This is a genomic window from Microbacterium californiense, from assembly GCF_047246625.1.
Classification (GTDB): Bacteria; Actinomycetota; Actinomycetes; order Actinomycetales; family Microbacteriaceae; genus Microbacterium.
The window spans coordinates 614,872-671,140 of record NZ_JBFOKQ010000001.1 but is presented as its reverse complement, the minus strand read 5'-3'; the positions used below and the strand labels follow the sequence as shown (position 1 = coordinate 671,140).

Here is a 56,269-nt window from a genome sequence, read left to right as displayed (position 1 = left end):
ACACCCTTGGCAACACCTACTGGCAGGTTCCGTGACGACGACGCGACGCGGTATTTCTTCCCAGGTGACTTCCAGGTCCCGGCGACACCGATAAACTCTTCCCATACCACCGAGGAAAGGAAGCCGCGATGGCAGCGATGAAGCCGAGGACCGGCGACGGTCCCATGGAGGCCGTGAAAGAAGGACGACTCATCATCGTGCGTGTTCCGCTCGAAGGAGGAGGCCGTCTGGTCGTCTCCGTGAACGACGCCGAGGCCAAGGAGCTTCACGACGTGCTGGCCGCCGTCGTGGCACCGGCCTGAGACAGCTCGGTCCGTCTGCGCGGACCGCACGAGGGCGGCGGATCATCGGATCCGCCGCCCTTTCGCGTGTGCGGAGTCCGGTCGGTCGCGTTCGCGCTCAGTCGCGCTCTGGAACGGTGATGAGCTGGAGCAGACCCTCCCCGGCGGGCGACACGGTGGCGAGCACGGCGGAGGACTCCTGCGTGGCCTGGATCAGCGAGCGGTACGCCGAGGTCACCTCGTCGCGCTGCACGGGGTCGGCCACGCGTCCGCCCGCGAGGACGCGGGGGACGAGGACCATGCCCCCGGTGCGCACCAGACGCAGTCCGTGCTCGACGTAGTCGATGACGTTGTCGGCGTCGGCGTCGACGAGGACGATGTCGTAGGACGCCTCATTCATGCGCGGCAGCACATCCGCGGCACGGCCCGTGATGAACCGGGCCTTCGTGGCCGGGATCCGGGCGTCGGCGAACGATTGGCGGGCGGCCGCCAGGTGCTCCGGCTCGTTGTCGATCGACGTGAGGACCGCCTGGGGGGCGCCTCTCAGGAGCCAGAGTCCGGAGACGCCGGCTCCCGTGCCGATCTCGACGATCGATCGGGCGGCGGTGGCGGCGGCCAGGACGGCGATCTGCGACCCCACCGCGGGGCTGATCGGCGCGGCGCCCAGCTCGAGGCCGTGCGCCCGGGCACGGGCGATCGCATCGGGCTCGACGATGGACTCGCGGATGAAACGCGCGTTCGCGTCGTGCTCGCTCATGGTCTGATCCTCCCGTCTGCGCTGTGACCTTCCCAGAGTATTGGCTCCCCGCGCCGGGAGAGCGCAGGCGCGGCGGTAGCCTGGAGACATGCAGTTCGGCCTGACCTTCGAGAAGCTGTTGCTGATCGGTCTCATCGCGGTGCTCATCGTGGGCCCCGAGCGGCTGCCGCGCATGGCCGAGGGTTTCGCCCGCGTCGTCCGACGGGCGGGGGAGTACCTCCGCGACACCCGCTCCCGGGTGCGGGAGGAGATGGGTCCCGAGATCGACGACGTCGACTGGCGCAAGCTCGATCCCCGTCAGTACGACCCGCGCCGGATCATCCGGGACGCCCTGCTCGAAGACCCGAAGCCGGTGTCCCCGGCCGCGGCATCCGCGATCGCCGAGCCCGCGCCGCGCCGTGCCCCGGCGGAGTTCAGCGCCGCGAACCTGCCGCCGTTCGACGCCGAGGCGACCTGACCCGATCCCGCGTCAGCGCGCGATGCGCTCGCGGAGCACGACGAGGTCGGCGTCGGTGAAGAGCGCCCGCGGCAGGGCGGTGAGCACCGCCTCGTCGCGGATCTTCAGCACCACGGCGTCCCTGCCCGCCCGCAGCGACTGGAACGTCCGGTAGTCGATGCTCGAACGGCGCTCACCGCTGCGGATCCGGAGACCGTCGTCCTGCAGGGCGATCGCGACCGTCGTCCCGGGGGGCATGCTGGCCCGGACCGCGCGCCGAGTGGTGGCGTTCGTCATGATCACGGCGAAGAGCAGCACTCCGACGATCGCCGGGGGCAGCCAGGCGGCCGATCCCACGGCCTCCGGTCCGGCGGCGGTGCGCGTCGAGAGGTTCAGGATGCTGAGCACCAGGGCTCCGAGCAGGGCGCCCCACATCACGATGGCCGTCGGGCGGGTGAGCGAGACGAAGGCCGCATCCCGTGCCATCCCGCGCAGCAGCGGGTCGTCGACGGTCACGGTGCGCGGCGCGGACGGCATCCGCCCATTCTCCCACGTCGCCCGGAACGGGAGGACCGACCGGCGAGCGGTCAGCTCAGCGACACGGGCAGGGAGCGGCCCGCGAGGTTCCTCCCCCGGCGGGCGAGCGTCCGAGCGAGCCCGCGGACCGCGGCCGCCGCGGCATCCGTCTGCGCCGAGAGCACGACCGGCGCCCCGGCGTCCCCTCCCGCGCGCAGAGCGGGACTGAGCGGGATCGAGGCGAGGAGCGGCACGCTCGACTCGGCGGTGGAGAGCGCCTCGGCGACCGCCGCTCCTCCGCCGGAGCCGAAGAGCTCGAGGACGGTGCCGTCCGGCAGTGTGAGGGCGGCCATGTTCTCGACGACCCCGATCACGCGCTGGCCGGTCTGGCGAGCGACGAGGCCGCTGCGGATCGCGACTTCGGAGGCGGCGGCCTGGGGCGTGGTGACGACGAGGACCTCGGCGTGGGGCAGCAGCTGCCCGATGGAGATGGCGATGTCTCCCGTGCCCGGCGGCATGTCGATCAGGAGCACGTCGAGGTCGCCGAAGTGCACGTCCGTGAGGAACTGCGAGACCGTGCGGTGCAGCATCGGCCCTCGCCAGGCGACCGCGCCCTCGCCCTCCCGCAGGAACATGCCGATCGAGATGGTCTTCACGCCGTGCGCGACGGGAGGCAACATGAGGTCGTCGATGCGCGTGGGCTGGGTCCCGACCGGGATGCCGAGGAGGCCCGGGATCGAGAACCCGTGCACATCCGCGTCGACGAGGCCCACCGCAAGGTCCAGGTCCGCCAGCGCCACCGCGAGGTTCGCCGTGACGGTCGACTTGCCCACCCCGCCCTTGCCGCTGGAGACGAGGATCACGCGGGTCAGGGACTCCGGCCCGAACGGCATCTGCCGAGGCGCGCGTCCGTCGCGCAGCCGGTCGGTGAGCGCGCGGCGCTCCTCGGGGGTCATGACGCCGACCTCGACCGCGACGTCGGCGATGCCGGGCACGGATGCCGCGGCACCGCGCACCTCGGACTCGATGCGGCTCGCGGCGGGACATCCGACGATCGTCAGGACGATGCCGACCTGGGCGCGATCGCCGTCGACCGATACCTCGCGGACCATGTCGAGCTCGCCGATCGGTCGCCGCAGCTCCGGATCCATGACGGCGGCCACGGCGCGGCGGACGTCCTCCGCGGAGCTCATGGTCGAGGCCGCGGGGCGCGGGTGGCGATCGGACCCGTACGGGGAGCGGCGGGGGCCGACGGGGCCTCGGCGTCCGCCGCGGGGGTGTCGGCGTCGCCGAGCTCGGCGAGCAGCGCCTTGAGCTCCTGACGCAGCACGTCGCGGGTGACGGTGTGCGAGTTGCGCTCCTCGAGGGCCATCCGCAGGGCGACGATCTCCCGTGCCAGGTACTCCGTGTCGGCGAGGTTGCGCTCGGCGCGCTGGCGGTCCTGCTCGATCTGAACCCGGTCGCGGTCGTCCTGTCGGTTCTGGGCGAGCAGGATCAGCGGCGCCGCGTACGACGCCTGCAGCGAGAGCATCAGCGTCAGCGCCGTGAACCCGAGGGCGGCGTCGTCGAAGCGCAGGTGGTCCGGCATGAGCGTGTTCCACCCGATCCACAAGATGCAGAACAGGCTGAGGAGCAGCAGGAACGCCGGGGTTCCCATGGCACGCGCGACCCATTCGGTGAAGCGGCCGAACCGGTCGCGGGAGGTGGGCTTCGTGCGCGTGGTGCCACGGCCCAGCGGGGCGTCGAGGCGAGGGGAGCGAGCCATCAGCGCACCTCCGGGGTGGTGTCGGACACCTCTTCGATGTCATGGGTGCGCCAGTCGTCCGGCAGCAGGTAGTCGAGAACGTCGTCGACGCTGATCGCGCCGACCAGGCGGTGCGCCGCGTCGACGACGGGGAGCGAGACCAGGTCGTAGCTCGCCAGGAGGCGGGCGACCTCGGCGGCGGAGGCCGTGACGGGCACCGGCTCGAGGCTGTCGTCGACGATCGCGCCGAGCCGCTCGTGCGGCGGATAGCGCAGCATCCGCTGGAAGTGCACGACCCCGAGCAGTCGACCCGTCGGGGTCTCGAAGGGCGGCAGCGTGACGAACACGGCCGCGGCGAGGGCCGGGTGCAGCTCGTGGCGACGGATCAGGGCGAGCGCCTCGGCGACGGTCGCGTCGGCCGAGAGGATGATCGGCTCGGGAGTCATGAGGCCACCGGCCGTGTCGGGGCCGTAGCGCAGAAGCATGCGGACGTCCTCCGCCTCCTCCGGCTCCATCAGCTCGAGGAGCTGCTCCAGGCGGTTCGGGGGGAGCTGCGCCAGCAGGTCCGCGGCGTCGTCCGGCTCCATCTGGTCGAGGATGTCGGCGGCGCGCTCGTCGCCGAGCCGGTCGAGGATGTGCACCTGCTCGTCTTCGGGCATCTCCTCGAGCGCGTCGGCGAGGCGGTCGTCGGAGAGCTCCTCGGCGACCTCGATCATGCGCTGCTGAGGGAGATCGAGCAGCGTGTTCGCGAGGTCGGCGGCATGCAGCTCCGAGTACGACGCGACGAGCTGCTCGGCGGACTGCGACTCTCCCGGCGCACGCTCCTCGTCGACCTCGTTCCAGGCGGCGAAGGTCGTGGAGCCCTTCGCGAACGGCGAGGCGCTCGTCTTGGGACGACGCAGGAAGAGCTGGCTGACCGCCCACTCGCCGAGCCGGTTGGGCTCGATCGCGACGTCCTCGAGCACGGCCGTGCCGCTGCCGTCCTTGAAGCTCATGCGGCGTCCGAGCAGCTCCGCGAGCACGCGCACCTCGCCGGGGCGCGGTGAGAAGCGGCGCACGTTGATGAGGCCGGTGCTGATGACCTGGCCGGAGCGGATCGACGTGACGCGTCCGATGGACAGGAACACCTGACGGCGGCCGGGGATCTCGACCACGAGGCCGATCACGCGGGGTGCCGCGGTACTTCGGTACACGATGACGACGTCCCGGACCTTGCCGAGCCGGTCGCCCACGGGGTCGAAGACGGCGCACCCGGCCAGGCGCGCGGCGAATACCCGTTGTGTGCTCACCCACCCAGCGTAGTCCGCGGCAGGTCGGCGGTACCGCGACGACGCTCCCGCCACGTCCAGTGATCGACATGGGAGAATGGCCGGATGAGCATGCTCAATCGTCCCGTGAACGGTACCGACACCGGCGAGGTCGTGGCTTCGCTGCGCGACTACGAGGCGGCGCAGAAGGCGGTGTCGAAACTGATCGCGGGGGAGGTCCCCGCCCGCGACATCGCGATCGTCGGCCAGAGCATCCGCACGGTCGAGCGCGTCACGGGCAGGCTCGGCTACGCGACCGCCGCCCGTTCGGGCGCCATCAACGGCGTGCTGATCGGACTCTTCCTCTCGGCGATCCTCGTGATCGGCAACCCCGAGGTGCCGATCCAGCTGTTCGTGGGCTTCGTCCTGATCGGCGTCGCGATCGGCATGATCCTCAGCCTCCTCACCTTCGCCATCGTCCGCCGCCGTCGCGACTTCGCGAGCGTCACGCAGTTCACGGCCGATCACTACGAGGTCACGGTGCTGCCCTCGTCGCTGGCCAAGGCCCGTCAGGTGCTGGGGAGCGACCGCCCCGCGCCCGTGCGCCCGCCGGTGAACCTCGACGAGCCGCCCCGCTACGGCGAACGGATCACACCGGGCGGCACGGCGCCGGGGCAGCCCCCGGTCCCGCCGACGGAACCGGTCATCCCGCCGCGCCCGGCCGACCCGGTCGCTCCGGAGGACGATGCGCCGGCCGCAGCCCCGGACGGTGCACCCGCGCCCCCGGCCGACGCGGACGGGTCCGCTCCTCCCGCGCCGGGCAGGGCCGAGCCCGCCTGATGGAGGAGCGCGAGCGCTTCACCTTCGACGTCGAGCTCCCGAACGCGACGACGACGGTGTCGGCCGAGCGGACGGGAGGGCGCGGCGCTGCGACCGTCCTGGTCGCGCACGGCGCCGGCGCAGGCATGGACCACCCGTTCCTGACGGGCTTCGCCGAGGCGCTGACCGCGGCAGGCCTGTCGACCCTCCGATTCAACTTCCCCTACGTCGAGCAGGGACGGCGGATGCCCGGCCCCACCGCTCACGCGGTCGCCACCTGGCGTGCGGCCGTCGCCCTCTTGCGCCGGGAGGATCCGGCGGCACCGGTCTGGGCCGTCGGGAAGTCCTACGGCGGGAGGATGGCGTCCCTGGCGGTCGCCGAGGGGCTCGAGGTGGCGGGCCTCGCCTACCTGGGGTATCCGCTGCACCCGCCGGGCCAGCCCGAGAAACTGCGGGCAGAGCACCTGCCGGCGATCGCCGTGCCCCAGCTGTTCGTGGAAGGCACGAACGACCCGTTCGTCCAGCCGCTCGGCCAGTTCCACGACGTCGTCGCGACCTGTCAGGACGCGACGGTGGCCTGGATCGACGGGGGCGGCCACAGCTTCGAGGTCGCGGGGCACAAGCGCCCGGCATCCGAGGTGGGCGCGTCGGTGGCTCCCCTCGTGATCGATTTCGTCTCCGCACGCTGAGACGCCCCCGCCCGCCGTGCGGGAGAGGGCGTCTCGTCGTTTCTCGCAGCCGGAGCGCTCAGCCCTGCACGCGGGCCATCCAGGCCTCGACCTCGTCCGCGGTGCGAGGGATGCCGGCCGACAGGTTCACCGGGCCGTCCTCGGTCATCAGGATGTCGTCCTCGATGCGCACGCCGATGCCGCGGAGCTCGGCGGGGACCGTCAGGTCGTCGATCTGGAAGTACAGGCCGGGCTCGATCGTGAACACCATGCCCGGGGCGAGGATGCCGTCGTAGTACATCTCGCGGCGCGCCTGCGCGCAGTCGTGCACGTCGATGCCCAGGTGGTGGGAGGTGCCGTGCACCATGTAGCGGCGGTGCTGGCCCCCGGCATCCGCGTCGAGCGCCTTCTCGGCCGTCACGGGGAGAAGGCCCCACTCGGCTGTGCGGGCGGCGATGACGGTCATGGCTGCGGCGTGGATGTCGCGGAAGCGCACCCCCACGCGGGCCGCGGCGAACGCGGCGTCCGCCGCCTCGCGCACCGTCTCGTAGACGCGGCGCTGCACCTCGGTGAAGGTTCCCGAGACGGGGAGGGTGCGCGTGATGTCCGCCGTGTACAGGCTGTCGGCCTCGACGCCGGCGTCGACGAGGATGAGGTCGCCCGGCACCACCGTGCCGTCGTTGCGGGTCCAGTGCAGATAGCAGGCGTGCGGGCCGGAGGCGGCGATGGTGTCGTAGCCCTCCCCGTTGCCGTCCTCGCGGGCGCGACGGTGGAAGACTCCCTCGACCACGCGCTCGCCTCGGGCGTGCGCCACAGCGGCGGGCAGCTCGCGGATGATGTCGTCGAAGCCGTTCGCCGTGATCTCCACCGCCCGCCGCATCTCGGCGATCTCGAACTCGTCCTTGATGAGGCGCAGCTCCGACACGACGCGCGTCAGGGTCTCGTCCTCGTCGAGCACGAGCTCGCCGTCGACCGGGGAGAAGCCGGCCAGGTGCGCGGTCGCGATATCGAGATCGGCGGCGACCCCCGCGAGCGAGGGCCGGGGCCCGATCCAGAACTCGCCCACCGTCGCGTCGGCGTAGAACTCGGTGGTGGTGCGGTCGGCGCGCTCGCGGAAGTACAGCGTCACGTCGTGGCCGTCGTCCGTCGGATCGAAGACGAGGACCGAGTCCGGCTCGGAGTCGGACGCCCAGCCGGTGAGGTGCGCGAACGCCGAGTGGGCGCGGAAGACGTAGTCGGTGTCGTTGCTGCGCTGCTTCAGCGAACCGGCGGGGATCACCAGGCGCTTGCCCGGGAAGGCGGCCGAGAGGGCCGCACGCCGCACGGCCGCGAACGGCGCCTGGGCGCGTGCCGCCGGAAGGGTCTCGGGACGCTCGGCCCAGCCGGTCGAGATCGTGTCGAGGAAGCCCTGGGGGAACGGCTGCCTGCGGTTCGTGTTGCTGTTCTCGGCCTGCGCCTCGGGCTCGGCGACGGTGTCGCGTTCTGCGGTGCTCATCTTCCCAGTCTCTCACCTGGGCGCACGAGCGCCCCGTCAGCCGGCGGGCTCGAGCTGCACGACGATCGCGCGGTGGTCGCTGCCGCCGGCATCCTCCAGCACGACCGAGCCGGAGGGCGTCCAGTTCGGCGATGCCATCACGTGGTCGATCGGCGCACCGGCGAGGATCGGGTACTCGCTCGGCCAGGTGCCGCTCAGCCCGTTCCCGGTGCGGGAGGCGACGTCGCGGCAGTGACCCATGTCGCCCCCGCCCACCCCGAGCGGCGCCATGTGGTCGATCGTCGCGTTGAAGTCGCCGGCGAGGATGAAGTCACCCTCGGGGCACTGGTCGGCGATCCACTGCAGGTCGCTCTTCCACTGCTCCATCTCCTCCATGCGCGGCGCGACCGCGTGAACGGCGACGACAGTGGGTCCCGAGCCGTCGATGGGCATCAGCACGACACTCGGCACCGAACCGGTGTTGCTCGAGCCGTCCTCGGAGGACTCGATCACGGAGTACTCGCCGAGCTCGGGGGAGACGAGCACGGTGGTCTGCCAGGACTGCGGGCCGTCCGGGATGTCGGGACGGAACTGCACGTGGTGCACCCACATCGGGTGCCCCTGCTCGCGCAGCATGATCGCGATGCGCTCGCCCACCGCCTCGGTGGTCTCGGGAAGCGCGACGATGTCGGCGCCCTGGTCGAGGATCTGCTGGGCGATCTGCTCGGCGGGCACCGCCTCGCCGGCGGTGTTCCAGGTGAGCACGCGGAGGCTGGAGTCGGTCTTCTCCGGCAGGGCGTCGGCGCCGAAGCCCCGGGTCGCACCGATGACGCCGGTCGCCCCGGCGCCCAGCAGCGCGACCACCAGCACCGAGGCGGCGAACCCGCGCAGGGGCCGGGCGAGCAGGAGCAGCAGGGCGACGACGGCCAGCGCCAGGAAGGCGGTCAGGACGAGGCCGCGCACGGCGACGATCTGAGCGAACGGGTACGTCTGCTCCAGCCGGAAGAACTGCGGCCACACCACGACGGCCGTGGCCGCCGCGAGCAGCACGGTGAACAGGATCCCGAGGAGTCGAAACATCGGCAACAGCCTAGGAGCGCCGCCTGTGAAGTGCCTGCCGCAGCCCGCCCCGCGCGTCTCCCGGGCGCGTCGCTCGGTACGCTCGGAGGATGGCCGCCTCCGCACCCCGCCGCTTCGTCGGTCCCGCCGACCTGCACCTGCACTCGAACCAGTCCGACGGCACGGAGTCGCCGGCCGAGGTCGTACGGCAGGCGGCGGCGCACGGGCTGCGCACCGTCGCGCTCACCGACCACGACCGGACCACCGGGTGGGACGAGGCGGCCGAGGCGGCGGCGTCCCTCGGCCTGACCTTCCTCCCCGGCATGGAGCTCTCGGCGAAGCACGAGTGGCGGAGCGTCCACGTGCTCGGCTACCTGTTCGATCCGTCCGACTCCGCCCTCCGCGCCGAGACGGAACGCATCCGCGGCGACCGCATCGGACGGGCGGAGCGCATCGTCCGCAACATCGGCCGGGACTACGACCTGGTGTGGGAGGACGTGGTCGCTCAGACCGCTCCGGATGCCACCGTCGGACGCCCGCACATCGCCGACGCGCTCGTCGCCCGCGGGATCGTGCGGGATCGGACCGAGGCCTTCGACGGCATCCTGCACCCCCGCGAGGGATACTACGAGCCGCACTACGCGCCCGACCCGCTCACCGCGGTGCGCCTGATCACGGATGCCGGGGGAGTGGCGATCATCGCGCACCCCGTCACCGCCGGTCGTGACCGCATGATGCCCGTACCCTTCCTCGAGAGGCTGGTCGATGCCGGTCTGGGCGGCTTCGAGATCGACCATCGCGAGAACACCGCCGCGGGCAAGCGGATGCTGAGGGACTTCGCCGCCCGGCACGACCTCATCGTCACCGGCTCGAGCGACTACCACGGCGCCGGAAAGCCCAACCGTCCGGGTGAGAACACCACCTCCGACGAGATGGTCGAGCGGCTGATCGCCCGCGCGACCGGCACGGCGCCGCGCTACCCCTGAACTCCCGGCTCCCGTCCGACGGACGTTGATACGGTCGGCGGATGCAACGCGCCACAGCCCTCGAGCGCCGCATCGACGCGGTCGCCCACCGTCTGCTCCATGGCGCCCCCGCGCGCGGGTTCCGCGCGGCGCTGATCGAGTTCGCCGTGTTCGTGCTCAAGCAGGCGTGGGCGTGCGTGTTCGGCGCGGCCCTGCTGCTCGCCATCGTCGCGGCCCGCCTCTGGTACCCCGACGACGCGGTGATCGCCCGCAACGACGCCCTCACCCTCGCGGCCGTCGCCATCCAGATCGCGATGCTCGCGTTCCGCCTCGAGAGCGGTCGGGAGCTCTGGGTCATCGTCCTGTTCCACTTGACCGGCACCGTGATGGAGCTGTTCAAGACGGACGTCGGCTCGTGGACCTACGCGGGCGACGGCATCCTGCGCATCGGCGGCGTGCCCCTGTTCAGCGGATTCATGTACGCCGCGGTGGGCTCGTACATGGTCCGCGTGTACCGCGTCTTCGACCTCGGGTTCACGCGCTATCCGCGGCGCTGGGTCACGGCGATCGTGGCCGCCGCCATCTACGTCAACTTCTTCCTGCACCACTTCTGGTGGGACGCCCGGTGGGTGCTGCTGCTCGCGGTGGTGCTGCTCTGGATGCCGACGGTGATGCACGCCCGGGTCTGGCGCCGCACGCTCAAGCTGCCCCTGCTGCTGGCGTTCGCGGGCGTCGCCGTCTTCATCTACTTCGCCGAGAACATCGGCACACTCGCCGGCGCCTGGGCGTATCCCGACCAGGCCGACGGCTGGCAGCTCGTCTCGCCCGGCAAGCTCGTGTCGTGGTTCCTGCTGATGATCATCTCGGTCGTGCTGGTCACCTGGGTGTACCCGCCGCGCGAGCCGACGCGCCTCCTCGCCGAGCCGGCTGCCGGAGCCGGGGAGCGGGTCGCCGGCGGAGGACGCGGACCGGTATGACGGAAGGGGGCGGATGCCGCAGCATCCGCCCCCTTCCGAACGAGGTGTCAGGCTCCGGCGACCGGTGCGGCGCCCGTGCCCGATCCGCCGCGACGGCGACGGCGGCGACGTGCCGGAGCGGACTTGCCGTCGTGGTGCTCCTTGCCTGCGCCGTCGTGCGTGCCGGCGCCTTCCGCCGCGCGGTCCGCCGCGGGTGCGCTGTCGGCCTCGCCGGACGACGCGGGGACCGCGCCCTCGGCGAACGTGGAACCGACCTCCGACGAGCCGCCGCGACGACGGCGGCGACGGCGCGTGCCGCCCTCCGCGGTGCCCTCGGCCGCCGCATCCGCCGCGCGCTCGGGCCGCGGGGTGCGCGGAGCCTTCTTCGCCTCGGCCTTCGGGGCGGTGGTGAGACGGCCCTTCGTGCCCTCGGGGATGTCGAGGTCGGTGTAGAGGTGGGGGCTCGACGAGTAGGTCTCGACCGGCTCGGGCTGACCGAACTCGAGGGCGCGGTTGATGAGGGCCCACTTGTGCAGGTCCTCCCAGTCGACGAACGTGACCGCGATGCCGGTCTTGCCCGCGCGGCCCGTGCGGCCCGCGCGGTGGAGGTACGTCTTGTCCTCGTCCGGGATCGTGTGGTTGATGACGTGCGTGACGTCGTCGACGTCGATGCCGCGGGCCGCGACGTCGGTCGCGACCAGCACGTCCTTCTTGCCGGCCTTGAAGGCGGCCATCGAGCGCTCGCGCTGGTCCTGTCCCATGTCGCCGTGCACGCCGCCGACGTTGAAGCCGCGGTCGTTCAGCTCGTCGACCAGGCGCTGCGCCGCGCGCTTCGTGCGCGTGAAGATGACGGTCTTGCCGCGCCCCTCGGCCTGCAGGATGCGCGCGATGACCTCGTCCTTGTCGAGCGAGTGCGCACGGTAGACGAGGTGCTTGATGTTCGCCTGCGTGAGGCCCTCGTCGGGGTCGTTGGCGCGGATGTGGATCGGATTCGACATGAAGCGACGGGCCAGCGCCACGATCGGGCCGGGCATCGTCGCCGAGAAGAGCTGGGTGTGGCGCACGGCCGGCACCTTCTGGAAGATCTTCTCGATGTCGGCGAGGAAGCCGAGGTCGAGCATCTTGTCGGCCTCGTCCAGCACGACCTCGGTCGCGTTCGAGAGGTCGAGCAGGCGCTGACCGGCGAGGTCGATCAGACGACCCGGCGTGCCGACGACGATCTGCGCGCCGGCCTTCAGCTGATCGATCTGGCCCTCGTAGGCCTTGCCGCCGTAGATCGCCACGACACTCGTCGCGCGGTTGCTGGTGAGCAGGTCGATGTCCTCGTACACCTGCACCGCGAGCTCGCGGGTCGGGACCACGATGAGGGCCTTCACGCCCGGCTCCGGGTTCAGGCCGAGACGCTGGACGACGGGGATGCCGAAGCCGAACGTCTTGCCGGTTCCGGTCTTCGCCTGACCGATGATGTCCTGACCAGGGAGGCCGAGGGGAATGGTCTGCTCCTGGATGGGGAACGCGTCCACGATGCCCTTGGCGGCGAGTGCATCGACGATGTCCTGATCGATTCCGAGATCAGAGAAAGTAGTCACTTTGTTCAGATTGCCTGTCCGGCGGTCGCGCTGAGACCGCCACGTAAACGATCCACGCCGTCTTCGTGCCACAGGCGCGGGGTCCCGCTCCGACGGCGGGACACCCTCCAGCCTACCCGAGCGGCGCCGTCCGGCCGGGACCGCCCTCGGCCCGCCCGGCTTCCGGGTGCGCCGTCCGTCGCCGGCGGGCCCGGGGTAAGGTGATCGTCGTGGCGAACTCGGGAGGAACACCTCGTGGTTAAGTGGTTCTGGCAGCGCGATTCGGCGCCGCGACGCACGCTCGCTCTGCGCAGCCGCGGCGATCAGGGAGACGCGACGCGTGTGGACTTCGCGGAACTGGCGCCCGAGCTCCCGCGCTTCCTCGGCCAGGCGGCCTACCTGCAGCTCGGGTACTTCGAGACGCTGACCCGGCTCATCCGGGCCACGCCCGAACTCGCCGAGAAGGAGTCGCTGTCCCGCGCCGCCGGGGCCGCCCTGACCAAGCACCGCGGCATCGTCGAGCTCATCCAGGCGGGGGGCGACGACCCGACGCAGCTCATGCTGCCGTTCCGCGAGAACCTCGACGCCTTCCGTCGCAAGACCATCGGCGCTCGCCCCCGCGAGACGCTGCTGGCGGTGTACATCACCGCGGGGATGCTGGACGACTTCTACCTCGCCCTGTCGTCGAGCTACGGCGAGATCGGCCACCGGGTCGCCGCGATCCTGCGCGAGGACGACGCCCGGCACGAGATCGTGGCCATCATCCAGGAGACGATCGAGAGCGACGAGGAGTGGCGGTCGCTTCTGTCGATGTGGGCGCGCCGCCTCGTCGGCGACACGATCCTCGTGTGCCGCTCGGCGTTGCGCCCCGAGCGCCTGGCCGTGAACGACGAGCGGATCGAGCCGGTCTACACCGAGCTCATGGGCGCCCACGCGCGTCGCATGGACGCGATGGGGCTCGCCTCCTGAGCCATCGCCGGGTCAGCCCTCGGCGGAGCAGGTCACGCGAGACGAGCACGGCGGTCAGATGCCGAGCGCGGCGACCTTCGCGGCATCCGACCGGCGGCGTGCCGCGACGAGCGTCACGGTCGCGACCACGGCGATCGCCGGCGAGCCCAGGATGCTGGCGACCCACAGCCACGGGTTGTCCTGCGCCAGCCCGGCCCACTGCAGCCCGGTGTACACCACGGCCGAGAGGGCGGTGGCGGTGGCCGGGGTGACGGCCACGCCCCGCAGGTCGCGGCCGTCGATCAGATAGTGCGCGGCGATGCCGAGGAGGCAGGCGCCGATCATCGCGAGCAGGATGTACATCGCGTCAGGCGACGAAGCCGACGCGGCGCGACTCCTCGGTGCCCAGCTCGATGTAGGCGAGGTTCGCGGTCGGGACGATGTACGAGTTGCCCTTCACATCGGCGAAGCTCAGGTGCGGCGTGCCCTGCTCCAGGGCGGCGGCGACCTGGGCGCGGACGTCGTCGGCGCTGGTGCCCGTGTCGAAGCTCAGCTCGCGGCCGGTGTTGATGATGCCGATGCGGATTTCCACGCGTGCTCCTCGGAGTGTCAGGACCGGGTTGAAAGGCGGAGGGGGCGTCCCGTCCGCGGTCTGGCTCAACTGTACCCCGGCCTCCCCGCGCGGGATCGGCGGCTGCGGCCGGTTTCGCCCTGAGCGCACGGGGCGTGCGACGGCGATGTCCGAGCGTCCCGCTAGCGTGGAGGACATGACAGAGGATGCCGCGCAGCGAGCCGTCGAAGAGGCCGCCGTGACCGCATCCGGGGTCATCATCGGCGGTCCGGGGACGGGCAAGACGCGCACGCTCACCGACCGGGTGGTCCATCTGCTCGACTCGGCCGGGCTGCGCCCGGAGGAGGTCCTCGTGCTTGCGCCGAGCCGCCAGGCCGCGACGGCGCTCCGCGACCGCATCGGCGTGCGGATCGGCCAGGCGACGCCGGGCCCGCTCGCCCGATCGCTCGGGTCCTTCGCCTTCCAGCTCGTGCGCGGCGCCATGGTGCAGGCGGGCGACGAGCCGCCGGCGCTCCTGACGGGCGCCGACCAGGACCGCATCATCGCCGAGCTGCTCGCGGGCGACGCGGAGGACGACCTGATCGAGTGGCCCGAGCGGCTCAGCCCCTCCGTGCGGGCCTCGAAGGGGTTCCGTTCCGAGTTGCGCGCCCTGATCGCGCAGTGCACCGAGCTCGGCGCGTCGCCGGACGAGCTGCGGGCCTCGGGAGACGAGGTCTGGCGTGCCGCCGCCGACTTCCTCGTGGAGTACCGCTCGGTGCTCGATGCGCTGCGAGCGGCGCATCGGGACGCCGCCGATCTGCTGAGCGAGGCCAGCGAGATCCTCCGGTCCGCGGAGCCGGCGACGCTCGGGCCGCTCGCCGCGCTGCGAGTGGTCCTCATCGACGACGCGCAGGAGCTCACGCGCGGGGGAGTGGCGGTGGTGCGCGCCCTGCGGGAGCGCGGGATCGCGGTGCTCGCGTTCGGCGACCCCGACATCTCGTCCGGCGCCTTCCGCGGGGCCAGCCCCGAGCTGTTCGCGCAGCTCGCCGGCGCGCTGGGCGAGGTGCACGTGCTCGACGGCGCGCACCGGCAGCACCGGGAGCTCACCCGACTCACGCGAACCGTGACGCAGGCGATCGGAGCAGCGGGACGCGTGGAACATCGGCGGGCGCCGGTGGGCGATGCGGACGACGACGGCGGCGGAGTGGTCACGACGTTCCTGGCGCCCTCCCCGCACGAGGAGTACGACCGCATCGCGGGGGTCATGCGGGACTGGCACCTGGCCGGCGGCATCGCCTGGGATCGGATGGCCGTGATCGCGCACGACACGCGGCAGGTCACGATGCTCGAGACGGAGCTCGCGGCGCGCGAGATCCCCACCCGGGCCGCGGGCGTCCAGCGCCCGCTCGGCAGCGAGGGCGTCGTCCGCGACATCGTGGGCATCGTCCGCCTCGCGCTCACCCCGGTCGACGACCGGACCCCGGCCGATCTGGAGGAGGCGCTGCGGACGCCGTTCGGCGGCATGGACGCGATCGGCCTGCGCCGTCTGCGGTCCCGGCTGAGGCACCTCGAGCTGGAGCAGGGCGGCGCGACGCCGGCCCGAGAGCTGCTGCGGCGTGCGATGGCGACTCCGGCTCAGCTGACGCTCATCGATGCGCCCGAGTCCCGGACGGCCGCGCGCTTCGCCGACACCCTGGCAGAGGTTTCCGCGGCTGCCGCGGCGGGAGAGACCGCCCACGACCTGCTGTGGCGGATCTGGGACCGGGCGCGCGCGGTCGACGGGCGCCGGCTGCAGGTCGCCTGGCGGGAGATCTCGCTCCAGCCCGCGGGGGCCGAGACGGCGCGATCCCTCGACGCGCTGGTCTCGCTCTTCGACGCGGCGAAGCGCTTCGTGGAGCGCACCCCGAACGAGAGGCCCGAGGCCTTCGTGCGCGACATCCTCGACAGCGAGGTGCCCGAGGACTCGCTCTCGACCCCCGATCGGCCCGGCCGGGTCACGCTGCTCACCCCGGCGACCGCGCTGGGCACCGAGTTCGACGCCGTCGTCGTCGCCGGGCTCCAGGACGGGATCTGGCCCAACCTCCGGCTCCGTGGAGGCCTGCTGCAGACGTGGCGACTCGCCGACACCGTGACCGCGCGGCGCACCGGCGCGCGCATCGAGGCGCCGGGCATCGTCGATCGTCGCCGTGCGGCGCTCCACGACGAGCTCCGGCTCTTCGTCCGCGCCATCTCCCGTGCCCGGACGCGCCTGCTCGTGACGGCCGTCGACGACGACGACCTCAGCCCGAGCCCGTTCTTCGCGTTCCTGCCGCAGCCCGACGCTCCCGAGAACCATGCCTCGGCCGAGCATCCGCTGACGCTGCGCGGTCTGGTCGCGCGGCACCGGCGAGTCCTGACCACCTCGGGGTCGGCGGCCGCTCGACGGGAGGCAGCGGGGCAGCTGGCGGTTCTCGCCCGCGAGCACGTGCCGGGCGCCGATCCGACCGAGTGGTACGGCATCCTGCCGCCCAGCACCGATGCACCGCTGCGCGACCTCGTGTCGGAGGGGGCGAGAGTTTCGCCCTCCACGATGGAGTCGTACGAGGAGTGCGGTCTCAACTGGGCGGTGGCGGCGCTCGGCGGCGACGCGGTGATGCCGCCGACCGCCGGGATCGGCACCATCATTCACGAGGCGATGGAGAAGGCGCCCGACGGCGACCTCGAGCGCATGCGCGCGGTGGTGGAGGAGCACTGGCCGGAGCTCGACTTCGAGACCGAGTGGATCGGACGCAAGGAGCGGCGACGGGCGGACCTGTTCGTGGACAGGCTGCACTCGTACCTCGGCGAGGTCCGCCGAGACGGGGGCCGCGTGCTCGGGAGCGAGACGCGTTTCGACTTCGCGGTCGCGCTCCCCGACGACGAGCGGCCGCCGACCGTGCATCCGATCGGCAGCAAGGGCATCGGCGCACGGGCCGTCGTCAGCGGGTACATCGATCGCGTCGAGGCGTACCCGGTGCCCGGGGGCGAGCATGCGCACGCCCGGGGCCGGGGGTGGGTGGAGATGGCGACGGGCGCGGAGGGCGGCGAACGGGCGATCGTCGTCGACCTGAAGACCGGCAAGAACGATCCGGAGTCGGACTCGGGCGTGGTCGAGCACGCGCAGCTGGCGGCCTATCAGGTGGCCGTGCAGGAGGGGCTCATCGAGGGCGCGGCGGCGCACGCGCTCGCCGGCGCCCGTCTGGTGATCGTCTCGAAGACCCTCGCCAAGAGCGACTACCGGGTCGCCCACCAGCACCCGCTGGACGACGCGGCGCGCACGGCGTTCCTCCGACGGGTCGCGGATGCCGCTCGCGGGATGGCGGCCTCGAGCTTCACGGCGCAGGTCGAGTCGCACTGCGCCGACACCCAGCGTCGGGTCTACCCGTGCCGCATCCACACGGTGCCGGCGGTGAGTGCGTGACCGGTTGGCAGGGCACGTTCGGGATCCGTGCCACCGATGTCGCCGCCGCGCTCGGGCAGCCCTCGCCGACACCCGCTCAGCAGCAGGTGATCGAGGCCCCGCCCGAGCCGGCGCTGGTCGTCGCCGGCGCCGGCAGCGGCAAGACCGAGACGATGTCGGGACGGGTGGTCTGGCTCGTCGCGAACGGGCACGTCCGCCCCGACGAGATCCTCGGGCTGACTTTCACGCGCAAGGCGGCGGGAGAGCTCGCCGAGCGGATCGGGCATCGCCTGGCCGTGATCGACGAGTACGGTCGCCGCGGCCTGCTCCCGCATCTCGCCGAGATCGTGCGCTCCGGCGCGCTGCGTCGGGTGGACGAAGCGGTCGAGGGACGTCAACGGGAACTCGTGCGCTCGCACGTGCTGGACGAGCTCGCCGACGCGTACGCGACGGGATGGGACCGGGCGACCCCGCGCGCGGCCGAGGACCTCATGATCCGGCCGCGCGTCTCGACCTACAACGCGTTCGCCGACGGCATCGTCCGCGAGCATGCCGCCCGTATCGGACGCGACGGCGACGTGGCCATGCTGAGCCAGGCGGCGTCGTGGATGCTCGCGCGAGAGGTCGTGCTCCGGGCGGACCTGCCCGAGCTCGAGGGCATCGACTACGCCCTCGGCACGGTCATCGACGCCGTGCAGCGGCTTGCCGGCGACGTGCTGGACCACCGGGTGGACCTCGCGCGGGCCGAGGCGATCGCCCGCGACACGGCGGCGTCGTTCGAGCCGTTCCGCGGCAACGCCGACGTCGACAAGGCCGCCGTGAACCTCACGAGCCTTCCCACGCTCGCCCGGCTCGTCGAGGATTACGCCTCCGAGAAGCAGCGCCGCGGCGTGCTGGACTTCGCCGATCAGGTCGGCGGCGCCTACGACATCGTCGAGTCGTCGCCCGACGTCCGCGCCGAGCTCCGCGAGCAGCATCGGGTGGTCCTGCTCGACGAGTACCAGGACACCTCGGTCATCCAGACGCGATTCCTCGCGGAATTGTTCCGCGACTCGGCGGTCATGGCCGTCGGCGACCCCCATCAGTCCATCTACGGCTGGCGCGGCGCGAGCGCCGACAACCTGTACGCGTTCGCGGGGGCCTTCGCCCGGTCGACGCCCGGGCGCACGTACAGCCTGATGACGAGCTGGCGCAACGATCGGGGCATCCTCGACATCGCGAACCGCGTACTCGAGCCGTTGCAGCGCCCCGGCCTGGACGTCCCGCCGCTCGACCCGCGCCCCGGCGCCGGCGAGGGCACCGTCGACGTGCGGTTCCCGTTCACCGTGGACGACGAGGCGGCAGAGGTCGCGCGCTGGTTCGTCGAGCGCCGCGCCGCCCACGACGCGGATGCGGCGGGTCGTCCGCACACCGGGGCGATCCTGTTCCGCTCGAAGCGGCACATGCAGACGTTCGCCGCTGCTCTCGCGGCCGAGGGGGTCCCGCACCGCATCCTGGGTCTGGGCGGTCTGCTCGCGACGCCCGAGGTCGTCGACGTGGTCTCCACCCTGCGCGTCGTGCACGATCCGAACGCCGGCTCTGCGCTCATCCGCCTGCTCACCGGCCCGCGGTTCGGTGTGGGCGTCGCCGACATGGCGGCGCTGCACGACCTCGGGCGAAAGCTCGCCGAGCGCGACACGGGCATGATGCCGCTCCCTGAGGAGGTGCGGGTGCGCTTGCGGTCCTCGCGCGGCGCCGACGAGGCGGTGTCGATCATCGACGCGGTCGACGTGGTGCGCGCGGTCCGCGACGACTACCGGATGCTCGAGCACATCTCTCCCGAGGGACGCTCCCGCATCCGCGCGGCCGGCGAGATGCTCGAGCGCCTGCGCCGAGCGTCCTCGCAGCCGATCCCCGAGCTGCTCCGGCTGATCGAGCTCGAGCTGCGCCTCGACATCGAGCTCGCCGCGAACGAGACCCGCGGTCCGGCGCGCGTGGCGTCGACGCAGCTCCGGGCGTTCTCGGACGAGGTCCGCGCGTTCCTCGCGGCGGACGAGCGCGGATCGATCGGGAGCCTCCTGGCGTGGCTCGACAAGGCCGAAAGCACCGACGAGCTGATGCCGCGCCCGGAGCCCCCGGAACCGGGCGTCGTGCAGCTGCTGACCATCCACGGCTCGAAGGGTCTTGAGTGGGACGCGGTGGCGGTCGTCCGCCTCGTGGTCGACGAGCTGCCCAGCCGCGTGTCGGACACTTCGGGCTGGTTCGGCTTCGGCGTCGTGCCGTTCGCCCTGCGCGGCGATCGCGACGCCCTGCCGCGCTTCGAGTGGGACCCCGTGGCGGCCGCCGGCGACGAGGCCGATCCCCGCAAGAGGTCGGCGCTGGCGCAGTCCTCTCTCTCGGGCGGCATCACGAAGGCCCACCCTCGCGGCGGCGCGCTCCGCCGATTCAAAGACGCCTACCGCGCCTACCAGCAGCAGGAGGAACGTCGGCTCGCCTACGTGGCGATCACCCGCGCGCGGACCCACCTCCTCCTCAGCGGCGCCCACTGGGCGGGCCAGAAGGCGCCCCGGACCCCGAGTCCGTTCCTGCTCGACGCCCTCGTCGTGCTCGGGCTCGACCCGATCGAGCCGGTCGACCCGGACGAGAACCCCTACGACGGCCCCGGGGCCACCCTTTGGTGGCCGCTCGATCCGCTAGGCGCCCGCCGCGGTCCCGTCGAGGCAGCGGCCGCAGCGGTGCGCCAGGCCGCCGAGCGGGCCGAGGAGCCCGTACCCACCGAGGAGCTCGCACGTCTGCTGGCCGAGCGAGCCGCGCGACTGCGGGGCGTCGACGCGCAGGCTCCGACCCGCGTCCCCGCGTCACGCTTCAAGGACTACGTCACAGATTTCCAGGGAACCCTCTCCTCGGTGATCCGACCGATGCCCGAGCGTCCCTACCGGCAGACGCGGCTCGGCACCCTGTTCCATGCCTGGGTCGAGCAGCGGTCGTCGCTCGTGGGCACGGGAACCCGGGTCGACGAGGCCCTCTGGGAGACGGACGCCGACGACGAGTCGACGGACGACGCCGGATCCCTCGCGGGGGAGAGCGCGGACCGGCTCGAGCTCGAGGCGCTGCAGGCCACGTTCGAACGCAGCGAGTGGGGCGCGTTGCGTCCGCTGGCGGTCGAGATGGAGATCGACTTCGCCCTGGGCGCCGGACTCGAGGGCGTCGGAGATGCCGCGCACATCGTCATCTGCAAGCTCGACGCCGTGTACCGGCGGGACGACCGCGGGGGGCGGATCGAGATCGTCGACTGGAAGACGGGCAAGCCTCCGCGCACCGAGGCGGAGAAGGAGGAGCGGATGCTGCAGCTCGCGCTGTACCGCCTCGCCTACCACCGCCGCTTCGGCGTTCCGCTCGACGAGATCGACGTGGCCCTGTACTACGTGGCGGACGACCGCATCATCCGCGGCGACCGGGTCTACTCGGAGGCGGAGCTCTTCCAGCGCTGGAGCGCGGCTCGCGCAGCGCGCTGAGCCTCCTCGTCGTCGCCGTCCGCGTCCTCCCGTGACGCGCCAGCTGCTGCAGCCGGCGACGCTGCGTCCCGCGAGGAGGACCGGTCGGCGGCATCGGGGGAGAACAGGTCGGCCACGCCCGAGAGGTCCTCGGTCTCGACGTTCACCATCTCGGCGCGACGTGCAGCCGCGGCATCCGCGTCGTCTCCGCGGTCGGCGGTGTCCTGCTGCTCGGCCGCCCACAGCTCGTCCGGGCTGTACGCGTCGGTCTGCATCGAGGTGTCTCCGCCGGCCGACTGCCCCGCAGGCACGCGGTCGAGGGCGTCCAGCGCGGAATCCACTCCCGCACTCCGATCGGCGACCACGGCGAGATCCTCGTGGCGCAGCCCTTCGGCCAGTGCCTCCAGGAGCGCGGCGGCGTCGTCGACGATGTCGGGGCGGCGCAGCGCGTCGCCGTGCACCAGCCACCGGGCGAACTCCAGCTCGGCGAGGAGCCGGGCCCGCACCTCCAGGGCCTGATCGGGGGCGCGGTCGAGGGCGCGGGTGTAGGAGGCCTGGACATCGGCGGCGGCATCCGGTGCGGCAGACAGCCAGGAGAGGTCGATGGCGGGATCGCCGATGGCGAGGCCGTGCCATCCGATGAGGCCGACCACGTGCGGACCCCGCTCGTCGTCGTCGTCGAAGAGGAACGACGTCGCCTGCACGCCGTTCAGCGTGATGGTCGACTCGAACCGCCACAGGTCGTCGTCGGCGACGGCCTCCCGCCACCGCACGGTCAGGCGGGCGGGCACCCGGCCGGTCGCGGCGGCGTCGTCGACGAGGCGACCGATGTCGGCGCGCGCCTCCTCGGCCGAGCGCGAGGGCAGCCCCGCCCCGCGGACGACGGAGGTGGGGAGCCCGTGGACGGCGGCGATGGCCGCGCCCATCGATTCCGCGGCGCCGCGCCCGGCGGGCACGTGCGCCGCTTCGATCTGGAAGCCGGGAAGGAGCTCGGTCACGAGAGCGGGGGCGTCGCCGACGCGCGTCTCGCCGACGTACTCGGGCGCGCGGAACGGGAGCATCGCCCGGGCACCGGCCGTCAGCGCGCGCAGGGCGAGCGCCTCGGCGGCCAGTTCGCGGGCGGCATCGTCATCGTCCGCGACCCGGATCGCGAGCTCGCGGCCGTCGGCGAGAGACGCGACGGCGGAGTCGAAGCGGGCATCACCGTCCGCGCTGAGCGCACGGGCCCCCGTGACCTCCGCACCGGGCAGTGCCGCTGTCACCGCCGCGGCTAGAGTGAAAGGTGAGCGTGCCATGCCCCCAGGTTAGGTCGGCGCGAGGGCGGTCCCGCCTCCGCCACGCCCGTGAGAGAGGGAGTCGATGACCAGGAACCGTCCATCCCTCGACCGCGCGGCCGAGCTCCGTGACGAACCGGACGTCATCGATCGTCTGCGCCAGGAGCCCGGAACGCGCGTCGTGGTGGTGCGTGAGGGACGCGTGCGGGTCTCCGACCTGCGACTCGTGCGCACGGACCCGGCCGAGCCGATCGACGCCGCCTGGGCGCTGCTGGGCCGGGAGCAGGACGGCACGCCCCTCCTGGTCGCCGCCGTTCCGCGCGAGGAGGAGCCGGTGGATGCCGCGCCCGAGGAGACCTGGCTCGGGCTGCGCGACCTCGGCGCGAGCCTCGACGCCGCGGAGGCCGACCTGCTGGTGACGGCGCTCGCCGTGGCGGGATGGCTGCGCGACGCGGCCTTCTGCCCGACCTGCGGCGGGGGGACGGAGCTGCGGCAGGCGGGGTGGTCCCGGCGCTGCCTCGCGTGCGGACGCGACCACTTCCCCCGCACCGACCCCGCCGTCATCGTCGCGGTCGAGAGCCGCGACGGCGAGCGTCTGCTGCTCGGGGCGAACGCCAACTGGGGTGGACGCATGTACTCCTGCTTCGCCGGCTTCGTCGAGGCGGGGGAGCCGCTGGAGTCGACCGTGCAGCGGGAGATCCTGGAGGAGGCCGGGGTCGCCCTGTCCGCCGTCCACTACGTCTCCTCCCAGGCCTGGCCGTTCCCGCGATCCCTCATGATCGGTTTCCGGGCGGTGGTCGACGAGGAGTCGGCCGCGCGTCCGGACGGCGAGGAGATCATCGACGTGCGGTGGTTCACCCGCGCCCAGATCGCGTCCGCGTTGGCCGGCGACGGCCCCGTCGGACTCCCCGGTCCGGCGTCGATCGCACGCGCGCTGATCTCCCGCTGGTGCGAGGGCGACGCGTGAGCGCACTCGACGCCCTCGACGAAAGACAGCGTCAGGCGGCCTCCGTGCTGCGCGGACCCGTCGCCGTGCTGGCCGGAGCGGGGACGGGCAAGACGCGGGTCATCACGCACCGCATCGCGCACGGGGTCGACACCGGGGCCTACTCGCCCTCGCGCGTCATGGCGGTGACGTTCACCGCCAAGGCCGCGGGTGAACTGCGCGGACGCCTGCGCGCCCTCGGCGTGGAGGGCGTCGCCGCTCGGACCTTCCACGCCGCGGCGCTGGCGCAGCTGAACTTCTTCTGGCCCACGCTCGCGGGCGCACCCGCCCCGTCGATCATCGACAACAAGGTCCGGATGCTCGGGCAGGCAGCCGATGCGCTGCGCCTTCGCCCCAGCACGGCCACGCTGCGCGACATCGCCTCGGAGATCGAGTGGCGGAAGGTGTCGATGCTGTCGATCGAGCAGCACGCGGCGCTCGGGCGGTCGGTCACGGGCATCGACGCGACCCAGCTGGTCGAGTTGCAGCGCGGATACGAGGCGCTGAAGGACGAGCGGCACCAGCTGGACTTCGAGGACGTGCTGCTCGCCTGCGCCGGGATGCTGGAGGCGGAGCCGCGCGTCGTCGCCTCGGTGCACGAGCAGTACCGCCACTTCACCGTCGACGAGTTCCAGGACGTCTCGCCGCTGCAGAACCGCCTGCTCGAGCTGTGGCTCGGCGACCGGCGGGACATCTGCGTGGTGGGCGACGCCAGCCAGACGATCTACTCGTTCGCAGGGGCGGAGCAGCGGTTCCTGCTCGAGTTCGAGCGTCGGCATCCGGACGCCACCGTGGTGCGCCTCGAGACCAACTACCGCTCGCAGGCGCCGATCCTCGCTGCCGCGAACGCCCTGATGAAGGGGCGTCCCGGCGCGCTCGAGCTCACGCCGGCGCGCGAGCAGTTCGCGACGGAGGTTCCCACGGTCACCGCCTACGACAGCGAGCGGGACGAGGCGGAGGGCATCGCCTCGGCGATCGCAGCGCAGATCGGCGACGGCGTCTCTCCGGCCGACATCGCGGTGCTCTACCGCGCCCACGCGCAGTCCGCCGCGATCCAGCAGGCGCTGGCCGCGGCCGGGATCGCGACGACGGTGCTGGGCGGTACGCGCTTCTTCTCGATGCCGGAGGTGCGACAGGCCATCCTCGCGCTCCGCGCGGCGGCCGTCGCCCCCACCGAGCACGGCTTCCTTCCCGCGGTCCAGCGGGTGCTCCGGGAACTGGGTCTGACGGACGAGCCCCCGGCAGCCGGCGGCGCGCAGCGGGACGGCTGGGAGGCGCGGCGCGCGATCCTGCGCCTGGCGGAGGAGGCGGGGCCGGCGGCGACCCTGCGCTCGTTCAGCGACGCGCTGATGGCGCGGGCGAAGGACCAGCACGAGCCCGCCATGCGAACGGTCACGTTGTCCACGCTGCACGCGGCCAAGGGCCTGGAGTGGCTGCACGTGCACCTGGCCGGATGGGCCGAGGGGGCGCTGCCCATCTCGTACGCGACCGGCTTCGACGCGATCGACGAGGAGCGGCGCCTCGCCTACGTCGGAGTCACGCGAGCCGCGCGAACGCTGTCCCTGTCGTGGTCCCGATCGGCGGGGCGAGGGGAGCGGGCGCCCTCGCGGTTCCTGGCGGAGATCGGAACGACGTCTCGCGGCACCGGCATCCTGCGTGAAACCCCACCGCGCGCCGCTCGCGCGAGCCGTCCGCGCGAAGCGTGATCTCGGCGGGGTGCCCGGTCTCCTTCTCCGAGAGCATCCGAGCGACGACGGCGCCCGCCGAGGCGATGAGCGCCGCCGGCACCGGTCCCGGGTCGCGGCCGATGAGCTGCGCGTGCAGGCGCGGCCAGGCGGGGTCGGCCTCCCGCGCCAGGCCGTCGCGGCACGAGAGGCACGGCGACTCGCCCGGCAGCACGAGGGGACCGATCGTCGCCCGTCCCGGACCGAGCGCCACCGGCAGATGAGGGATGTCGTCGCGAAGGAACGCGGCGAACCGCAGCGCCGCCGCCGCTCCCGGGACGACGACGACCGCGACGTCCCCGCGGTGCGAGGGGAGTCCGTCCGGCACGCCTTCGTCGGTGAGCGACTCGCGGAGACGGTGGTGGCATCGGGCGTCCGACACGTCGTGGCTCTCGACCCACGCGGCGTGCGGGAGGGGGGTCTCGTCGCGCAGGAACGGCTCCACGCGTTCGAGCAGCAGCCGCGCGGCGACGCGGGGAGCGCCCATCGCATGGGCGAGGACGTCGAACGAGGCGCGCCGGAACGGGCGGCGCAGGCGGGAGAGGAGCAGTTCGACCCACGGCTCCTGCGCGTCGACCAGGGCACCGTCGTCGACGCCGATCTGGATCGTGTGCTCATCCCTCCACAGCAGGGGGAAGGCAGGGTCCAGGCGCGTCAGGGCGCTCGACGTTCGCTGGGGCATCCGTCGATTGTCGGCACGCGGGCGGCTCGGCGGGCGGGTCACCGCGCATCGGTGGAGAAACTGCCGTAGTCCCCCCGGTTGGGGAGGAGAAGTGGTCGATCGCGTCGGTCGGGGAGCACCGGGCCGGGTCAGACCGGGCGGTCGCCGTCGGGTCGTTCGTCGCCGCTCTCGTCGTCCGGCGTGTCGCCCGAGCCGCCGTCCCGAGAAGCGTCCTCGTCGCCCCGGTCACCGGGGTCCTCCGAGAAGTCGTCGCCGTCGAGCAGACGCGCGAGCGCCTCGTCGAACTCGTCGGCGGCGGGCTGCTCGCCCCGTGCCGTCGCCTGCATGCGGGCCACCAGCGCCGTCGGGTCGTCGATGTCCTCCGCCGTCGGCATGAGATCGGGGTAGTCCCACAGCGCGTCCCGCGCACCCACCCCCACCGCGTCCGTCACGGCCTGCCACATCGCGGTGGCCTCGCGCATGCGGCGCGGGCGGAGCTTGAGACCGACGAGCGCCCCGAGGGCGTCCTCGGCGGGACCGCCCACGGCGCGACGGCGGCGTGCCGCCTCGGCCAGACGGGCGCCGTCGGGGAGACGGGAGGTCGCCTGGGCGGTGACCACGTCGACCCAGCCGTCGATCGTGGCGATCAGGTTCTCGAGCCGTGTCAGCGCCTCGCGCTGCGCCTCGGTCTGCGAGGGCAGCAGCGCGCCGCCCTCGATCGCTGCCCGCAGCTCCTCCGGATCCGACGGGTCCAGACGGCTGGCGACATCCTCCAGCGCATCGACGTCGACCGTGACGCCGCGTGCGAAGTCGGTGATCTGCGCCATGACGTGCAGGTGCAGCCACTTGGCGTGCCGGTAGAGGCGCGCGTAGGCGAGCTCGCGGGTGGCGAGGTAGAGCGCGATCTGATCCTCCGGGATCTCGAGCCCCTCGCCGAACGCGGCGATGTTCTGCGGGATGACGGCGGCGGTGCCCGCCGGGAGCACCGGGATGCCGACGTCGCCGCCCGAGACCACCTCACGCGAGAGGTTGCCGAGCACCTGCCCGAACTGGGCCGCGAACACGCTTCCGCCCAGCCCCCGCATCAGCTGTCCCGCGCCCTGCACGACGCCGCGCATGTCGTCGGGCACCTGGGCGTCGAGAGCGCTGGTGAGCGCATCCGCGATGCTGGTGGAGACCGGGCCCGCGATCTCCTTCCAGACCGGCAGCGTCTTCTCGACCCACTCGCCGCGGGTCATCGCCACCGGCGCCTGGGCGAGTTCGGAGATGGTCGTCGCCTCGCTGAGCCAGAGGGCGGCGAGCGAGAACGCGTCGCCCAGCGACGAGCGCGAGCCGTCGGTGATGCCCTGGCCGTCGCGGTTCGCGATGTGCAGAGCCTGTCGGAGGGTGTTCTCCCACGGGTCGCCGCCGAACGCGCCCTGCAGCTGCGACATGATCGTCTGCATCATCGCCGGGTCGAGCGCGAAGCCGTCCATGCCCTCGAAGGCGCCGCGGAGGGCCTCGGGGTCGATGTCGCCGCCCTGGCCGGACAGCATCCGTCGGAGGAACTCCTGGAAGTCCTCGGGTGTCGGGTCGTTGTCTGCCATGTCGATCGCCCTCTCAGCACGCCTATAGCCGTGCCATCTACGCTAGTCACAGGTTTCCGCGAGCGACCCCCCAGGCGGCAGATCGCTGTACGCCGCTCGCGAACGACGGAGGATGCTGTGCAACGAACGCGGCCTGTGAAGCTCGGACTCGGAGTCTGGGCGCTGATCGTCGCGCTCATCGCCCTCGTGGTGCTGACCTTCCTCCCCACGCCGTACGTGATCCAGCGTCCGGGTCCGGTCTACGACACCCTCGGCACGGCCGCCGGCACCGACGGCGAGGACGTGCCGCTCATTAGCATCGACGGCGCCGACACGTTCCCCACCGGCGGCACCCTCGACCTGACCACCGTGCAGGTCGTCGGCAACCGCGAGCGCACGCCCAGCTGGTTCGAGCTCGCGCTCGCCTGGACCGACTCCTCCCGGGCGGTCGTGCCGCTCGACTCGGTCTTCCCCGAGGGCGTGACCAGCGAGCAGCGCGACGAGCGCAACGCGACGCTGATGATCGACTCGCAGCACGAGGCGACGGCCGCGGCCCTCAATCAGCTCGACTACGACACCGGCGCGCAGGTCGTGGTCGTCGAGGCCGTCGACGACACCCCGTCCGACGGCGTGCTCGAGCCGGACGACGTCATCACCGGGATCGACGGCTCGCCGGTCACCTCGGCGAAGGAGTTGCGTCAGCAGATCCAGGACGCCGGGGGAGAGGCCGTCGACCTGACGGTGCTCCGCGACGGCGAGGAGCAGGACGTCGAGCTCACGCCGGAGGAGCACACCGAGGGCGGGACCACGACCTGGCTGATCGGCATCACGCTGCGCACGGACTACGACTTCCCCGTCGACGTCACGATCCAGCTCGACAACGTCGGCGGGCCCAGCGCCGGCATGATGTTCGCCCTCGGCATCATCGATCAGCTGACCCCCGGCGAGCTCAACGGCGGAGAGAACATCGCAGGCACCGGCACGATCGAGGCGGACGGCACGGTCGGGCCGATCGGCGGCATCCGTCAGAAGCTCTACGGTGCGCGGGACGCCGGCGCGGAGTTCTTCCTCGCCCCGGCATCCAACTGCGACGAGGTCGTGGGCCACGTGCCGGACGGTCTGCGGGTGATCCGCACGGCCACGCTCGAGGAGTCGCTGGACGCGCTGGAGGTCATCGCCGACGGCGGCGACGTCGACGAGCTCCCGGCCTGCACCGCCGTGCCCTGACCCTGCTGTCCCCGTGATCTCGCCGTGACCCGGATGACAGCCTGCGCACAGTGACGCGAGCCTAGGATGGAGAGGTGACCTCGACCTCAGCCCCGAACCCGGCCACTCCTCGAACCTCCCGACGCATCTTCGGCATCTCGCTCGCGATCATCGCCGCGCTGATCGCCGGATTCTTCGTGTTCGCCTCGCTCTACACGGAGTTCCTCTGGTTCGACCAGCTGGGCTTCACGGGCGTGCTCACCACGCAGTGGATCGCCACGGTGGTGATGTTCCTCGTCGGGTTCCTCGGCATGGCCGTGCCGCTGTTCGTCGTGATCCAGCTCGCGTACCGCCTGCGGCCGGTCTACGTGCGGCTGAGCTCGCAGCTCGACCGCTACCAGGAGGTCATCGAGCCGCTGCGCCGGCTGGCGATGTGGGGCATGCCGATCTTCTTCGGAATCTTCGCGGGCTTCGCGGCGGCGGGCAACTGGAAGACGGTCTGGCTGTGGGCGAACGGCGTCGCCACCGACAGCGTCGACCCGCAGTTCGGCATCGACACCGGCTTCTACATGTTCGCGATGCCGTTCTACTCGATCGCGCTGGCGTTCGCCTCGGCGGTGCTGCTGCTCTCACTGCTCGTCACCGCGCTCGTCTCCTACCTCTACGGCTCGGTGCGCATCGGGCAGGGTGAGCTGCGCATCTCGAAGGCCGCCCGCATCCAGCTCGCGGTCATCGCGGGTCTCTACCTCCTCGTGCAGGCGGTGAGCCTGTGGCTCGACCGCTACAAGACCCTCGTCTCACCGGACGACCGCATCACGGGTGCCGCGTACACCGGGGTCAACGCGACGATCCCCGGTCTCGCGATCCTGGCGATCGTGGCGGCGCTGGTCGCCGTGCTGTTCTTCGTGACCGCCGTCATCGGCCGCTGGCGCTTTCCTCTCGCGGCCACGGCGCTGCTCATCGTCGCCTCGCTGGTCGTGGGCGTCGGCTACCCCTGGGTGGTCACGACCTTCCAGGTGAAGCCGAACCAGAACGCGTACCAGGCCGAGTTCTACCAGCGGAACATCGACGGCACGAAGGCCGCGTACGACGTGGCCGACCTCGAGACGACCAGCTTCGAGGCCGAGACGGATGCCGAGGCGGGCCAGCTGCGGGCGGATGCCGACACCACGGCGTCGATCCGCATCATGGACCCGAAGGTCATCAGCCCGGCGGTGCGCCAGCTCGAGCAGTACCGCGCCTACTACCAGTTCGAGGAGACGCTCGACGTCGACCGCTACGAGATCGACGGCCAGATGCAGGACACGGTCGTCGCCGTGCGCGACCTCGACATCACGCGCCTCGGCGAGGGGGACAACTGGAACAACCGCGTGGCGGTGTACACCCACGGCTACGGCCTCGTCGCGGCGGCGGGCAACCAGCGCACGAGCGACGGCGAGCCGGTGTTCCTGGAGCGCGGCATCCCCTCGGCCGGATTCCTCTCCGAGCGGGAGGACTTCGAGCCCCGCGTCTACTTCGGTGAGAACTCGCCGGAGTACTCCATCGTCGGCGCCCCCGAGGGTCGCGACCCGGTCGAGATCGACTACCCGCGCGGCAAGGACGGCTCGAACGAGACGAAGACGACGTTCGAGGGCGAGGGCGGCCCGAGCATCGGCGACACCTTCACGAAGCTCCTGTACGCGCTGAAGTTCCAGTCGGAGCAGATCCTGTTCTCGAACCTCGTGAACGAGGACTCGCAGATCCTCTACGACCGCGACCCCAAGACGCGCGTGCAGAAGGTCGCTCCGTACCTCGAGCTCGACAGCGACCCGTACCCGAGCGTCGTCGACGGACGCATTGTCTGGATCGTCGACGGATACACCACCAGCTCGACCTACCCGTACTCCACGAGTGTGAGCCTGTCGGATGCGATCGCCGACTCGAACGTCCGGGCGCCGAACCTGGCGATCGACGAGATCAACTACATCCGCAACTCCGTCAAGGCCACCGTCGACGCCTACGACGGATCGGTGACGCTCTACGCGTGGGACGACGAGGACCCGGTGCTGAAGACCTGGCAGAAGGTCTACCCCTCGACCGTCAAGCCGATCAGCGAGATGTCGGGCGAGCTCATGAGCCACGTGCGCTACCCGACCGACCTCTTCAAGGTGCAGCGCGACATCCTGGGCATCTACCACATCGACACCGCGGGCTCCTTCGCCCAACAGGACAACCGGTGGCAGACGCCCAACGACCCGCGCAGCAACGACATGCTGCAGCCGCCGTACTACCTGACGATGCAGATGCCGGGGCAGGAGGGAGCGCGGTTCTCCATGTTCTCGACCTTCATCCCCGCGTCGCAGGGCGCCGGGAGCAGCCGAGACGTCCTGATGGGCTACCTGGCGGTCGATTCGGATGCCGGATCCGAGGCGGGCGTCAAGGCGGAAGGCTACGGTCAACTGCGTATGCTCGAGATCAACGACGACACCACGGTGCCGGGTCCCGGGCAGGTGCAGAACACGTACAACTCCGACACGGCGGTCGTACCGCAGCTCAACCTGCTCCAGCAGGGGGAGTCGGAGGTCATCTACGGAAACCTGCTCACCCTGCCGGTGGGTGGCGGTCTGCTCTACGTGCAGCCCGTCTACGTGCAGTCGTCGGAGGGCACGCAGCTTCCCCGTCTGCAGAAGGTGCTGGTCGCGTTCGGCGACCGGGTCGCGTTCGAGGACACGCTGACGGAGGCGCTGGACGCGCTGTTCGGCGGGGACTCGGGGGCGACGGGCGGTGACGACGAGGTCGAGCCGACGGAGCCGGACCCCGAGACGGGCGAGGTCCCCACGACCGAGGAGCCGGCGGCGCCGACCGACGCCGAGGCCGACGCGCTCGCGCAGGCGCAGCAGGCCCTGCTCGACCGTGACACGGCGCTGAAGGCAGGCGACCTCGAGGCCTTCGGCGAGGCCGACAAGCGCCTGACCGAGGCGGTCCAGAAGCTGCTCGACATGGAGCAGGGCGCGGCGGAGTAGTCCGCCTCCCCGCTCATCCGCGGCGTTCGGGGACGGTCAGATCAGACCCTCGCCCTCGTAGCCGGAGGGCCCGTCGTGGTCCTGCGGAGGTTCCGGGGTGAGGTACAGGCCCGAGGGCTGGGACGCCGTGACGGCCAGGTCCCGCATCCATGCATGGTTCAGGCGCGGCGGTCGGCTCCCGAAGTACTTGAAGACCAGCGAGCTGGAGGGATGGATCCAGACCGTGGTCCGGCCGCCTCCGACGCTGGCATCCTCGCGCCAGGAGAAGGGGAACGGCTCGCCGCGGCGCAGCTTCGCCGTCATGACGAGCTGGAGGTGCGTCAGAGCGCGATCCTCGATCTCGACCTTGGGCCCGCCCTCGTAGGTGAGTCGTCCCATGAGTTAGCTCCTCGGTGTGCGCGGCGGGTGCACGCTCCCGTCCGCGGGGTGACCCTTCAGGCTCGCACCTCCGTGCCGTGCCGCGAAGGGGCTTCCGTTCTCCGCGGAAACGGAGGATCGTGGCAGGCGTGTACCGGTCGCTCCTCCGCGGACGAGCAGGCGTCGACGGTGCGGGTGATCGTCGAGCTCTCCGGGGAAGGCGAAAGGCCCCCGATCCGAGGATCGGGGGCCTTTCTCTTGTTGCGGGGACAGGATTTGAACCTGCGACCTCCGGGAGCTGGGCGTACTAGACTCGAACCTTGCGGCAATTTGCGGTATCTGCTGCCGATCTGGGATTTCCCTATCTTCATGAAACCAACGCAAACCACCACAAATTGGCGATGACGACTGATTTCTGTCGAGCGAATCTGTCGAGCTCTGTCTCGGGCGTGTGTCCTGGCACAGACGGCGAGGGCGCCGGTCCTCAATGACGAGCCCCAGAAGGGTGACTGCTCTCTCACGAGGTGCATCAGTACGAGATCCTGCGACGGCGTAGGTGGCGCGGAGCCAACCTAGCGGCGCCCGAAGCTCTCAATTCCGAAGTAATCCCTGACTGTCGCGGAGAGCGCGTCAGAGGAAAGCCCTAGGTTTACGCTGCGAGTGGAGGCATCTTCAGAGTTGACTGCTTGGATCAGAGCTGATGCATGCTCCCAATGCTGATCGACCGCGACTCGCACCGAGGTAGGAGCTACGAGCGCTGGCTGGTCACACGCTTGGCTAAAGGCCTCAAGCCGGGAAGGAGCGCGAGGAAGACATCATCGCTGGGGCGATGGCTGTCCCTCTCCAGGTGATTCGAGAGTTCGGACAGCCTGACGAGTCGGGTTGGACTAACCAGCTGATCTTCGGGGACAACTTGCAGGCGGCGAAGACGCTGCTCGACATGAAGCGGAGCGGAGAGCTCAAGAGCGCTGACGGGCAGCCGGGCGTGCGCCTTGTATACATCGATCCTCCGTTCGCGTCGGCCCGAGATTTCGTCGGGGGCGATGAGGAACGCGCGTATCAAGACCGAGTCGTGGGCGCCGCCTTCTTGGAGTTTCTGCGCCGTCGACTCGTGATGCTGCGAGAGCTCATGGCCGACGATGGCTCCATTTTCGTGCACCTGGATTCGAAGAAGGGTCACTACGTCAAAGTCTTGATGGACGAGGTGTTTGGCGAGCGGAACTTCCGCAATGAGATTGTCTGGCACTACTACAACAAGATGCAGGGCAACATTAAGCGGTTCGCGTCTAACCACGACGTCATCTACTGGTACTCGAAATCCTCCACGTTCAATTTTTCGCCCCTCAAGGAGCTGCGCGAGGGGGGGAGCGGTCAAGCAACTCGCGCGGAGATGGGACAAGGAGACGCAGAAGGTGGTCAACGTGAAGGGGGAGGACGGCAAGGTGGTCTACCAAGAAACCGCCGTCAAGACTGTCGACGATGTTTGGCGTATGTCGATGCTCCAGCCCGCTGACCGCAGTCAGAACCAGAGGTACCCGACGCAGAAGCCAGAAGCGCTGCTGGAGCGAATCATGAACGCGACGACCAAACCCGGCGACCTCGTCCTTGATGCGTTCGCTGGGTCCGGCACAACGCCCGCTGTGGCCGAGAAGCTGGGGCGACGGTGGATCGCCATGGACTCCGGCAAGCTTGCCGTCTACACGATTCAGAAGCGAATGCTGACTCTCAAGGCGAATATAGGTAATAAGGGGCGAGACCTCACTCCCGCAGCATTCACTCTCAGCAATGCGGGGCTATACGACTTCGCGCGGCTCCGCGAACTGGCCTGGCCGGAGTGGCGATTCTTCGGCCTCAATCTCTTCGGATGTACTGATGAGCCGCACTCTGTTGCAGGCGTCGCCCTCGATGGATACCGCAACGGTGCGGACGTTCTGGTGTTCAATCATCGCCAGGATGGCGGCGTTGTTCTGGATCACGGATTCATCGACAACCTGCACTCTCAGATTGGCACGCGCTCAAGCGCGGACGTCTTCATCATTGCTCCGGCCGCCAGCGTGGCGTTCCTTGAGGATTACATCGATCGCGGCGATGTTCGCTACTACGTCTTGCGCATCCCGTACTCGATCGTCAACGAGCTCCACGACCGCCCGTTCGAAGCGCTCCGCCAACCGATCGGTTCCGAAGACGTGAACCGCACGGTGGATGCTGTGGGATTTGACTTCATTCAACAGCCGACCGTGCGATGCCGGTATTGGGAGGGAACCGAGAACGGACGGGGTCATGCGTACGTCCAGATCGAAGAGTTCCACAGTGAGGCGTTGGCTCGCGGCGCGACCGAGCGGGGCAACAGAGAGACCATCTCTGCAGTGCTGATCGACTACGACTATCCGTACGACCAGGCCGCGGACTCTAAGGCGGCTCCGCCTTTCGTGCTCGACGACGCCGTCTTTGCCGCGGAGCTCAAGGAGAACGCGTGGACGTTGAGCATTCCTTTGAAGAAATTGGGTGAGTTCGTGATGATCGTCTACCTTGATGTGTTCGGCAACGAGTACACGGAGGTCAAATCCCGCAGCAGTTTCAGCGCCGGGGTGGATGCGATGGCGCCTGGAGGAACTAGCTGATGTCCGCTGTGACGACCTCCTTTACTAACACGGACCTTGTGCTCAAGGTGACAAAAGCCATCGATCCCAGTGTGCTGGACCTGACACCGTTTGAGCCGTTTCTCGATGCTCTGTGCGGCACACGCGACTATCAGAAGGATGCGATTCGGGTAACGCTGAGGTATCTGGCCGGTGGGCGCTACGAGAACGCTCGCGCACTGATGCTCGAGAATCTCGACGCGACGCCCACCCTGCGCGAAGTCTACGGAACCGAACTCGCCGCCGAGCGAAAGCTGTTGTTCCCTGACCAGTTGTCGTGCAGCCTCGACCTCGCGACCGGCACTGGCAAGAGCTATGTGATGTACGGTGTCGGCGCAATCATGCTCGCCCTCGGAGCTGTCGACCAAGTGCTCGTCCTTTGCCCGTCGCTGACGATCGAGGCTGGACTCACCGAGAAGTTCAAGAGCCTGGCCGCAAGTGAGGCCCTTCGAGCGGCGATGCCAGATGCTGTCGCCTACGCCGCGCCTGCTGTAATCAACGGGACCGAGTCCATCGTGCCGGGCAGCTTGTGCGTCGAGAACTTCCACGCGACGTTCGTCTCCTCACGGAGCTCGATCCGACCTACGCTCGCAGGGAAGGGTGAGCGAACTCTGATCTTGAACGACGAGGCGCATCATCTGCACTCCACGGCGGAGATGCGCCGGTGGGCGGAGTTCGTTGCTGACGCGGACCTCGGCTTTCGCTACGTCGTGGGTCTCTCAGGCACCTGTTACGTCGACAACTCCTACTTCCCGGATGTGATCTTCCGATATTCGCTTAGAAACGCTATCGACGCCGGTGTTGTGAAGACGATCGACTACGTCGCCGAGGATTCCGCGGGGCCGCAAGATGAGAAGCTACAGAAGATCTACGACAACCATCAAGGCAACAAGAGCTTCTACCGCAAGGTCAAGCCGCTAACACTGCTCGTCACGCGCGACATCGCGGCTGCCAAGCGTCTAGCCTCTGAGGTTGCCTCATTCGTCGGGGAACGAGAGGGACTCACGGCAGATCAGGCGGCTTCCAAGGTGCTCACGGTCACATCGGATCCGGACCATCGCCGAAACGTAGTCAGCTTGGGATCTGTCGACCAAGTTGATAGCTCCGTCGAGTGGATCGTCTCAGTGAGCATGCTCACCGAGGGGTGGGACGTCAAGAACGTGTTTCAAGTTGTCCCGCACGAGGAGCGCGCCTTCTCAAGCAAGCTTCTTATAGCCCAGGTGCTGGGAAGAGGGCTACGCGTTCCGGATTCATACCGAGGTGAACGACCCATCCTCACAGTCTTCAATCACGATTCGTGGTCCTCGCGAATTCGGCACCTCGTCGACGAGGTGCTTGAGATCGAGAGCCGATTGGTTTCGCAGGTTGTATCGAAAGAGGTCGACTACAATTTCGACCTCCAGAACATCGACTACAGCAAATCACAGGAAGCGGAAGAGCACGAGGCGCCCGCCGAGTACGACTTCTCCAAGGGGTACGTCACGCTGGTCTCGCAGGTTTCGGAGCTAGAGCGTGAAACCACATACAGCCGCGTCCTCAGCGGTAGTCAGCGCCATAAACGAACTCTGATCCGTTACCGCATGTTCACGATCGACGAGGTCGCCGAGCATATTCACTCCAAGTTCCGAGCGATCGATCTTGAGGAGTCGACTGAGTACGCGAAGAAGTACTCCCTCAGCTGGTTGCAAAGCCTCATTCGTGAGTCGCTCGAGAGAGTTGGGGAGACTAGCGATCAGGTCAGCGAAGACAATCGACAGAGACTCCAGTCGGCTTTCGGAGTGGTGCATCGAAAGTCGAGCCACACAGTTCGCTACGTGTCGAGGCCAAACGAGGTCGTCACGTACTCGACGGCGGAACGTCGTCGAGACAGCATCAACGTTTCCGCGCTGAGACGCGGCGATGCCACTGTGTTCATAGATGAGGACTCGCGCGGGCTGAGCGAAGAAGAGACGCAGCGAGTTCTGAGCGACGTCTTGGAGGATGACTCGTTGCCGCGATCAGCGGTTGAAGAGGTAGCAAATAAGTTCCTGTTCAAGACTCCTCAGAACATCGTGATCGCTAACCATAAGCCCGAGAGGCTGTTCATCAAGGAGTTGGTGAAGGCCGACAACGCCGCAGCCTTGGTGGGTTGGATCAAGTCCACCGATCAGGACTTCTACGATATCGAGTTCGGTTGGCGGAAGGGGGAGCACTTCCGCCGGGGGCATTTCAACCCGGACTTCTTCCTCGCAACGAACGACCGAGTTGTCGTCGTCGAGATCAAGAGCGATGACGAGATCGACGAGCCATCGGACGAGAACCGTGCGAAATACGCAGCGGCTAAGGCGCACTTCGCCGCTCTCAATGCGATGCGGGAAGACGACAAGTACACCTTCCACTTCTTGACTCCGCGCGACTATGGCGCGTTCTTCCAGTTCTTGCGGGAGGGGCGCGATGGCTACTCGTCGACGCTGGATGCGGTGCTGGAGTCGTCCTGACGGCTAGGTGAGAGCTGCGTCGTCCGTAGGGGCGGGCGCATGTGGCGACGAGGCAACCCCTCCCGCACGATAGAAGCGCTACGCCCTGCCGTGATCCAGACTGCAGCCAGGGCCACATCAGGAGCCCTGTAGCATCAGTGCACCGACCGGAGGCCTCCGTGCCGCCATGCGAAAGAAAGATGTTTCGATGCCCTACCCATTCATCCCGGAGCCGTCACAGTTCGGTAGACAGTTCAACATAATGGCGCTGGTCGGGAATGGATTCGATATTCAGGTCATGCGCGAGTACGCACAGACCACCACTACACGCTACCCAGATTTCTACCACTTCATGAAGATGAAGAACGTAGATGCCTCTAATCTCGTTCTCAAGGAAATGGAGCAGGCGCTGGAGGACGGCAAGCTCAACTGGAGTGATATCGAAGCGTGCATCACAAGTCTCGAAAGCCGAAGGGTGCCGGTATCCGAGATCCGCTCGTCGCTCGATGAAGTCCGGAACTGCTTCTCAGAGTTTCTCAACTCGGTAGTGAGTGCACCGCTCCTGTCTCGCTTGAGCGAAGACTCCCAAGCGAACGAATGGGCAAGGAAGTCGGCATCTGGTTTCCTGGCTGATATAGCTAGTGCCGACGACCTGCGCAAGATTCCGTTCGGGATGCGTAAGGCGAACTACGACCTCTACAACTACTATTTCGTCAACTTCAATTACACCTCCATGCTGGACGATTACATCCACATGGATCCGGTGCAGTTCGATCCGGTGCCACACTCAACCGTGGATACGAACTTCTGGTTCAACACAGATCCGAAGCGCCTGTCCGGGGACAGCTGGAACTTCAACTCCTCGAGCTACGTTGAGACGCAGGTCGTGCACCCGCATGGATATCAAGACATCCCGCGCTCGATCCTCTTCGGAACGAACGGTGATGGGAACCCGCGGAGCGCTTCGGCCAAGCTGGCGAAGACCTACTGGGCCCGCGTTGACCAGCGCTACGGCCACTTGTTCGGTGACACCGATCTGTTCATCGTGTTCGGATGCTCACTTGGATCCACGGACTCGTGGTGGTGGGAGCACATCGCCATGTCCCTCGCGGCAGCAGAGGGGAATAACCAAGCGCTCCTGCTGTATTGGTGGAACGCCCCATCGGCGACAAAGCTCTCCTCGGAGGCCGTAATGGAGCTGTTCTTTGAAGGCGCCAATGTCTTCGAAGAAGATCGAGCCGCACTAGCGACCAGGATCTGCATCGTCAGCTATGACGATGAGGATGACCGAGTGTGGTTGAGTACATCGCGCGAGGAGCAGGCCTGAACGGCGCAGCCCTCACACGTCACGATTGTCCCTAGCCCTCGCCTTTGTGACTCGGTAAACGGTAGCAATGCTGACGCCGAGCGCCTTGGCAATGTCAGGGATGCTCTCGCCAGCGTTTCGTAGAGCCTGAGCTTGGCGGTTCATGGCTGAGTCGGTTACGCGAGGCCGACCGCCGACTCGTCCCTGAGCTTTCGCGGCCGCGAGGCCGGCGATCGTGCGTTCTCGGTTAAAGTCGCGCTCCATCTCAGCGAAGATCGCCAGCATCTGGAGCATGGCTCTCCCCGTGCTCGTCGTAGAGTCGAGCCCGTCACCGATGCTGCGAATGAAGATGCCGCGCTCCGCCAGGTCTGCGATGAGCGATGCGACGTGAGCTGTCGATCGTCCGATCCTGTCAAGCTTGTATACCGTGATGACATCGCCAGGCTGTGCGTCTTCCAACATCGCGTCCAGCGCAGGCCGACTCACCTTCGCGCCGCTAACACCCTTGTCGATGTACCTGTTGCGCTTGAGGACATTTACCTTATCGAGCGCATCGAGCTGGAGCTGCTCGTCCTGCTGGCCGGTGGATACTCGGACATAACCGAGCTGGGTTCCCTGGGTTGTAGAAGGCTTCATATCTAATTTTACTCTCAGCTACTCACGCGTTATCGAGACTCGCGAATCCCGTGAGTTTTGAGAGTGGCTATTCGAGCTCAATCACCGGCAAGATGGGCCAATACCGGAATCGCAGGAACCGTTCGTTTTTGAGAGCGGCCACTCAGCCCCTATGCCTTCGTGTAGTAGACGCGGTCGCCGTAGCGAGAATGGAGCGTTGATTCGGGAAGGCCAACCAGATCGGCAGCTTGCTTCCAGGTCAGCCGAGAGTTCCTTGACGGCATGACGAGCTTGCTGAGTTCGTCCACCACGAGGGCGTCCACCACATCGATCATCGAGTGCGCGACCTGGAAGCGGTGCATCGGGGTGACCGCGTCGTACCCGCTGACGATGCCGCGCAGCACGTGCGAGGCGATGCTCATGTCGGGCTGTCTGCCATCGACGACATTCTTGGTCAGCACGGTCTTCACCAGTTCGGCCGCGACGTCCACGAGATACCTTGGCTTGTTGTTCTGCATGCTTCGAGCTTCGAGGCCGATTTCGCGCAGGCAGTCGCTAAACGAAATCTCGGATGGCGGATCAACGCAGTCATAGAAGCGCTGCTCCCAATCGTCGCCGTCGGCTTCACTGATCATCGTCGTCACCTTCTGCCAAGGGCACATGTACGTGGATCTCCCCGGGCCTTCCGGATAGGGGATGGAGCTCAATCTGTAGTCCGTGCTCGACCCAGAGCTGCGCTGCGTGCTCGAACTGCCAGGGATCGAGGAGAACGCCGTCTCGGGTTCCGTACGACTCATCGGCTCTCGGGAGAACGCGTGCTCGCCGCGCAACGGACGCCAGCTCATCGAGAAACGCCTCTCGCATCAGAGTGCCTCGATTGTCGAAGCACGACTCTGGTCGGCGTGAGTAGTTGTGCCTCGGCCGGATATGCTCGGTCCAGCGCCAATTCTCCGCTCTCACCAGTCGTTCAATGAGCCCGGTCTCATCAGAACCGTCGAGGTGCGCGCTCACCGTTTCGAGGTACAGCGGCGTCAAGCCGACGAGGAAGTCAGGCTGGAGTACCATTGGTGCGCGCAGTCGTATACCAAGTCAGCGACGACGAGAGTCGGATGGATGTCGTGGACTGGGCTGCGGGCAGCCATCGCGCAGCGCCTCAGCCGTTCATTCTCGGCACTGACCGGGGGGACAAGGCGTTCGAAACGCTCCGGGTCGGCAAGTCGCTGTTCGTTGACGACATCTCGAAGGCACCGGATGACTGGGCAGGATCCGGCGATGGCTACAACACGTTCATCACCACTCCGATCACATCTGCCACGGTGGGTTTTGGCCTGCTCACCGTCGATGCACCGGAAACCGACTCGCTCACAGAAGACGATGAGAACGACCTGCGTCTCATCGCCGGCATCCTCGCGATGATCTTCGCGGAGAAGACCCGAAAGACCCCGGGCCGTGCTGCCGGATCTCCGGCCTAATGTCATACGTTTCGCGTACACTGGCCGCATGACGATCGCAGACCCGGGCAAGGTGGAACTTCTCTCGCGCGCCTCTGACCTCCGCGACCTCTCCAACCCTGCCGTCCGTGAGCAGATCGTCAACGAAGCCAAGCAGGACGCTCAGAAGAGCGTCCTCCGCGGTCGGCGCAACAGGCTTTTCCACCAGGCGAGCTGACCCGTCTGGCGACGGGTGCGTGCTTGGACTGTGAGAGGGCTCAGGTGACTGTGAAGTCGGGCTTCGCCCAATCCGGGGGAGTGTCGAGGGCGTCGCGGATGACGAAGTACCGCTTCCTCTTTCGGCGCTCGAACTCGTCGTCTCCCCAGTAGCCCTCGGTCATACGCAAGAGCCCGTAGTACTCGAGTTCCTTTGTCGCCCGTGTCCACGTGTCGTCAGAGAGCCCGTACTGCTTCTTGCGGTGACCATCCATGAACTCGCCGTCATCATGCTTTGATCCGCCGTTGAGTTCGAGCAGGGCAAGGAGCGCAGCGATTGCTCGGCCGCTGAGCCGAAGAATCCACCCGTTGGTCCACAGGGTAAAAGGAACGCCGACCCAGCGGTTACCGTTTCCCTCCCACGTTTTCCCTGAGCCGTCTGGGTGCAGCAGAAGCAGTCCGGGCTTTCCGTCCGGAAGCTTGCCGGGGGTGATGAGCTCGTGCTTCCGCAACCACCTCTTGGCGTCGTTCGCCCGTCGGGGCCCCGAGTCCGAGGGCAGGTTCAGCAACCGAGCCAGAGACTGCGTCGGGCGATCGGGAACTGTGAACGGCGCACTCGTTGCCTGCATCACGAGGGTCATGTGCAGCTTGAGTCGCAGCTCGTGCGACTGCACCAGCCTGGCCGCCGTGGGGGTCGCATCGGCACGCTTGACATAGGCGATCGGGAGAGCAACGGTGCTCTTACGTTTGGACTTATCGGTGGCTCGACCGAGCGCTTCGATGGCCTCTGAAGGGACGTCCATGGGTGCTCCCGCAAAGAAAGTAGACGTCCTCAGCGGAGTGACGTGAGATCCAGGGGTACCAGTGATACCTGGGGTACTGAGATCCTTCCTTATAAGATACCGCTCAAAGCGTCGTCTGTCTCCGCTGGAACGGCGTCCGGCCTCCGCAGGTAACGTGCCGTGTCTCCGCTGTAGACGGCTCCCCGCTCCGCCCAAGCCGTGATTGAACGGGTTTGCTGTCCTTCTCCGTCTAGCGAGAGAGTGTCCTCATAGCCGGATGCCCCCTCCGTCGGCCAGGACGGGAGGGGGCATCCCGAAGAGAAGGGAGGACCCGATGAATGCAGGCTTCCGCATCACTGTCACGATGAGCGTATCCGGAATCACCATCACTATCGAGCCGTTGTAACTGAGGGAGGGTCGGGCGTCTAAGCCCGTCCCTCCCTACGCGTCTGGTTCATGGCGCCGCGCGTCGTCGTTGCTGGCACCGTGTTGCCACCGAATGGCTGCATGCCTGGCTGCCTCTGCAAGAGTGTGGGTGTGCCTAATCGCTACGGTGACGAGCTGTCCATGCTTCAGGAGATACATCTCAGCCAGGAGTCGGATTCCGCGAAGCATTTGATCGCCTACGGCGTTCATGCGCTACGCACGGCGGCGTTCATCGAGACGACGCGCGACCCGATCATGACGATGCTTTCCATCGGGGTGGAGAAGACGTTGAAGCTCAGTCTTGGCCTGCGGAACGTCGAAGACACCGGCACATGGCTCCCGGCCAGGATTCTCAAGAACGAGTACCGGCACGACCTCATCAAGATGGAGCAGCTACTGCGGGAAGTGATCCGCGCCAATCTGGAACATGCGACGCATCGGTCATTCGTCGATGAGGCCCTCGCTGCGGTCGATGCAGATCCAGTATGGCCACACCTTGTGGCCGCCTTGAACAGGTATGGGCAAGAGGGCCGGTTCTACAATCTCGATGCCCTAGCTGATAACCCCCAGCGAGAAGAGAGTCCTTCAACCTACTGGGATGTGGCCGAGCGGGCCGCACTGGATGACGACGACGACCTCCACGCACTATTTCAGCAGATGCTCGAAGATTTCTCGCTGTCCGCCGAGTTCTACAAGAGGTTGAACGTTCGAATGGCTGACAGCTTGCGGCGCTTCCGGGACTTGGTGGGGTTGGCCGCTGTTCAGGGTGTGCTGGGTGAGCGCGCCAAAGCGTGGGGCCATGAATTCAATACGATCGGTCGTCAGATCACCGACGCCTAGGTGACCGCCTCATAGCCGGACGAGGACTCAGACTGAGCGATGTCCAGCAAACGGTCGCCGAGCCCAGCCCGAGCCCTAGAGGGCTCGAAGGGCCGCCCGGAAAATGATCGCCGCGACGAAGACCATCACGCTGCACCACAACAAGGAGACGGCGTGTGAGCACCGGCTGAATCGAAGTGTCAGAGGCGATCGGTATCCTTCGTCCGTGTCTGACCTGGAGTGTTGCTGGCAGTGCGGGCGATGGGGACAACGCCAGTACGTCCGCAGTTGGCGATCAGACAGCATCGGCCAATGGGAGTGCGCGAACGATCGTGCGTGTCTTCGCAGAGCGGCGCGTTCGAGAAGGTAACGCGGCTGCTGTCCGTATAACGTTCCTCAAATGAGACGCCTCGGCGTCTCTCTCCACAGGCGTCAGTCCGGGATGTCAGTGGTCTCACATAGGCTGTCCGCCGTGCATCTCATTTGGGGGTGCCCATATGAGACGGAGAGGTTGCGCTCATGGCGAAGCTAGACGAGATCACGGATGAAGAGCTATTTGATAAGGGGATGGTCTCGGTCTATTTCCTGAGGAGCTTCATCGGAAACCAATACCGCGCTTACGTGGCATTGCAGGTACTCGTCGTGATCCTGCTGACGACTACCAGTGTCTGGGCGTTCTTAACCGCGATCAGAGCGTTCACGAACGACCTGCCGATCCTCGGGTGGGCATGCGTCGTTGTTGTCGGGTCGGTGGCTGCTGTTGTCGTCGGATCGCTGGTACTACTCGTGCAGCGCGGTGCTCTGGTTCGCAGGGTTATGTCTGCGCCAGTGGATCGGGCGGGGGAGTGACCATGTCTGATGACAGCAGGATCAGCGCGAAGGCTCAGGAAGAAGCCCTCTACAGACTGAGCAGACGGAATAGGAAAGGCGTTTCGCTCGATCGGCGCATCCATCGTCTGGCCGACGTGGTTGAAGCGCAGATCGACGACGATGAGGCACAACTCGTCTTCGGGGCGCTCCCAGAGGATGATCAACGCGAGGTGGTGCTGGTGTTGTTCGAGCGCCGCCGGGCTGCTCGATCGCTCTTCTGGCTGAGCATCCTCATGGTCGTGGTTGTGTTGGTGATCATGAGCTGGATCGGCGGGGATACGTACTGGCCAATGTTCATCGCCGGTGCCGGAGGAGGGCTATTCGCGCTCACAAGGTTTATCCGGTGGCGCACGAGCGACCACCGTGTCCTTAGGCTTCATTTCACCAGCTAGCTTGGGGGGCCTTGGTGAGTGCCGCTGTTTCGGGCGATTGCAACGTCGGAGAGCACCGCGGGTGCACACGTGATGCGTGGGATGTCGACGTCGACCAGATTGGGAGATGCGGGTGTGCGTGCCACGTGGACGGGCGCTGGAAAGTGATCAGCCCCGAGCTGGCTTCCGATTGGCTCGTCCGCAGCGCCTTGCCGGCGTTCTGCGATCTCGGAGGCTTTGCTGAGGATGCCGAGTGGTTGCGCCGGCTGGTGCCATACCAGGGTCATACACCGTCTGGGCGTCTGAAGGGTTGGAAGGGTGCCGGGCGCCGGGTACTGGCGATCGAGGAACGGGTCAAAGATGCCTACCACGCGTTGATTCACGAAGCGCGCGAGGCTGGCCGATCGCTGAACGCGAATGATCTGCCTGAACTCGATCCAGACGCACGGGCAGAGGTTCGAGGTGTAGCTGTGTTCGCGAGGAACGCGATGCTGCCGTCGAGGGTTGGCTGGGACGCTTACCGGGTGTTCAGCACGATCAGCCGCTTTGCTGCGCATGCCGGTCACTTCTACGGCATGGACGACGAGGCCACGGAGACGATCAGCCAGGTATGGCATGAAGCTTGGACCGCGATCAGTGATCGGGCTCGCCTCAGTGGGTTGGAAGCCGTCTGATGGAGTTCGGCTATTCGCGGGTCTCGACTGTCGGGCAGGATCTCGAAGCGCAGCGGCTCTTCTTGCTCGGGCAAGGCATCCGGAAGGAGAGGATCTTTTTCGACCACGGCTTCACGGGCAAGACCATCGAGAGAGCAGGACTGCAGACCCTGCTCGCGGCGGTGCGTGAGGGCGACAAGATCATCGTCCCTCGGCTCGACCGTTTCGCGCGCAACGCGGAGGAGACTCTCCGGCTGGTTCGTGAGATCACGGAACGCGGTGTCATCTTCCAGTTCACGCACAGCGTCTATGACCCGCGTGATCCGTTCAGCAAGCTGTTCATGACCTTCCTGGCTGCTCTCGCCGAGGCCGAGGGCGGATGGATTAGCCTGCGTACGCGGGAGGCGATGGCGCGGCCGAGCGTGCGCGCGAAGCTCAAGGGGCGCCAGCCCCGGTTCTCGCCCAGGGAGGACGCGGCAATCGCGCGTCAACTCGAGCAGGGCGAGTTCACCCCAGGGGAGGTCGCGACGCTGTTCCATACGTCCCGGGCGAGTGTGTATCGAGCAGCAGAGCGGCACCGTCAGCGGTCGAGGCGAGACGCCGGGATCTCCGATGGGTAAGGACGTCTACTACGTCTCGTTCCGTGAGAGTGCCGTCGTCACCGAGGCCGTCTTGGCCCGTTCCAAGGCGGAGGCGATTCGGCTCGTCAAGGACGGCGAGGGCAAGCGTGTCAGTTTCGAGATAGACGAGACCCGGTTTCCGACCAACTTCGAGGCCGAGCGCGAATCAGAAACAGACGCAGGCTGAGAACGATGCCAGGGCACCCGGCGTCGGATGCTCTGCGGGCTGTGGAGACTTCGATCCGCAGTCCGGCGGATGTCACGGAACTGGTCGTTGGCTGTCACGAAACCGGCCGGGGAAGAGGGGGTGCGTCGTGCGACTTGCGATCCCTAGGGCACCTGGGTTCTGGTGAGCTTGCGGTACAGCCAGCGGATACCAATGAACGCCGGCAGGATCAGCACCGCGTAGACGAGAGTCGACCAGTCTGCGCGGGCCACCGATATGAGAACGCCCACGAGCACCATTGCCGCGTAGAGGAACGCTGGACTGCTCTTCTCGCCCTCGGGTTTGATGAGGATCAGGAGAGCGGTCAGGGTTGAAACGACCAGAACCGCCCCGGCTCCGACGACGCCGAGCGGACCGAGGAGGGGGTCCAGTATAGGAGCGGGGTACACCGGCCCGATATCGCGCCAGTCTGTTCCATCCATCGGTCTCATATTTCGTTCCTTCTTGTGTCCGCGTGCGTCGTCGCGGAGACTGCCCACTGGGGCGATGCGTCTCTGAGACGGCGCGGACGGGTCTTCTCGGAGTCCTCATTCTTGCGGGTTGCGGCCGTAGTCGCGCAGCACGCACGAGGTTGGCTCCCAGCGGTGTTCCGGGAGATGTTGTGGAACGTCTCTCGGCGATGACGCTGGTTTCGCCCGGCGCGGATCCTCGGGCATCTGGGTTCTGCGGGACTGGTCGCCCGGGATCCCGAGCGACCAGTTCCGTTGGGTGTTACTCGGAGGTGGTGGGTTCGATCCTCGCGGCGATCTTCTCGACGGGTGTCAGCGGGTAGCCCCAGTCGGCGATGATCTCCAGGTAACGGGCGGTGGTGGTGCTTGGGTGCTGCCAGGTGCTGCGACCGGTGTTCTCCTCGATGCCGCCGAGGGTGATCGCCAGGGCGACGTGCTGGGCTTTGATCGGGTGGTCTGCGAGGTAGCCCTCGAATCGGTTGGTGTTGTATCCGTTGGCCGGTTGGGTGATGTTGAGCAGGTTTGCGGCGAGGGCGTTGCCGTGCCTGAGCGCGGACGACACGTGGTGACGACCTGCTGTGAGTAGTTCCGCGATGATCTGTGGGTGTTCTTGGGGGAGGGTCTTTCTGCTGAGGAATGTGGTGAGCCATTCGCGGCGTACGGTCTCGGCGGCATCCCATGCCTTGTTGTTCTCGATGATCGTTTTCCGTTCGGCTTTCTCCTCGTCGGTCATGGGTCCGCGCGGGGCGTCACCGCCGGAGTTCCGCTTCTTGAATCCGTGGGCCTTGGGGGTTTTGAGGTAGTAGGTGATGTCCGCGGTTCCGGAGCGGTAGACCTGCACGTACGCGGATGCACCGTCGAGTCCAGTGATCGCATCGATCGTTACGGGCTGTCCGTCTGCGGTCGCCAGGTCCCGGATGCGGACGAGGGTGCGGTCGTCCCACGACGGGCGGTCGTCGAGGATTGTGAAGCCCTTCGCGGTGAGGTCGGTGATGGTGGCGAGGCGCAGGTTTTCTCGGTCTCGGTCGTCGCGGGCGCGTTGCGCGTTGTAGGCGAACTGCTCGGGGTTGTTCGTGGCGGCCTCGATCAGAGCGGCAACGACTTTCTGGTCACCGTCGAATTCCATGAGCACCGCGGCTTGATCGAGGGTGAGCGCGTGGGCGCTGATGGCCTCTGAGGCCGTGGTGTTTCCCGCTACTTCGAGGCTGGTCTTGACCTCTTCGCGCTTGGTGCCGGTGCGCTTGGCGATGGCGGTCACGGTGAGGCCTTCGAGTTCGAGTCTCTTGTACGCGGCGACCTTGTCTGTGTCGGTCATCGAGTCGCGTTGCTCGTTCTCGACCAGTTGCTGGATGATGCGGTCGGCTTCTTCGCCCTGTGCGTCGACGAGGTACACGGGGATGCTGGTGAGTCCGGTCTCGCGTGCGGCGAGTACTCGGCGTTGTCCTGCTCTCACGTGCACTGTGCCGTCGGGGGTGCGGTGGCCGAGTACCGGGGTCAGGACGCCGTTGGCGCGGATGCTGTCGAGGAATCCGGTGTCGAGTCGTGCTTCGGTGCGCACGTTCGTTTCCAGGGTGATGGTGTTCGGGTCCGCCTCGATGAGGGTGCCGACGTTGATGTTGGTGTTCGTCATGGTCTGTCTCCTACCTCTCGTTTCTTTGCCCTGAAGGCACGAATGTGCCTGTCAGGGAGAAGGACGGAGCGCCACCCGGAGGGCCGTGGGGGAGAGAATCTCGGGCGAAATAAGCGCAGCGCGTCCGAGATTGTCGGAGGAGCGGGCCCCGCGGAGCGGGGCTTGCGTGGAGGACGCCGACCGTAGACTGCCGCAGGCTTCACGGCAAAGAAACGCGCGCCCGCGCGTTGGGGCACTGCGGACGGCTCCGCCGGCCGTCCGTTCAGGGGAGGAGCTCAGCGACGATGCTGCGCCTTCCGGCTAGGGGAGGGGGCGGCTGAGGGCGGTGGCGGCATCGACGACCGCAGGCGTTGCGAAGCTGAGGGCGGTGATGTCGGTGAGCGTGATGGGGGCGGGATCGGCTGTGGTGCTCCAGAGCATGAGGTTGGTCCAGTGCGGGCGGTGGTAGGACCACCACTGGAGGCCTTGCCAGGTGCGTGCGCCAGCCGGGTTCTTCTCATCGAAGATCGCTGCGGCGCGCCTTTGCCCCGCGGGGCGATTGCGGATCACGACCTCGCTGGGTCGCATGCCGATCCGGAGCAGGTTGGCGGGGTCGTCGAAGTCAAACAGTGCGAGGTCGTCAGGGACTGTGAAGGTCGCGAGAGCGCGCCGCACGCCTGGCGTGCCGGTGTCGAACATGCGCGGCGTCCAGCGGGCGAGATCCCCGAAGGTTTCACCGATGGCGCCTTCGGGTGACTTGGCGAGGTACCAGGAGTCGTAGAGGTCGGTGTTGTCCCAGCGTCCGCGGCCCTGGGGCTTGTGGAGGTAGAGGGGGTGCCCGTTCTGCCCGGGCTTGGCGTTGGGTTGGTGGTAGAAGACGCGGTAGACGAGCATCAGGCGAAGGCGCCGGCCATGGCCTGATCGAGGGCGTCGATCACGGGTCCGGAGCCTTGGGTGGTGATGACGTCGATGGGGCGGGCGCCGTCGAGGTAGGCGTTGTTGCCGATCAGCCAGGAGTTCACGGTGTCGTCATCTGCCCAGAGCAGGCGCGCTCTGGCGACGACGTGCTCGAGGTCCACGATCGCGCGGGTGTTCTCGGAGTTCGGGGACTCTTGGCCGCTGATCCACCGGGTTGGCTGCGAGTTCGACACACCCAGGGTGCGCGCCAGTACAGCGCGGCTGCCCAGGGCTTTGGCGACGAGTTCGGTGCGGGCGGGGATCATCAGACTCTGCGTGACCACGGATCCGGCGGCCACTTCGGCGGAGGTGGAACGAGGCGCGCGGTTCACAACGGTCTGGGCGGTCACAGACTTGGCCTCAGCGTTTCGCAATGAAGCGGTGGAGTTGAGGTCGCTCCCTGTTGTACGGATTACGCGTGATTTTCCGGCAGACGCGGCCTTCATGCGCTGGGACTTGCGCAGAGCTGCACCGTTCCTCGAGGGCTTCTTGGTGGCCATACTCAGATGATACGCCCAATACAAGAATTGGGCGCTTGCATTCGACAGCGCCGATCAGAGGTGTGGGCCGTCGTAGATGTTGTCGGGCCCATTGCCTGTCACGGGTCCGGTGTTGGGGTTGACGTTGATGCTGCGGTCGGGCGCAGGCCGAGTCGGTGGCGGGGTCCCGTGCGTGGCGGCCTTGAAGAGCGGGACGAGCGGGCGGGGGTCGATCCAGGTGCGGTCTCCGCGTGGGCTGCTCTGTGCGGATGCTTCATCCCAGGCGTCTCGGTCTACCTTCGTGAAGTCGAGTGTGAATGGGCTTTGCGCGGCGATGTCGCGTAGGAAGACCTGGGTGGTGCGGCCGTTGCCTTCACGGAAGGGATGAGCCTGGTTGAGGTAGGCGAACGCTGTCGCGGTGGAGTTCACGAACCGTTGACGGTCGATTCGCTCCCAGTCGATGTCTTGGACGAAGCCGTGCACCTGGTCGATGAGCTCATGGATCTCGCCGCGGCGCGGCTTCGCGAACTCGCTGTCCTCGCTCTTCTGGATCCGCACGTCCCGGACTTCGCCGGCCCAGTCGTAGACGTCCTGGAAGAGGTGCCGGTGGATCGCCCGTAGATGGTTCAGGTCATACGTCTGCGGGATTGAAACGACGCCTCTGTCGATCTCGCGCATTCGGAAGCGAGTGGCGTCGTACTCGAGGGCGAGTAGTACAGCATGGTCTCGCACCTCGAGCTTGTTGCGAAGTGTCCCTTGCCGAGTCTGCGCGTCGTATGTCTCGGGGTAGAAGTAGGACTCCCATGCCTCCCATCCGGTGGCCACGCTCAGGACGCGGCGGGGTGTTGCTGCGTCGCGTGCTCGTGAGCGCGACGCAGGTACTCCGCATGGTCGTAGTCACCGCGTTCGTAGCTCAGCAGGTTCTCGACCGCGGCGCGTTCGGGTTCCCACCCGGCGAGGTAGGTCATCGCGAACGTCTGCCGGTAGCTGTCTCGGGTTTTCTCGTCCATGCCGACAAACAGTTCCGGCCACATGGCCACCACGTCGCACCCGGTCATCCCAGCCTCCTTAGGGCCAAGTCAACCATGGGATGGCCATTGTCACAGATACCCGGTGTCCGGCCAGTGTGACCGGTCGCAGCGAGCACCGGCCAATGAAGGCCGGGGGTCACGCGTCACTGGGTGTGGTGCTGCGTGCGGTAGCCGTCACTGATTTCGTCGCGGACGGCGTTGACGGCGAGCTGGACCCTGATCGCTTCCTTCTTGTAGTCGGGCATCTTCGGGTCCTCGAGCGATGCCCGAAGCTTGGCGTCGTCGCCTGCGCGCTGATCCCACAGGTGCGGGATCCGGTCCCTACCGAGCAGTCCGATGAGGGTGAGTGCTTCGGCGCCCATCTTGGACGACTCCTGTCGGTCCGATGATCCGCCTCGGTTGAGGTTCTCGAGCAGCCGGGACAGCGTCTCCAGCTCGAACATAAGGTGCGCCTGCCGAAGGGCCTCTCGACGGTCAGCCGCTGCAACCTCGGCGGCGGCTGCACGATCGCCCTCGGCGATCTTCTGCGCGTTCCGGCGGTCTTTGGAGGAGACGACTAGGGCGACGATCGCGGCGCCGATGGCAGCGATCACGACGAGTACCTGAATCCAATTTCCGATGACCTCTGTGTCCATGGTGTGAGTCTGACACCGGTCACGGACACGGCGTCCGGTCGGGCTGCCGCTCACGAAGGTACATGTGTGTCCGGGCCTGGCAGATGTCCGGCCATTGACCTAAGCATCGACGGATAGGCGATGGTCGGGGACGGTCAGACGTGTCGGCTGGCATGCCTGACCGGCCAACAGCGGACAAGGTGGCAGAGGTGGTCGGTGAGCTGCGCGGCCATGGGAGAGTGCGCGCCGGCCATGTCCGGCCAGTGGCCGCTGCGGATGATGACCGATGCGCTGCCACGATGCTGGCCTTGTGTCCGGTCACGGTGTGACCGGACAGGACTCGTCTCGTGGTGCGTGTCGGAATCAGACGGCGGTCAGTCGTGGAGACGTAACAGTGATGTTCGTGTGTTCGACGGACAGGCGGACATTGAGGCCGACATCGCGAGCACGTGCGGACACGTCCGCGATCTGTTGGATGACCTCGGCCAGGCTGTGTCCGCTTTCGGGCAGTTCCGAGGCGGGACGGACACCGAGGCTCGTGGCCGAGGTGACGTCCGCGATCTCGGACTCGTCTACGTGGACGTAGAGGGCAGTGGTGTCGAGTGAACTCTGACCGAGCAGGCTCTGGACGGCTCGGATGTTCTTCGTGCGCTGGAAGCCCTCCCGGCCTGCGCGGCGCCGGAGGCTGTGGGTCGACCATCCGGGGCCGAGCATCCGCACGACCCATTTGTAGACCGTGCACGGGTGAAGGTGGCCGTTGGTTCCCCCGGGGAGGTAGTAGGACGTCCGTCCTTGAAGCGCCTCGATGTCGAGGAGTGTCTTGAGTGTCGCGTCGTCGAGCGGGATGCGGCGGCTCCGGCCTCCCTTCCCGACGACGGTGAGGATACGTCCGTCGCGGTTGCGGGGGTGGCTGGTTGCGATCTCTGTGCGCCGGAGACCGAGGCTTGCGCCGAGCTGCAACACAGCGCGTTCGTGCAGGGTTGCGCGGCCGAGAGCAGAGAGGATCGAGGTCTCAGGTGCCGGTGGGCGGGCGTAGCGCGGCACCCGCACCTGTGGGATGCCGACAGCGGGGTCTCGGGCGAGGAGGTCATGCTGGTGCGCCCAGCGGAAGAACAACCGCAGGCTCGTGGCCACCTTCTTGCGGTACTCCGGTCTCCACTCAGGATGCGTCGCGAAGTATGCGATGACTTCTTCGGGTCCCGCGAGGGTCAGGTCGCCGGCGAAGCGCGAGAAGCGCACGACGTCTCCGACTCGTTGTGCGATCGTGTTTGACGCTCGCCCAGCAGCCACCAGTGTGGTCTGATATCGATCCAGCAAATCCAACTCCCTGAAACAAGTTGGAAAAATCTACACAGGGTGCGTGTCGTGTGGGCGCGGCTGTCGGTGATTGTGGATAAGGTACCTGGCATGGCCACCCGACCATTGGCGCAGACGGAGCAGGAACACATCTCCGTCCGCACGGTGCTGATGATGTTCCTCTGCGGGAACATGAAGCTCGCCGGGCTGCAACGACGGACTGGGCGCGACTACCGGACCCTTCAGACGAAGCTGTTCTTCGACGGCAGGGGAAAGTGGAAGCCCGAGGACGTCACTCAGCTCGCTGAGATCTTCGGAGTGTCCGAGGCATGGTTGCGCGGGGAATATCCGCTCGATCCGATCATCGAGTGGGAAGAGCCCGGAGCCGAGACAACTGAACAGACAGAAAACCAATCACGGACGCGTGATGTTGAGGATCCCCCCGTCAACGACGAAGGCCCGATCCCCTCTGCTGAGGGAACCGGACCTTCGCTTCTTGTTGCGGGGACAGGATTTGAACCTGCGACCTCCGGGTTATGAGCCCGGCGAGCTACCGAACTGCTCCACCCCGCGGCACGAGGAATAGCCTAACACGCGTTTCCGGGGCACGCGAATCGAGGCGCGGAGTCGGCGTGGTGAGGGAGGATGAGGTCATGTCTTCCCCTACCGCCGTTCCCGTCGCCGTCTGCCAGTTCGCGCCCGGTCCGTCCCGCACGGAGAATCGCGAGCGCATCGCCGAGCAGGTGGCGGAGGCCGCGGCGCGCGGAGCCCGTCTGGTCGTCTTCCCCGAGTACTCGAGCTACTTCGTTCACCCGATGGACGAGACGCTCGCCGAGAATGCCGAGGACCTCGACGGCGAGTTCGTCGGCGCGCTGACCGCGATGGCCGCCGAGTACGCGGTGGTGATCGTCGCGGGGCTCGTCGAGAAGGCGACGGAGGGCACTCGCGTGCGCAACACCGTGGTGGCGGTGCGCGGTGACGGGGTGCGCGCCGTGTACCGCAAGCAGCACCTGTACGACGCGTTCGGTCAGACCGAATCGGACTGGGTCGAGCCGGGAGCCCTCGGCGAGGCGGCGGTCTTCGAGCTCGGCGGCCTGCGCTTCGGCCTGATGACCTGCTACGACCTGCGGTTCCCCGAGGTGGCGCGCACGCTCATCGATGCGGATGCCGATGCGCTGGTCGTCCCCGCCGAGTGGGTGCGCGGTCCGCTGAAGGAGCACCACTGGACGACGCTGCTGGCCGCGCGGGCCATCGAGAGCACGGCCTACGTCATCGCCGCCGACCACCCGGCGCCGATCGGCGTCGGTCATTCGCAGATCGTGGATCCCCAGGGCGTGGTGCTCGCGGGGGTCGGCGAGGTCGAGGGCATCGCCGTGGCGACCGTGGAGCGCGGGGCGATCGAGCGGGTCCGAGCCGGCAACCCGTCCCTGCGGATGCGCCGCTACACCGTCGTGCCCCGCTGAGCGGTCGGTCCGGCGGCGCGCTCAGCCGCGCAGCGACGCGAGGCGGGACACCGCCTCTTCGAGGACCGAGACCTTCTTGCACGCGGCGAAGCGGACGATCCCGGAGGATGCCGGTTCTCCGCGACGCTCGGGCGACAGGAACGCCGCGAGGGGGATGGCGCCCACACCGACGCGCTGGGGGAGCGAGCGACAGAAGGCGACGCCGTCCGCTCCGCCGATCCCGCTGGCGTCCGCGAGCGTGAAGTACCCGCCCTGCGGGGTGTACACGGTGAAGCCCGCCGCCCGCAGGCCGGAGCCGAGCAGCTCGTGCTTGCGCGCGAGGGTGGCCGCGGCATCCGCGAAGAACGCGTCTCCGAGACGGAGCCCGACCGCCACCGCCGGCTGGAACGGCGAGCCGCCGACGTAGGTGAGGAACTGCTTCACCGTGACCACGGCGGTGACGAGCTCCGCCGGACCGTGGAGCCAGCCGATCTTCCAGCCCGTGGCCGAGAACGTCTTGCCCGCCGACGAGATCGTGAGCGTGCGCTCCGCGGCGCCGGGCAGGGTGGCGATCGGGGTGTGGGGCGCGTGGAAGGCGAGGTGCTCGTACACCTCGTCGGTCACGATGACCGCGTCGTGCCGGTGCGCGAGGCGGACGACCTCGGAGAGGACCTCGCGCCCGAACACCGATCCGGTCGGATTGTGCGGGTCGTTGACGAGGATGATCCGGGTGCGATCGGTGACCGCGTCGGCCAGTCGATCGAGGTCGGGCTGGAAGTCCGGCGCCTGCAGCGGGACGGTCCGCAGGGTGCCACCGGCGAGAGCCACCGCGGCGGCGTAGGAGTCGTAGTAGGGCTCGAAGACCACCACTTCATCGTCGGGGCCGTCGATCAGCGCGAGAAGCGTGGCGGTGAGGGCCTCGGTCGCTCCCACCGTCACCAGCACCTCGGTTACGGGATCGACGTCGAGCCCGTAGAACCGCTTCTGGTGCTCGCTGATCGCGGCGCGGAGGTCGGGGGTGCCCCGGCCCGGAGGGTACTGGTTCACGCCATCGGCGATCGCCCGCCGGGCGGCTTCGATCACCTCGACAGGGCCGTCCTCGTCCGGGAAGCCCTGACCCAGATTGATGGCCCCGGTTTCGGCCGCGAGGGCGGACATCTCTGCGAAGATGGTGGGCGAGACGGCTCCGTCCGCCGCGAGAAGACCTGCACCGGCTGCCGTGCGCCGCCATGCGCCGGGAATGACACTCATGAAGAACAGGCTAAGGCCATAGCGGAAACTCACCTTCGACATACGAAACGCACAGACACGCGGAGCATGCTGAAGGGGCGTCGAAGGAGCAGACCATGAACGAAGACAACACGCAGGACTCGGCACCCGTCGTGCCGCCCACCGAGGCCGCAGAGGCAGCCGGCCGTCCGCCGGCGGACACCCCGGCCCCCACGCCGGAGGTTCCGCAGGCCTCCTCGGCGCTCGAGGTCGCGCCGCCCGCCCAGCGCCCGGCCTTCGCCGCTGCCGGCCACGACATGCCGTCGACGTTCGCGTCGCCCGTCGTGTCGGCAGCACCGTTCACCCCCGGGGCCGCGTCGCAGCCGACGGCCACGGCGCCGGGTGCCGCGTTCGGCCTGCACTCCGGTGTCGCCCCCGCCCAGCCCACGCTCCCGTTCGGGACCGCCGCGGGCGGGTCGGGCGAGCAGCCGTCCGACGGAGGCGCCACCGCGAACGGCGGCAAGCCGCGGGGCGGGGTCCGGCTCGCCGCGCTCGTCGTCGCCGCCGCGCTCGTCGGGGGCATGGCCGGATTCGGCGGCGGGGCCATCTGGAACGCCGTCGGGACCCCGCCGTCCAGCGGCGTCGCCACGGGACCGCAGACCGTGACCGTCAACAACCCCGGCTCGGTCAACGAGACCACCGCCGTGGCGTCCAAGGCCCTTCCCTCGGTCGTGACCATCGAGGTCGCCGGATCCAGCGAAGCCGGCAGCGGCTCGGGCGTCATCATCAGCGACGACGGGTACGTGCTCACCAACACCCACGTCGTGACCCTCGGAGGAGCGGTCGCCGATCCGACCATCCGCGTCACCACCTCGGACGGCCGGATCTTCGAGGCGACCGTCGTCGGCACCGACCCCATCTACGACCTCGCGGTGATCAAGCTCAACGGCGCGGAAGACCTCACGCCCATCGAGTTCGCCGACTCGTCGAAGCTCAACGTGGGCGACACGGCCGTGGCGCTCGGCGCTCCTCTCGGCCTGTCGAACTCGGTCACGACCGGCATCGTCAGCGCCCTGAACCGCAGCATCCAGATCGCCTCGTCGGCACTGCCCGACTCCTCGTCGGAGGACGCCCCGCAGGAGCAGGCTCCGGAGGAGGGGCAGCAGGGTCCGTTCCAGTTCGACCTTCCCGGCAACGGGCAGCAGCAGACGTCCGCGTCGATCTCGATCGCGGTGATCCAGACGGATGCCGCGATCAACCACGGCAACTCGGGCGGCGCCCTCGTCGACAGCAAGGGCGAGCTGATCGGCATCAACGTCGCCATCGCGAGCGCCGGCTCCTCGGAGGAGTCGGGGTCCATCGGACTCGGCTTCTCGATCCCCTCGGACATCGCGAAGCGCGTGTCGGAGGAGATCATCTCCGACGGCAGCGCCTCGCACGGTCTGCTCGGCGCCTCGGTGCAGGATGCGGCATCCGTGGAGTCCGCGAGCGTCGCCGGCGCCTACATCGCTGGCGTCACCGACGGCGGCTCGGCCGCCGCGGGCGGACTCGAGGAGGGCGACGTCGTCACGGCGTTCAACGGGGTGCCGATCACGAGCGCCAGCGACCTCACGGCACAGGTCCGTGCCGCCGCGGGCGGGAGCACGGCGGAGGTCACCTACATCCGCGACGGCAAGCAGTACGACATCGAGGTCACGCTCGGCGAACTCGCCGGCTGAGACCCGGGTGCACGCAGCGCCCCGAGAAGGACGCCGCCTCCGCGATAGGCTCGCGAGGTGGCGTCCTTCTCCTTCGGCTCCGGCAATGCGGCCAAGCTCCTGCGGATCCCGCTGTACGCGCTGGGCCGCATCGGGACCCTCGTGATCCCGCGCGGGGACCGATGGGTCTTCGGATGCGGAGCGGGCATCGGCGACGGCGCCCTCGCGCTCCAGCGCCATGCGGCGGCCCTCGGCCATGACACGCTCTGGCTGACGGCATCCGACCGGGAGGACGCCGACGCCGCGGCGCTCGGCGTCCGCACCGTTCGCAAGCAGGGCCTGCGCGGCTGGTGGGCCACCGCGCGAGCCGGGGTGATCGTGGTCACGCACGGCTTCGGCGACGT

54 protein-coding genes and 1 tRNA gene (2 of these 55 running past the window's edge) are annotated in these 56,269 nt (G+C 68.3%); 29 read left to right on the top strand and 26 right to left on the bottom strand.

Annotated elements, in window-relative coordinates:
• Positions 1–35: the end of a hypothetical protein gene (locus AB3M82_RS03260; protein WP_412955551.1), read on the top strand. It extends 1,183 nt beyond the left edge of the window; only the last 35 of its 1,218 coding nucleotides appear in the window; its start codon lies beyond the left edge, outside the window; its stop codon occupies positions 33–35.
• A 93-nt stretch (positions 36–128) separates the two neighbouring features.
• Entirely contained in the window at positions 129–302 is a 174-nt protein-coding gene (locus AB3M82_RS03255; RefSeq protein WP_017203323.1) for a DUF3117 domain-containing protein, read from the top strand.
• 97 nt (positions 303–399) lie between these two features.
• Here the strand turns inward: AB3M82_RS03255 and AB3M82_RS03250 are convergent, their stop codons facing one another.
• Positions 400–1,038, bottom strand: coding sequence for an O-methyltransferase (locus tag AB3M82_RS03250; protein ID WP_412955550.1), 639 nt, complete (start codon positions 1,036–1,038; stop codon positions 400–402).
• Between the two features lie 88 nt (positions 1,039–1,126).
• On the opposite strand from AB3M82_RS03250, the gene AB3M82_RS03245 reads away from it, so the two are divergent.
• Positions 1,127–1,495, top strand: a complete 369-nt coding sequence (locus AB3M82_RS03245) for a twin-arginine translocase TatA/TatE family subunit (RefSeq protein WP_412955549.1) — start codon at positions 1,127–1,129, stop codon at positions 1,493–1,495.
• 12 nt (positions 1,496–1,507) lie between these two features.
• On the opposite strand, the gene AB3M82_RS03240 is transcribed toward AB3M82_RS03245, so the two are convergent.
• The 4 genes from AB3M82_RS03240 to AB3M82_RS03225 are packed head-to-tail and all read right to left on the bottom strand — an operon-like array spanning position 1,508 to position 5,023.
• Positions 1,508–2,011 (bottom strand): YcxB family protein, encoded by a 504-nt coding sequence (locus AB3M82_RS03240; protein WP_412955548.1) that lies wholly within the window; start codon positions 2,009–2,011, stop codon positions 1,508–1,510.
• A 50-nt stretch (positions 2,012–2,061) separates the two neighbouring features.
• Positions 2,062–3,183 (bottom strand): Mrp/NBP35 family ATP-binding protein, encoded by a 1,122-nt coding sequence (locus AB3M82_RS03235; protein ID WP_412955547.1) that lies wholly within the window; start codon positions 3,181–3,183, stop codon positions 2,062–2,064.
• Positions 3,180–3,755 (bottom strand): DUF1003 domain-containing protein, encoded by a 576-nt coding sequence (locus AB3M82_RS03230; protein ID WP_412955546.1) that lies wholly within the window; start codon positions 3,753–3,755, stop codon positions 3,180–3,182. Before AB3M82_RS03230 ends, AB3M82_RS03235 begins: the two co-directional genes overlap by 4 nt.
• Positions 3,755–5,023: a magnesium transporter gene (locus AB3M82_RS03225; protein WP_412955545.1), complete on the bottom strand. Its 1,269-nt coding sequence runs from the start codon at positions 5,021–5,023 to the stop codon at positions 3,755–3,757. The genes AB3M82_RS03230 and AB3M82_RS03225 overlap by 1 nt, the downstream gene beginning before the upstream one ends.
• An 84-nt stretch (positions 5,024–5,107) precedes the next feature.
• Between AB3M82_RS03225 and AB3M82_RS03220 the strand changes: the two genes are divergently transcribed.
• Positions 5,108–5,821, top strand: a complete 714-nt coding sequence (locus AB3M82_RS03220; RefSeq protein ID WP_412955544.1) for a YflT domain-containing protein — start codon at positions 5,108–5,110, stop codon at positions 5,819–5,821.
• Positions 5,821–6,489 carry an alpha/beta hydrolase family protein gene (locus AB3M82_RS03215; RefSeq protein WP_412955543.1) on the top strand — a complete coding sequence of 223 codons (669 nt, stop codon included), beginning with the start codon at positions 5,821–5,823 and terminating at the stop codon, positions 6,487–6,489. The genes AB3M82_RS03220 and AB3M82_RS03215 overlap by 1 nt, the downstream gene beginning before the upstream one ends.
• A gap of 58 nt (positions 6,490–6,547) precedes the next feature.
• On the opposite strand, the gene AB3M82_RS03210 is transcribed toward AB3M82_RS03215, so the two are convergent.
• Positions 6,548–7,963, bottom strand: coding sequence for an aminopeptidase P family protein (locus AB3M82_RS03210; protein WP_412955542.1), 1,416 nt, complete (start codon positions 7,961–7,963; stop codon positions 6,548–6,550).
• A 36-nt stretch (positions 7,964–7,999) separates the two neighbouring features.
• Entirely contained in the window at positions 8,000–9,022 is a 1,023-nt protein-coding gene (locus tag AB3M82_RS03205; RefSeq protein ID WP_412955541.1) for an endonuclease/exonuclease/phosphatase family protein, read from the bottom strand.
• Between the two features lie 89 nt (positions 9,023–9,111).
• Here AB3M82_RS03205 and AB3M82_RS03200 point away from each other — a divergent pair, with 89 nt between their 5' ends.
• Positions 9,112–9,987: a PHP domain-containing protein gene (locus tag AB3M82_RS03200; RefSeq protein ID WP_412955540.1), complete on the top strand. Its 876-nt coding sequence runs from the start codon at positions 9,112–9,114 to the stop codon at positions 9,985–9,987.
• A 41-nt stretch (positions 9,988–10,028) separates the two neighbouring features.
• Positions 10,029–10,943 (top strand): DUF817 domain-containing protein, encoded by a 915-nt coding sequence (locus tag AB3M82_RS03195; protein ID WP_412955539.1) that lies wholly within the window; start codon positions 10,029–10,031, stop codon positions 10,941–10,943.
• Between the two features lie 47 nt (positions 10,944–10,990).
• Here the strand turns inward: AB3M82_RS03195 and AB3M82_RS03190 are convergent, their stop codons facing one another.
• Positions 10,991–12,511: a DEAD/DEAH box helicase gene (locus tag AB3M82_RS03190; RefSeq protein ID WP_412955538.1), complete on the bottom strand. Its 1,521-nt coding sequence runs from the start codon at positions 12,509–12,511 to the stop codon at positions 10,991–10,993.
• A 234-nt stretch (positions 12,512–12,745) separates the two neighbouring features.
• Here AB3M82_RS03190 and AB3M82_RS03185 point away from each other — a divergent pair, with 234 nt between their 5' ends.
• Complete coding sequence (locus tag AB3M82_RS03185) at positions 12,746–13,459, top strand: ferritin-like fold-containing protein (RefSeq protein WP_412955537.1); 714 nt, start codon at positions 12,746–12,748, stop codon at positions 13,457–13,459.
• A gap of 54 nt (positions 13,460–13,513) precedes the next feature.
• Here AB3M82_RS03185 and AB3M82_RS03180 read toward each other — a convergent pair whose 3' ends face one another.
• Entirely contained in the window at positions 13,514–13,801 is a 288-nt protein-coding gene (locus AB3M82_RS03180) for a hypothetical protein (RefSeq protein ID WP_412955536.1), read from the bottom strand.
• Between the two features lie 4 nt (positions 13,802–13,805).
• The gene (locus AB3M82_RS03175) at positions 13,806–14,030 is read right to left on the bottom strand and encodes a DUF3107 domain-containing protein (RefSeq protein WP_412955535.1); all 225 of its coding nucleotides are present in this window, start codon (positions 14,028–14,030) and stop codon (positions 13,806–13,808) included.
• 175 nt (positions 14,031–14,205) lie between these two features.
• On the opposite strand from AB3M82_RS03175, the gene AB3M82_RS03170 reads away from it, so the two are divergent.
• Together AB3M82_RS03170 and AB3M82_RS03165 are read left to right on the top strand one after the other, a co-directional pair.
• Positions 14,206–17,427 carry an ATP-dependent helicase gene (locus AB3M82_RS03170; RefSeq protein WP_412955534.1) on the top strand — a complete coding sequence of 1,074 codons (3,222 nt, stop codon included), beginning with the start codon at positions 14,206–14,208 and terminating at the stop codon, positions 17,425–17,427.
• Positions 17,424–20,900, top strand: coding sequence for an ATP-dependent helicase (locus AB3M82_RS03165; protein ID WP_412955533.1), 3,477 nt, complete (start codon positions 17,424–17,426; stop codon positions 20,898–20,900). The genes AB3M82_RS03170 and AB3M82_RS03165 overlap by 4 nt, the downstream gene beginning before the upstream one ends.
• On the opposite strand, the gene AB3M82_RS03160 is transcribed toward AB3M82_RS03165, so the two are convergent.
• The gene (locus AB3M82_RS03160) at positions 20,846–22,174 is read right to left on the bottom strand and encodes a protein kinase family protein (RefSeq protein ID WP_412955532.1); all 1,329 of its coding nucleotides are present in this window, start codon (positions 22,172–22,174) and stop codon (positions 20,846–20,848) included. The two genes, AB3M82_RS03165 and AB3M82_RS03160, sit on opposite strands and share 55 nt — an antisense overlap.
• 64 nt (positions 22,175–22,238) lie before the next feature.
• On the opposite strand from AB3M82_RS03160, the gene nudC reads away from it, so the two are divergent.
• Together nudC and AB3M82_RS03150 are read left to right on the top strand one after the other, a co-directional pair.
• A complete protein-coding gene (nudC, locus tag AB3M82_RS03155; RefSeq protein ID WP_412955531.1) occupies positions 22,239–23,120 on the top strand; it encodes an NAD(+) diphosphatase in 882 nt (293 codons plus the stop codon).
• Entirely contained in the window at positions 23,117–24,844 is a 1,728-nt protein-coding gene (locus AB3M82_RS03150) for an ATP-dependent helicase (protein ID WP_412955530.1), read from the top strand. Before nudC ends, AB3M82_RS03150 begins: the two co-directional genes overlap by 4 nt.
• 828 nt (positions 24,845–25,672) lie before the next feature.
• Here AB3M82_RS03150 and AB3M82_RS03145 read toward each other — a convergent pair.
• On the bottom strand, positions 25,673–27,109 hold the full coding sequence (locus AB3M82_RS03145; protein WP_412955529.1) for a zinc-dependent metalloprotease: 1,437 nt from the start codon (positions 27,107–27,109) through the stop codon (positions 25,673–25,675).
• Positions 27,110–27,226: 117 nt separating this feature from the next.
• Here AB3M82_RS03145 and AB3M82_RS03140 point away from each other — a divergent pair, with 117 nt between their 5' ends.
• Together AB3M82_RS03140 and AB3M82_RS03135 are read left to right on the top strand one after the other, a co-directional pair.
• A complete protein-coding gene (locus tag AB3M82_RS03140; protein ID WP_412955528.1) occupies positions 27,227–28,315 on the top strand; it encodes a YlbL family protein in 1,089 nt (362 codons plus the stop codon).
• Between the two features lie 74 nt (positions 28,316–28,389).
• Positions 28,390–31,296 carry a UPF0182 family membrane protein gene (locus tag AB3M82_RS03135; protein WP_412955527.1) on the top strand — a complete coding sequence of 969 codons (2,907 nt, stop codon included), beginning with the start codon at positions 28,390–28,392 and terminating at the stop codon, positions 31,294–31,296.
• A 36-nt stretch (positions 31,297–31,332) separates the two neighbouring features.
• Here AB3M82_RS03135 and AB3M82_RS03130 read toward each other — a convergent pair whose 3' ends face one another.
• On the bottom strand, positions 31,333–31,674 hold the full coding sequence (locus AB3M82_RS03130; RefSeq protein WP_412955526.1) for a DUF7882 family protein: 342 nt from the start codon (positions 31,672–31,674) through the stop codon (positions 31,333–31,335).
• A gap of 808 nt (positions 31,675–32,482) precedes the next feature.
• On the opposite strand from AB3M82_RS03130, the gene AB3M82_RS03125 reads away from it, so the two are divergent.
• From AB3M82_RS03125 to AB3M82_RS03110, 4 genes are all read left to right on the top strand, one after another.
• Positions 32,483–33,166, top strand: a complete 684-nt coding sequence (locus tag AB3M82_RS03125) for a DNA methyltransferase (RefSeq protein ID WP_412955525.1) — start codon at positions 32,483–32,485, stop codon at positions 33,164–33,166.
• Complete coding sequence (locus AB3M82_RS03120) at positions 33,066–34,274, top strand: DNA methyltransferase (protein WP_412955524.1); 1,209 nt, start codon at positions 33,066–33,068, stop codon at positions 34,272–34,274. The genes AB3M82_RS03125 and AB3M82_RS03120 overlap by 101 nt, the downstream gene beginning before the upstream one ends.
• Positions 34,274–36,769, top strand: coding sequence for a DEAD/DEAH box helicase (locus AB3M82_RS03115; protein ID WP_412955523.1), 2,496 nt, complete (start codon positions 34,274–34,276; stop codon positions 36,767–36,769). The genes AB3M82_RS03120 and AB3M82_RS03115 overlap by 1 nt, the downstream gene beginning before the upstream one ends.
• A 187-nt stretch (positions 36,770–36,956) precedes the next feature.
• Entirely contained in the window at positions 36,957–38,075 is a 1,119-nt protein-coding gene (locus tag AB3M82_RS03110) for an AbiH family protein (RefSeq protein ID WP_412955522.1), read from the top strand.
• A 12-nt stretch (positions 38,076–38,087) separates the two neighbouring features.
• Here the strand turns inward: AB3M82_RS03110 and AB3M82_RS03105 are convergent, their stop codons facing one another.
• Both AB3M82_RS03105 and AB3M82_RS03100 read right to left on the bottom strand, forming a co-directional pair.
• Positions 38,088–38,690, bottom strand: coding sequence for a recombinase family protein (locus AB3M82_RS03105; RefSeq protein ID WP_412955521.1), 603 nt, complete (start codon positions 38,688–38,690; stop codon positions 38,088–38,090).
• Between the two features lie 149 nt (positions 38,691–38,839).
• Positions 38,840–39,304, bottom strand: a complete 465-nt coding sequence (locus AB3M82_RS03100) for a hypothetical protein (RefSeq protein ID WP_412955520.1) — start codon at positions 39,302–39,304, stop codon at positions 38,840–38,842.
• 474 nt (positions 39,305–39,778) lie between these two features.
• Between AB3M82_RS03100 and AB3M82_RS03095 the strand changes: the two genes are divergently transcribed.
• Both AB3M82_RS03095 and AB3M82_RS03090 read left to right on the top strand, forming a co-directional pair.
• On the top strand, positions 39,779–40,141 hold the full coding sequence (locus tag AB3M82_RS03095) for a hypothetical protein (protein WP_412955519.1): 363 nt from the start codon (positions 39,779–39,781) through the stop codon (positions 40,139–40,141).
• 28 nt (positions 40,142–40,169) lie between these two features.
• The gene (locus tag AB3M82_RS03090; protein WP_412955518.1) at positions 40,170–40,337 is read left to right on the top strand and encodes a hypothetical protein; all 168 of its coding nucleotides are present in this window, start codon (positions 40,170–40,172) and stop codon (positions 40,335–40,337) included.
• Between the two features lie 40 nt (positions 40,338–40,377).
• Here the strand turns inward: AB3M82_RS03090 and AB3M82_RS03085 are convergent, their stop codons facing one another.
• Positions 40,378–41,118 carry a hypothetical protein gene (locus tag AB3M82_RS03085; protein WP_412955517.1) on the bottom strand — a complete coding sequence of 247 codons (741 nt, stop codon included), beginning with the start codon at positions 41,116–41,118 and terminating at the stop codon, positions 40,378–40,380.
• 516 nt (positions 41,119–41,634) lie between these two features.
• Here AB3M82_RS03085 and AB3M82_RS03080 point away from each other — a divergent pair.
• The 6 genes from AB3M82_RS03080 to AB3M82_RS03055 all read left to right on the top strand — a co-directional run bounded on the left by AB3M82_RS03080 (position 41,635) and on the right by AB3M82_RS03055 (position 45,043).
• Positions 41,635–42,363, top strand: a complete 729-nt coding sequence (locus tag AB3M82_RS03080; protein ID WP_412955516.1) for a hypothetical protein — start codon at positions 41,635–41,637, stop codon at positions 42,361–42,363.
• Between the two features lie 498 nt (positions 42,364–42,861).
• A complete protein-coding gene (locus tag AB3M82_RS03075) occupies positions 42,862–43,191 on the top strand; it encodes a hypothetical protein (RefSeq protein WP_412955515.1) in 330 nt (109 codons plus the stop codon).
• A 2-nt stretch (positions 43,192–43,193) separates the two neighbouring features.
• Entirely contained in the window at positions 43,194–43,604 is a 411-nt protein-coding gene (locus AB3M82_RS03070; protein WP_412955514.1) for a hypothetical protein, read from the top strand.
• A gap of 125 nt (positions 43,605–43,729) precedes the next feature.
• On the top strand, positions 43,730–44,257 hold the full coding sequence (locus AB3M82_RS03065; RefSeq protein ID WP_412955513.1) for a hypothetical protein: 528 nt from the start codon (positions 43,730–43,732) through the stop codon (positions 44,255–44,257).
• A complete protein-coding gene (locus AB3M82_RS03060; RefSeq protein WP_412955512.1) occupies positions 44,257–44,856 on the top strand; it encodes a recombinase family protein in 600 nt (199 codons plus the stop codon). The genes AB3M82_RS03065 and AB3M82_RS03060 overlap by 1 nt, the downstream gene beginning before the upstream one ends.
• Complete coding sequence (locus AB3M82_RS03055; protein ID WP_412955511.1) at positions 44,849–45,043, top strand: hypothetical protein; 195 nt, start codon at positions 44,849–44,851, stop codon at positions 45,041–45,043. Before AB3M82_RS03060 ends, AB3M82_RS03055 begins: the two co-directional genes overlap by 8 nt.
• A gap of 143 nt (positions 45,044–45,186) precedes the next feature.
• Here the strand turns inward: AB3M82_RS03055 and AB3M82_RS03050 are convergent, their stop codons facing one another.
• The 9 genes from AB3M82_RS03050 to AB3M82_RS03010 all read right to left on the bottom strand — a co-directional run bounded on the left by AB3M82_RS03050 (position 45,187) and on the right by AB3M82_RS03010 (position 52,090).
• Positions 45,187–45,504, bottom strand: a complete 318-nt coding sequence (locus AB3M82_RS03050; RefSeq protein WP_412955510.1) for a hypothetical protein — start codon at positions 45,502–45,504, stop codon at positions 45,187–45,189.
• 289 nt (positions 45,505–45,793) lie between these two features.
• Positions 45,794–47,161 (bottom strand): ParB/RepB/Spo0J family partition protein, encoded by a 1,368-nt coding sequence (locus tag AB3M82_RS03045; RefSeq protein WP_412955509.1) that lies wholly within the window; start codon positions 47,159–47,161, stop codon positions 45,794–45,796.
• 300 nt (positions 47,162–47,461) lie between these two features.
• Entirely contained in the window at positions 47,462–48,034 is a 573-nt protein-coding gene (locus AB3M82_RS03040; RefSeq protein WP_412955508.1) for an RES domain-containing protein, read from the bottom strand.
• On the bottom strand, positions 48,034–48,597 hold the full coding sequence (locus AB3M82_RS03035; protein WP_412955507.1) for a hypothetical protein: 564 nt from the start codon (positions 48,595–48,597) through the stop codon (positions 48,034–48,036). Before AB3M82_RS03035 ends, AB3M82_RS03040 begins: the two co-directional genes overlap by 1 nt.
• A gap of 54 nt (positions 48,598–48,651) precedes the next feature.
• Positions 48,652–49,254, bottom strand: coding sequence for a Fic/DOC family protein (locus AB3M82_RS03030; protein ID WP_412955506.1), 603 nt, complete (start codon positions 49,252–49,254; stop codon positions 48,652–48,654).
• Positions 49,255–49,403: 149 nt separating this feature from the next.
• Positions 49,404–49,634, bottom strand: a complete 231-nt coding sequence (locus AB3M82_RS03025; RefSeq protein ID WP_412955505.1) for a hypothetical protein — start codon at positions 49,632–49,634, stop codon at positions 49,404–49,406.
• A 116-nt stretch (positions 49,635–49,750) separates the two neighbouring features.
• Complete coding sequence (locus tag AB3M82_RS03020) at positions 49,751–50,242, bottom strand: hypothetical protein (protein WP_412955504.1); 492 nt, start codon at positions 50,240–50,242, stop codon at positions 49,751–49,753.
• A 342-nt stretch (positions 50,243–50,584) separates the two neighbouring features.
• Positions 50,585–51,460 carry a tyrosine-type recombinase/integrase gene (locus AB3M82_RS03015; RefSeq protein WP_412955503.1) on the bottom strand — a complete coding sequence of 292 codons (876 nt, stop codon included), beginning with the start codon at positions 51,458–51,460 and terminating at the stop codon, positions 50,585–50,587.
• Between the two features lie 556 nt (positions 51,461–52,016).
• Positions 52,017–52,090, bottom strand: a tRNA-Met gene (locus AB3M82_RS03010).
• Between the two features lie 80 nt (positions 52,091–52,170).
• Between AB3M82_RS03010 and AB3M82_RS03005 the strand changes: the two genes are divergently transcribed.
• On the top strand, positions 52,171–52,980 hold the full coding sequence (locus AB3M82_RS03005; protein ID WP_412955502.1) for a carbon-nitrogen hydrolase family protein: 810 nt from the start codon (positions 52,171–52,173) through the stop codon (positions 52,978–52,980).
• Positions 52,981–53,001: 21 nt separating this feature from the next.
• Here the strand turns inward: AB3M82_RS03005 and AB3M82_RS03000 are convergent, their stop codons facing one another.
• Entirely contained in the window at positions 53,002–54,210 is a 1,209-nt protein-coding gene (locus AB3M82_RS03000; protein WP_412955501.1) for an aminotransferase class I/II-fold pyridoxal phosphate-dependent enzyme, read from the bottom strand.
• A gap of 95 nt (positions 54,211–54,305) precedes the next feature.
• Between AB3M82_RS03000 and AB3M82_RS02995 the strand changes: the two genes are divergently transcribed.
• On the top strand, positions 54,306–55,886 hold the full coding sequence (locus tag AB3M82_RS02995; RefSeq protein WP_412955500.1) for a S1C family serine protease: 1,581 nt from the start codon (positions 54,306–54,308) through the stop codon (positions 55,884–55,886).
• A 57-nt stretch (positions 55,887–55,943) separates the two neighbouring features.
• On the top strand, positions 55,944–56,269 hold the start of the coding sequence (locus tag AB3M82_RS02990) for a CDP-glycerol glycerophosphotransferase family protein (protein ID WP_412955499.1). 931 nt of this gene lie beyond the right edge of the window; only the first 326 of its 1,257 coding nucleotides appear in the window; its start codon is at positions 55,944–55,946; its stop codon lies off the right edge, out of view.

Bases quoted from the DNA above. Each gene is read 5' to 3' on its own strand.
- AB3M82_RS03255 (WP_017203323.1), top strand. From the start codon at position 129: ATGGCAGCGATGAAGCCGAGGACCGGCGACGGTCCCATGGAGGCCGTG.
- AB3M82_RS03250 (WP_412955550.1), bottom strand. From the start codon at position 1,038: ATGAGCGAGCACGACGCGAACGCGCGTTTCATCCGCGAGTCCATCGTC.
- AB3M82_RS03245 (WP_412955549.1), top strand. From the start codon at position 1,127: ATGCAGTTCGGCCTGACCTTCGAGAAGCTGTTGCTGATCGGTCTCATC.
- AB3M82_RS03240 (WP_412955548.1), bottom strand. From the start codon at position 2,011: ATGCCGTCCGCGCCGCGCACCGTGACCGTCGACGACCCGCTGCTGCGC.
- AB3M82_RS03235 (WP_412955547.1), bottom strand. From the start codon at position 3,183: ATGAGCTCCGCGGAGGACGTCCGCCGCGCCGTGGCCGCCGTCATGGAT.
- AB3M82_RS03230 (WP_412955546.1), bottom strand. From the start codon at position 3,755: ATGGCTCGCTCCCCTCGCCTCGACGCCCCGCTGGGCCGTGGCACCACG.
- AB3M82_RS03220 (WP_412955544.1), top strand. From the start codon at position 5,108: ATGAGCATGCTCAATCGTCCCGTGAACGGTACCGACACCGGCGAGGTC.
- AB3M82_RS03215 (WP_412955543.1), top strand. From the start codon at position 5,821: ATGGAGGAGCGCGAGCGCTTCACCTTCGACGTCGAGCTCCCGAACGCG.
- AB3M82_RS03210 (WP_412955542.1), bottom strand. From the start codon at position 7,963: ATGAGCACCGCAGAACGCGACACCGTCGCCGAGCCCGAGGCGCAGGCC.
- AB3M82_RS03205 (WP_412955541.1), bottom strand. From the start codon at position 9,022: ATGTTTCGACTCCTCGGGATCCTGTTCACCGTGCTGCTCGCGGCGGCC.
- AB3M82_RS03200 (WP_412955540.1), top strand. From the start codon at position 9,112: ATGGCCGCCTCCGCACCCCGCCGCTTCGTCGGTCCCGCCGACCTGCAC.
- AB3M82_RS03195 (WP_412955539.1), top strand. From the start codon at position 10,029: ATGCAACGCGCCACAGCCCTCGAGCGCCGCATCGACGCGGTCGCCCAC.
- AB3M82_RS03180 (WP_412955536.1), bottom strand. From the start codon at position 13,801: ATGTACATCCTGCTCGCGATGATCGGCGCCTGCCTCCTCGGCATCGCC.
- AB3M82_RS03170 (WP_412955534.1), top strand. From the start codon at position 14,206: ATGACAGAGGATGCCGCGCAGCGAGCCGTCGAAGAGGCCGCCGTGACC.
- AB3M82_RS03160 (WP_412955532.1), bottom strand. From the start codon at position 22,174: ATGGCACGCTCACCTTTCACTCTAGCCGCGGCGGTGACAGCGGCACTG.
- nudC (WP_412955531.1), top strand. From the start codon at position 22,239: ATGACCAGGAACCGTCCATCCCTCGACCGCGCGGCCGAGCTCCGTGAC.
- AB3M82_RS03145 (WP_412955529.1), bottom strand. From the start codon at position 27,109: ATGGCAGACAACGACCCGACACCCGAGGACTTCCAGGAGTTCCTCCGA.
- AB3M82_RS03130 (WP_412955526.1), bottom strand. From the start codon at position 31,674: ATGGGACGACTCACCTACGAGGGCGGGCCCAAGGTCGAGATCGAGGAT.
- AB3M82_RS03125 (WP_412955525.1), top strand. From the start codon at position 32,483: ATGGCTGTCCCTCTCCAGGTGATTCGAGAGTTCGGACAGCCTGACGAG.
- AB3M82_RS03115 (WP_412955523.1), top strand. From the start codon at position 34,274: ATGTCCGCTGTGACGACCTCCTTTACTAACACGGACCTTGTGCTCAAG.
- AB3M82_RS03110 (WP_412955522.1), top strand. From the start codon at position 36,957: ATGCCCTACCCATTCATCCCGGAGCCGTCACAGTTCGGTAGACAGTTC.
- AB3M82_RS03105 (WP_412955521.1), bottom strand. From the start codon at position 38,690: ATGAAGCCTTCTACAACCCAGGGAACCCAGCTCGGTTATGTCCGAGTA.
- AB3M82_RS03100 (WP_412955520.1), bottom strand. From the start codon at position 39,304: ATGATCAGTGAAGCCGACGGCGACGATTGGGAGCAGCGCTTCTATGAC.
- AB3M82_RS03095 (WP_412955519.1), top strand. From the start codon at position 39,779: ATGGATGTCGTGGACTGGGCTGCGGGCAGCCATCGCGCAGCGCCTCAG.
- AB3M82_RS03090 (WP_412955518.1), top strand. From the start codon at position 40,170: ATGACGATCGCAGACCCGGGCAAGGTGGAACTTCTCTCGCGCGCCTCT.
- AB3M82_RS03085 (WP_412955517.1), bottom strand. From the start codon at position 41,118: ATGGACGTCCCTTCAGAGGCCATCGAAGCGCTCGGTCGAGCCACCGAT.
- AB3M82_RS03075 (WP_412955515.1), top strand. From the start codon at position 42,862: ATGGCGAAGCTAGACGAGATCACGGATGAAGAGCTATTTGATAAGGGG.
- AB3M82_RS03070 (WP_412955514.1), top strand. From the start codon at position 43,194: ATGTCTGATGACAGCAGGATCAGCGCGAAGGCTCAGGAAGAAGCCCTC.
- AB3M82_RS03060 (WP_412955512.1), top strand. From the start codon at position 44,257: ATGGAGTTCGGCTATTCGCGGGTCTCGACTGTCGGGCAGGATCTCGAA.
- AB3M82_RS03055 (WP_412955511.1), top strand. From the start codon at position 44,849: ATGGGTAAGGACGTCTACTACGTCTCGTTCCGTGAGAGTGCCGTCGTC.
- AB3M82_RS03050 (WP_412955510.1), bottom strand. From the start codon at position 45,504: ATGGATGGAACAGACTGGCGCGATATCGGGCCGGTGTACCCCGCTCCT.
- AB3M82_RS03045 (WP_412955509.1), bottom strand. From the start codon at position 47,161: ATGACGAACACCAACATCAACGTCGGCACCCTCATCGAGGCGGACCCG.
- AB3M82_RS03040 (WP_412955508.1), bottom strand. From the start codon at position 48,034: ATGCTCGTCTACCGCGTCTTCTACCACCAACCCAACGCCAAGCCCGGG.
- AB3M82_RS03035 (WP_412955507.1), bottom strand. From the start codon at position 48,597: ATGGCCACCAAGAAGCCCTCGAGGAACGGTGCAGCTCTGCGCAAGTCC.
- AB3M82_RS03030 (WP_412955506.1), bottom strand. From the start codon at position 49,254: ATGCGCGAGATCGACAGAGGCGTCGTTTCAATCCCGCAGACGTATGAC.
- AB3M82_RS03025 (WP_412955505.1), bottom strand. From the start codon at position 49,634: ATGACCGGGTGCGACGTGGTGGCCATGTGGCCGGAACTGTTTGTCGGC.
- AB3M82_RS03020 (WP_412955504.1), bottom strand. From the start codon at position 50,242: ATGGACACAGAGGTCATCGGAAATTGGATTCAGGTACTCGTCGTGATC.
- AB3M82_RS03005 (WP_412955502.1), top strand. From the start codon at position 52,171: ATGTCTTCCCCTACCGCCGTTCCCGTCGCCGTCTGCCAGTTCGCGCCC.
- AB3M82_RS03000 (WP_412955501.1), bottom strand. From the start codon at position 54,210: ATGAGTGTCATTCCCGGCGCATGGCGGCGCACGGCAGCCGGTGCAGGT.
- AB3M82_RS02995 (WP_412955500.1), top strand. From the start codon at position 54,306: ATGAACGAAGACAACACGCAGGACTCGGCACCCGTCGTGCCGCCCACC.